Genomic DNA, 57,671 nt, shown 5'->3' with positions numbered 1-57,671 from the left:
TTCTCACGTGCTGTTAGTTCCTCATACAAGGCAATTTCTTGCGGTACAACCCCTAGTACTTTTCGTAAAGAAGTTGGATTTTTTAAAATGCTTTTATGCTGTAATAAGACATCACCAGCTGTTGGTTGAATCAAAGTCGACATCATCGCAATTGTCGTTGATTTTCCAGCGCCATTCGGTCCAAGAAGTCCTACAATTTCGCCTGACTCAATGTATAGGCTCACGTCATCCACAGCGTTTACTTTTTTAAATGTTTTTGTTAGATTAACTACTTCAATCATTCAACGGCCCCCTTTCTCTAAAGAATAGCAGTTGCATATTGAGTAGACGACTAGCTTCCGTCATAAAAGGCAGTGACTGAAGTCATTTTTTATACCGGGCGAATAAGGTTTGCCAAATGAAATGCATTATGAATGCTTATATCATGCTTTATACAATTCCATTCCGTACAGCATAGATCGCTAACTGGGTCCGATCTCGTAGTGCAAGTTTCTGTAAAATATGTGTAAGATGATTTTTCACTGTACCAACCGATAAAAATAACGAATCCGCAATTTCTTTATTCGTTTTACCCTCCCCAATTAATTGAATAATCGTTAATTCACGCTCTGTTAGCGTAGAAAGCTGTGGTGTTGAGACTTTTGCAGTCGTTTGTTGCAACAACTTAGGCATTAGCTTGGCGGCAACATCTTCTTGAATAACCATGCCCCCATCTAATACACTATGAATGCTCGCTATTAGCTTTGCTGGTTCGGACGACTTGACTAGAAAGCCGCTTGCACCATCTTTTAATGTTTGGAAGGCATACTCTTCATCATCAAATGTTGTCAAAATCAGTATTTTTACATGTGGAAAATGACTGCGTATATGCTTTGTCGCCTCTATTCCACTCATCTCTGGCATGCGTATATCCATTAACACAAGATCGACATATACTTTCTCAAGTAATACTAAAGCCTCCCGCCCATTGCTTGCTTCTGCCGTAATTTGCAATGTCTCATCTTGCTCAATCATCATTTTTAGACCATTTCGTACAATAGTTTGATCTTCCACTAGTAAAATTCGTTTTTTCATTCAAACTCTCCCCTTCATCGGAAAAGATCCATCAACTATAAATTGTTGCTCCGTTTTATGTATGCGTAACTCTCCGCCAATTTCCTGTATTCGTTCAGTCATATTTTTTAGCCCAAAACCATGAACAAGCGGTGTCTGTTTCATTGATTTGTTTTTAACTTGAAAGCTAATATGTTGTAATGAATCTTTCCCTAAAATGATGTCGACTTCCTTTGAATCACTATATTTCATCGCATTTGTTAAACATTCTTGTAAAACGCGATAAAGCACTATGCTTTGCTTATTGGAAATGGGTAATGACAGTACTCCCTTTTCAATAGTAAAACGAATATGTAAACGACTTTCCATCTCTAGCCTGCGAATTAAGTGTAGCACCGATGTAATGCCATATGCCTCGCTCGATTTTAATTGCCGAACCGCATACCTTGTTTCGTTTAAACTTTTACGCGCTAATTGCTTAATATCATCTAACGCGTCATGCCCATACTGAATAGATATCATCTCTGCTTGCATGAGTAATGCAGCTAAATTATGTCCTACCGAATCGTGTATATCACGTGCAATTTTTGTGCGCTCTTCTGCTCGTACAAGCTGATCTTGCTCAACGGATAGACGTTTTAATGCACGATATTGCCCTAATAATTCTTGATACAAAATACTTTTTTCACTGTATGCTTGAATGTAATGACGCATCCCCAATGAACATAGAGAAAGAGCAATCAGCATTAGCATCCCGTATAATGGCAGCCACCGTAACAGGACAAATATCATACCGATTACAGTCAAGATTCCTATAAGAAAATAATAAAACTTTGCCTGTAGTAGAAAAGCGCCCTCTATTATAAAGAAAGCCAAAATCGGCAATGCATACATTATATTAAGTGAAACAAATACACTACAAAATAATATAAGAACAATCGTTATGTAACTTATAACTCGCAACTTTTTCAAGAGAGGTGTGATGAAATATAAAGTTAAAATAACCGTACAGATGAAAAAAGCGTCTGTTAATGATGCATCCGTGTAATAAGTGTGAACTAGGAAAATCGTCATTAATAGCAATATACAACTATTGCGAAAGAGAAAATAGTTCATAGATTGACTCCATCCTCTTCTATTATTTTCAACTTATTATACATCTTTTCAATTCCTTAAAATGTATTCACTTACAAATATCAATAAAAAAAACACTAGACATTACCATAAATATGTCTAGCGTTTTTGGACATCCGTTCTCTTGTTCTCCAGCCTTACAGTTAAATCATTAAAGTCTTCGATTACATCTTCCATGGATAATTTTTTAACTAATGCAATCCCCTTTTGAATAGATTTAGATGCTTCTTCAAGTTTATTTGCTTTGATTTGGGCATCTGCAAGGCAATACCAATAAAACCAGGCATCCATTTTTGAAATTTTTTCTTTATAAAACATTTCGATGATCGGATAGTAATTTGAATATAATTCTTCGTTATAGACCAACTTTTCACCATTCCATTTTAGTACATCCACTAAATAGCTATCACCAATATACATTTGCCAAACTGCTAGACCAACTTTTTGTACACCATTTACAAAGTCCATTTTATGATAAGGAACTTCAGCAATCTTTTCGAATGAGTTATTGATCCATTGGAACACTTCTAGATTGCTTCCCATCGCCGCTCCAATTGTCACACCAAATAAATATTCTTTTGTGCCATCACCAGTAATATCTACCAAACCAGAAAAATCCAAATCGACACCTTGCGTTTTAGTTTCCCAAATCTTTCGCCAATCTGTATTGTGTTTTTTTAGCACTATTGATCCAAACTGAGAAGGGTAATCCTTTGCTTTAATTTTATAAGTGAATATTATTTCTTTCTGTCCATCGTGGTCAAAGTCATAAAATTGAATTGGCCGTGTGGAGCAAGGATTTTTAGGGCTTATAAGCGACGCATTCGATGGCATAAATCTACTTACAATTTTCTTTAAGTCTTCTTCCTGGTTCTCCTTAGCGTGAACAAATATTGGGCTAAAGCAAACTGCAAAAAGTAGCCATAATGTAAATAGCACCATTTTCTTCATCAAAATGTCCCCCTTTTACAGCCAAATATAACATATAGTATTGACGTAATTAGAAAAGAAATTCTTCAAAAACTTGTAAGATGACGAAGTACAATCAATTGCGTTAAAATATTTTCTAAAGACGATTGATATATGCGTATCTGTCTTTGAGGGTTCTCTATCCATCAGATTTACGATTCTATCCATCATTTTGATCGTTCTATCCATCACTTTGACGATCCTATCCGTCACTTTGATCGTTCTATCCGTCACTATTAACATCATGGTATAAAAAAGGAGACATAAATGGACTTATTTATCGCAAGTAATCGCCAATTACCTATCCGTTATTACGATAATGAAGCGATTTGGATTCGTCGCGGTTGTTTAAGTTTACATCAATTAACGCTGCCCTTTTTTGTAGAAGTAGAAATAAAAGACCCACGTCATTTATTGAAAATTACAGAATATGTTCAAGAAGTCCAAAAACAATATAGCTATACAGAAATTCAAATTATTATTAAGGACAAAAATATTTTTCTGCACTTACAAAAGAGCCTCCCCCACTCTAATGCCAAACATATTCTCACTATTGAGCAACTAATTCACCACCCGTGAAAAAAGGTAGCATTGCACTAATGCTACCTTGCTATTTATTATAAAGCTGTAACAGGAAGTTCGATGATAAACTGCAACATACCATCCGTATACTTCGCGCCAATTTTGCCCCCATGTAGTTCTACAATGCTTTTAGCAATAGCAAGTCCAAGCCCCGAACCTTCCGCTACACTTGTTCTAGATTGATCTTTTTTATAAAATCGCTCAAATAAGCTCGTTAGCTCTTCGGATGTAAATTCATCACTTTCATTAGCGACACAGATTTGAACATTACTTTCTTTTCTTTCAAGAGAAACAAAAATCTCGCCATTACCTGTACTATATTTAATGGCATTCATTAATAAATTATCAAAGACCCTGACAATTTTTTCAGAATCTACTGTCGCAAAGATCCGCTCCTCTGAGAAATTTTTAATAAATGTACGATGGTTTTCCTCCGCTTGCGGAATCAACTCCTCAATTAACTGATCGAGAAGCTCATTCATACATATATCTTGTTGCCCAAGGACAATGTTCTCATTCGTTAGCTTCGTATATTCAAATAAATCTTCAATCAGGTTCTTTAACTGTTCGGATTTTGAGAAAGCAATCTTTACATACTCATCATATTGCTCCTTCGTGTCGTACTTTTCATCTCTTAACAATCTTAAATAACCCATAATCGAAGTAAGTGGTGTTCGTAGGTCATGCGAGACATTAGTAATCAATTCATTTTTTTGTTTTTCAATCCTTCGTTCCATCTCTATATTCGTCATAATTGCTTCGGCCATATGATTTACATTGTCTGTTAATACAGCAATCTCATCTTGCCCTTTTTTCTTAATGCGATAGGCTAAATTTCCTTTAGCGATTTCCATAACCCCCTCCGCCAACAACTCAATTTGATTCATTTTTCGTTTCGTTATGTATAAGAATGAAAATGTAAAAACTACAATTGCACTAAATAATGGGATAAGGCCCTCATTCGAACTTGCGATAACCATCCCTTCAGGAATACCGCTGACAAACAAATATAAGTTTTTATCTTCTATAGTTAAAGGATAAAATGCAATGAATTCTTGCCTCAATTGCTCGATTGCTGGTACCTCATAATTATTGAGTGGATGGTTAATCGCAAAGTCCATTACATTCCGAATCTTATAATGCAAATTGATTTGTTTCTCTTCCACTTGCTTTGTTTTGTATAAAACATTTCCGTTCTCATCGGTAACGATTACTTTTAATGCACTTTGTTCCATTTCAAATTTATGATTTTCTGATTCAATCATTTGCTGTAATGCTGCTAAACTATTTTCATTGCTGGCTAGATCTGCGGCACGCTGCGCTTGATCATTTATTTCCTGCATCCCTTGACTATAATCAATCTTAACTGCCGGGTTGATATTCAAAGCAAACGAAAGTGCGGCTTTTGCTCCAAGTAAACCTAAAAATGCACAAAGAATAAAAGTCGTCAATAATTGAATTCTAATGCTTCGCCGAACTTTTGTTATAGCAGTTACAATGAACATTTTTAGTTTGTTTAATAAGAAAAGTATTAGCTTAATGATCTTTCTCAATTTTATAACCTACTCCCCATACTGTTTTAATATATTGAGGATTTCTTGGTGTTGTCTCAATTCTTTCTCGAATCTTCCGTATATGTACCATTACCGTATTTTCAGACTGTATAGCCTCTTCCTTCCAAACCTTTTCATAAATTTGCTCAGCGCTCATGACTATGCCTTGATTTCTTGCAAGTAACTCAAGAATTGAAAACTCCCTTGGCGTAAGCTTTACCTTTTCATTGTTGACGATTACTTCATGTGTGTCGGTACTGATTCGCATATCACCAATTTCTATCTCATTTTCGTTCATCCTATCTAGTCGATTCATTTTGATATATCTACGAAGCTGAGATTTTATGCGCGCAATTAGCTCTAAAGGGTTAAAGGGTTTTGTTACATAATCATCTGCCCCTAATGACAATCCAACGATTTTATCCATATCCTGAGACTTTGCTGACAGCATAATAATTGGCATCTCGGCTATTTCCCTTACCTTCATACACATTTCGATGCCATCCACTTTTGGCATCATAATATCTAGGACAATTAAATGTACTTGATGCTTCTTTAAAAGACTTAAGCCTTCCTCTCCATCACTTGCTTCTAGAACATCATAGCCCTCATTTTTTAAATAAATTGCAATAAGATTTCTAATCTCTTTTTCATCATCAACTATAAGTATTGTTTCTTGAGTCATCTAATCCCACCAATTTCAAAATATAGTAAACTATCAGGTTGTATATTAATCAGACCTAGTACCATAACGTGCGGTTGATTTCCGTACCGACTGGGCGCTTTGTAGCTGTCGCTTTGCTTTCGCTACAGAGAACATTTGCCGCTGACGCTTCGCTTTCGCGCAGAGCAGAGCTTCCTGAGGGCGTCCGATGAGCCGCTTTTGTTGTTGCTGTCGCTACGCTTTCGCACAGAAAACATCCGCTGCGCTGCAGGGTCTCGGGCCAACACGATGTTGGTCACAAAGGCGTTATCACAGGATGTGATGCTTTTAGCCTTCGTTCCTCTATCGCTGATCCCCGAGGAGTCGCCCAGTCGGAACGAAAATCAACTATTTACATAGTAGAAGTTTTAACAAAAGCATCCACAACTTTTGGTGATGAACCTAATTTTAACTATTTTTTTATTTTTCGTATATAAAAATAATAAAAACGCCTTACAATGCCGTCTTTAATTTTCGTCTATAAAAATAATAAAAACACCCTATAATACCGACAAAAGCGCCAAAATATATACCGTATTTTGTTGCTAGTATGGAAATGTTTTCAATGTGTTTTCCAAAGAACAAACCAAGTGTAAAGTATATTAATGTCCAAACAAAGCCTGCTGAATAGTAATACAAAGCGTATTTTTTAAACGACATGTTGTTCATACCTACTAAGTATGGAAGTATATGTCTCACAATTGGTATGAAATAGCTTATAACTAAAGCGAAATGACCATATCTATCTATTAGTTCTTTTGACTTTAATAAATACTTAGCCTTGTTCTTTTTCACCAATTTATCAAGTATTTTATGGCCAAACACTTTACCAAGGATAAATCCTAAGGAAAGTCCTGAAACTGCACCAAGATAAGTTATTACAAAAGCTTTTAACACACTCATTTTTTCTAACGAAGACATAAAGCCACCACTCATCACGATCATCTCATCTGGGAGTGGCATACCCACGATTCCTAGCCATAAGCTGAAAAATAAAGCAAAATAACCATATTGCTCGATATACGATAAAAGATCCTGTAGCCCCATTAACTAGCCCTCACATTTCCAAGTTTGCAGCTTAGCACATAGGCAGGCGGCAAATTAATCCATACTTTTTCATGTGAAATATCCTCAAAATATTTTTGGATAAAGGATTTCCTAACAAGTGAATATTGGAATGTAATAAATTTACCGTCCTTTAAACAATCTTTTACATTCCGTAAAATACGTGCGGAAATGGCAGGATTCAAAGATGTAAAAGGTAATCCAGATACAACATAGTCAATTTTTTCGATATTTAATGCAGACATATACATGCATAAATCCTCAGCCGATCCATGGATAACGATTACACTTGGCTCAAGTTCAAATTGTTTACGTAGCTTTTCACAAAAAATTTCATTATTCTCAATAAGAATTAACTTTGTTGACGGCTCTTTTCTTTTCATTATTTCTTTCGTAAATGAACCTGTACCCGGACCTAGTTCAACAATACATTGGGCATTTTTAAAACAAATTGTTTCGACCATTTTTCTGGCTAGTTTTTTTGAACTAGGTGAAATCGCACCTATAGTTTTTGGATGTTTTATAAATTCAGTAAGGAACGTTATTAATTGCATAATTTTTCTCCCCGATCATGAGTAATTATTAGATACTTTTACTATAAAAGGTATTTCTTAAAGAATTGCGAGGAGATTTCTTAAATTTTTCTTAAGAGTTCACATTATTTACCTTTATTTATAATGGGCTAACTATGATTAAGTCTATGTTTTCATGTTCTTTATGTAGGGCGTAATTTAAGGTAAATTTTATTTATTAGTATTTCATCGTATTCTCATGTGAGGTACGAGTTGGGTACGGGGCTCTGGGTTATTCAGCTTCTATATTTGTTACCTGGGCCAACCAAGCTATTTCAACTTTACTTGCTCCTGCTTTGGCTGCATCCATTCCAGTAAACGTTCCTGTTTTAGCACGCCATCTAGCTCCATCCGGCTCAATATATGCAACCCAACAAAAGCGATGCTTTAATACTTCTAAAACATTTTTAGCCAGCTTGTCTTGTAGCATAAGTGCCTGTTAAAACGATATATTTATTATTATCTGTGGAAGACTTCTCTTACTGTGTATTACCACTTGCTGCCTATATCATTGTCTTTGACGTTAATCCCTAAGGAGTCGCCTAGTCTGCAATCCAAATAGGAGGGGTACAAATTGGAGTACACGTTAAATGAGTACCCTTCTACCCTATTACTTCAACATTTCCCCCACTTTATACGACTTAAATTTCCCTTAAGAGTCAGAAAAGGTTTTCAGGTCATTGGTTCTAATGATTATTTCCTACACAAAATAGTCATACAATTGCTTCCAGTAGAATAGAAACCTATATAGAGTTATTCGGAAAAATATAGTGGGGTGTAAAAGGATGCTTAAACTAAATGATGCAAAAGAAACGGTACTCGGAATTGTGCAGCATGACCCATTGTTTGTCGAAATACAAAATACGCCTTTAGAAGAAATACTTTATAATGACGACTATTTAGCGCATATTGAAGAATCAAATCATTATTCCATTGCAGAAGTCGCAGGTTGGTTTGAAATTACGGATGCGATGCTTCGCTATTACATTAAACCATTTGAACAGTATATTTTTGATAATGCTTCGAATAGCACAAACACCAATATTCGGTTGAATCTTCCTGCCATCTTAAGACTTCGTATGATTTTACTGTTAAAAGATGAACACCGCGTCAGAGGCTTAAAACTTTTACTAGGGATTGATGACAACGGTCAACTCTTCAAACATCAAATAACTGCGACAACTATGGGCACTGATGATTTAGCGAATAAAGTTGATATTCTTGGAAATGTTCTGCAACAAATGATACAAACAGGACTTTTCAATATTACTCCAAACGAAGAACATGGATCCTTACAAGTAACGATCAATCAAGACTTTCTCGCTCAAAACATTCAATTAGTATCCTCGGAAACGGAGCTTCAAGTAGAAGAGATTCAAAAAGAAACAGTTGAACTTAAACAAAAAAATGAAAATCTACAAAAACAAATTTCGGAACTGCAAGAGCGTAGCGTAAAGGATATTGTTCAAAAAATTCGTGAACGTCATATCGAAAATGGAATTGTGTCGACATTACGGACAGAAGCATTACAGCAATTTGCGATGGAAAATAAGGCAGGCTTTTTCAGAAAAACTTTTCGTTCCTCTCAAATTGAGATGGAAAAGGAGCAATTTGTGTTGAATTATATTTCGAAGCACTTAGAAGAACGTTTAGAAGTAGCACTGAATGATTATTATGGAGAATAAATGTCTTCAAATTGATATTACATGTAAAATTGACATCTCTATGCAGAGAACATGAAGGAGTCTTTTTAAAGAAGCCATTCATGTTCTTTTTTCAATATAAAAAACAGTCCAAGAGGTGAATTGTATGGCAATGATCGAGGTCAATAATTTAACTAAAAAGTTTGGGAGTTTTTACAGTGTACAGAATGTGGAATTACAAATCGAAAAAGGTAAAGTGTTCGGATTTTCAGGACCAAATGGGGCATGTATATATAGATAAATTTTCCGTTGATATGATAAAATGGAACAAAAAGGGTTCATCACCAAAAGTTGAGGATGACTTTTGTTAAAACATCTACTATGTAAATAGTTGATTGGAGTGAAGACTGGGCGACTCCTCGGAGTTGACCACCAAAGCTATATAACTGTTCTAAGGAATATCTAGTCTAATGGAGTAAAATTACCATAGTCTTTATTTCCACTCATTTGATAACGAAATGATTCAAAATGTTCTAATAGTAATAGGTTTATAGAAATATAATTAATAAAAACCGATGAAATTCAACTAAATATAAAATCTCATCGGTTTTTAAATTTGAAATACTCACTTATTTCCCCCATATATTATTCTTGTACTTCTAAAGTGAATCTTGGAGCAGATTCTATCAAATACTCTATGTGGCTACTGCCAATATATTTTTCAAAAGGGTTGCTAACGCTATAACTTATAATTTCATATAACCCTGGTTTCTCAGGTGCAGTAAAGTTCAACTTTCCGATTACAGTACCTTTTTCAGGTACTTCTAATATTAAATAAGGGCTATCATTTATTGGAACATGATTAAAGCCTAATGTAGCTAACAATAGAACCTTGCTTCTCTTTTTACTAGGAGAAGATACGTTGTACATTAAACTAAAACTTTCGTTCGGCTTAACTTTAATAGAAGCAGGAGTTAAAGGCATAATTCCTGTATCCATGATACTATAATCATAATCTTGATTTAATGTATAACTATAGTGCAATTCACTTGTCGCATCCGATTGCACAAAATTGGTTTTATTGATAAAATCATCATTATCTAAATCAAAAATAATATCTTGAATGATTGTTGCTCCATACCAATCTATGCTCTTGTTAAAATTTTTTGCGTGTAGTTCAGGAGCAATGGAAAATGTTATCATTAATTTATGAGCGCCAGATTTTTCTAAATCAGATGTTAAATATAAAGGTAATTCAATTTCATATTTATCATCCAAAGAAAAAGTGTAATTTTTTTCATAAGAACCATCTTTAGTTACTTTAAAACTTATTGGTTGATAGTCATAATAGATATTCATAATAAAATTTCTATTTTTCCCATTATTATTAAACATAATTGTAATTGGGTTCAATAAATCAGAAATATACAATGTATTATTTGCTTTATAACTATCATTATCTGTCCCATTGTAGCTATTTTCATTAAAGACATCTATCCCTATGCTACTCTCGAAATTTTCGTATTTTGTATTATCCCACTTATGAATTTGTGGAGTTGGGCTACTACATCCTACAATAAAAAAAGCGGCGAAAAGTAAAAGATTGATTAATTTTTTCATTTAACATCCCTTTACTATAAATAATGATGAGATTAGAACATAATTATATTTGTCCCAATTTCACAAAAGAAGTTTATATCCTATTAGAGAAATTACAGTTCAGTTTTTGACAATGTAGCTGTTTGTGTTCCAGAGCTTGAAGTATCTCGAATTTCGCCATACGCAGTCCAAGTAACTGCATTCTTTGTAGAACGGCTGAACAATTTTTTCGTTGTTGTAGATGAATCATTATACGCATGATTTGTTTCAGGAGGAATACTACCATTTGCATCTGTTCCAGAGATTTTAGCGTATAGATAGTATGCAGTGCCAGCATATGTTGACATAGTTGAATACGCATAGTCCTTACCATTCCAAGTTATAGTTACTTCCCCCCATGAAGCATAAGTGCTAGGTTGGTCACTGTTTATAGATGACATTGCAGACAACGATTTTTCATCAGGTGTAGTTGAAGTAGCTGCATTTGCAGTAACATTTCCCATTAAACTTAATGTTAGTGCTGAAACAATAGCCAGTGTTTGAATTGATTTTGCTTTCCAATTAATACGTTTAAACACAATATCATACTCCTTCGATTGGTTAATTTTTTTGTGTTTAAAAGCCAGTAGATACAGACATTGATTTTTCACCTTCAACAACTTTGGGTACTTCATTTAATGCTTTGCTTTCTGGAATTGGGTCCCCCTTGAGCGTAGAGGGTGCAGAAATGGACTGTTCACCATCAACTGGTTCATGTACAATTTTAGAAACCGAATTAATTTCAGTTTTATTTATCGTAGCATGTACAGTAAATGAAACCATCATCGCTATCGCCAATGTTAATATAGTGGTAATAAAGAAAAGACTAAACCTTTTTTTCTCATTTGCCATAATTAAATCTAACCTCCTCTCTAATTGTTTTACATTACTGTTGTTACTAAATGCGGCATAGACATTACTTTTTTTATCAGCAACGCTCCATAGAACCTTTAACAGTAATCTTCCATATCGCCTCCTTTCATCGTTATTCATTGATTTAGTAACACTTTCATCGCAAGAAAGCTCACAAAAGCGGTCAATGTCATTCCTAAAATAATAAACTAATGGATTAAACCAGTGAATTGCATTAATAAAAAGTATAAGATATTTTAACCATGTATCATGACGTTTCCAATGACACAATTCATGATAAAAAATATACTGCAATTCTTCTGTTGTAAATTCTATATTTGGTAAAATAATTTTGGGTTTGAATATCCCATATAAAAAAGGTGTAGATGTGTATGGAGATACATACAACGAAATTTTGGTTGTTATTTGCATCTCTTTTTTACATCTTTCTAATACTTTCATGGTATCCAAATCTTTTTCCAAATTACATATATGTGAAATATATGTATTAAATTTAATATTTTGAACGAAGAAGAAAGTAATAAATATAAAGGTTCCCAATAAAAAAAGATATGGTAAAAAGCTAAAATAAACTATGATAAATTGCTTTACTTCATACAATAGCCTTACTAGATTTAATGTATCAAACAAAGTATGAGATGGTATAAAAGGCAATTCAGACGTATTTTCCTGATTAAATTTATATGAAAATACCAACCCCAATTTATGATAGGGAATAAATAAAAATGAATAAATAAAAATACTTGTATAATAGTGCCATCTAGCACTAAATAATGTAAAAGCCTTTGCATTTAGCAACTTGAAAATTAAGAAAAATATCCCTGTAACGAATGACATGATAAATAGTTGTTGATATAAATTCACAAGTAAATGGCTCATCATCTATTCCTCCAAACGTTTCATAAGATGCTCAATTTCCTCTCTTGTTAAATCACCGTTGTCACATAAAGTTGAAACAAACCCTAAAATCGAACCTTTGTGAACTTCATTAATAAATTGTTTGGTTTCAAAATCTAAATACTCTTTTGCTGTGAAACATGCTTCATAGTGATGAGCTTTGCCAACACGAGTTGCGGTAAGAAAGCCCTTTTTAATTAAACGAGAAAGAAAAGTAATAGTTGTATTATGCTTCCAATTTTTAGCCTCCGAAATAGACTCCATTATTTCTCTCGTTGTTACTGAACTATTCTTTTCCCAAATAAAATCCATAATTTTTTTTTCCATTGTAGATAATCTTTGAAAAGATATTTCCATGTTGAACACTCCTTTAATATGTCTACAACACGTCTACATTTAAAGTCTACATGATGTAGACTTTAAATGTCAATATTATGTTGTTAAAAATTGTTTATTAATATAGAGAAAAAACTATTAATGGATAACGATAAGATTGGTTTTACTCCTCACTACCATTAATTCCTATGTTTATAATAGCATCAATTTCACTAAATATGTTCAAGCCGTATCGGAAAAGACAAGCAACAAATTTACTATAAATTCAAAGCTTTCATTGCCAATAAATACTTGAAAAGTCTTTTATATTGAACTTTTTTCGATTTCTTTCGCCACTGTAATTTCGGTAGTTCAACTAAGAAAAGAACGTCTCAGATTCTGCCTAACACGTCCTTTTCTTAGTTTCATACTACATGGCAAGAGCCATCAAAATTTTTTGTCAACAGGCTATCGCAACAAAAATTTTTGGGTTATTGTTTCACAATTTCTTGCCATGTAGTAGATACCGAATTTCTGTGGTCTACCAAGAAATCGGAAAGAATTCAGCCTTCCAACTTCGAGATTGTGGCTTCAAGCAATGTAGGAAAAGAAAATGACCAAAGAAAAAACATTTCAGCCTATCTATGAAATTATTCGATTAAGGGCACGTAAGTTGTCAAAGAAATACCTTGCTGAACAGTTGAACCATTACAAAGTGAGAAGTCCAGAAGATTTTGCGAGTACTGCAATCAAATTTATTGGTGATGAAGATAGAGAAATATTTTTAGTTGTTTGTTTATCCACCCAACACGAGCTATTATCTTTACATCGTTGTCATATCGGTACACTTGATATGAACCTTACATCGCCAAGTGAAGTCTTTAAAACGGCGATTATGCAAAATGCAGCATCTATCATCGTAGCACATAACCATCGGATTATGATTATGTTAGACTTCAAATACACGCCATGTTATTATGGTAACACCTAATAAAGTTAGGTGTTACCTAAAAATGTGAGGTGTCGTATGGAACGCTTTAAGTTAATCGATAATACTGTAGAATCAAATAATCCTTTTTTAGATAAAGAAAAATTACATATATATCAAGCAAAAATTTTGGGGGAATGGGAAAGGCAACAACGGGTAAAAGGTTTTACAGTTCAAACTGTTGCATTAAATTTAAGAAATATTAATGAGTTCTTATCTTTATCAAATAAATTCTGTTGGGAAATTACTTCTGATGATGTAGAAAATTTTTATCTATCATTAGTAGGTAAAGGGCTAGCACATAGTACTAGGAGAAAGTATCAATCTAATATTTCTACATTCTATAGTTTTTTAAGGAACAGAAAGGCTCTAGAATTTTTTAATGTTTTAGGGGTTATAGTTCCGGAAGTTTTAGATGATTTTAATAAATTTTATCATCGTAAAGATGATAATGACATTAGAGTCGTACCACCTAAAAAGGTAATTGTAGATGCATTTTTTGATGGAATGAAAGGTGAAATGAAGAAAGGAAGAAAATATTTTACTGTGGCAAGAGACTATGTTTTTTTTAAAGTTTTAATGCTATCAGGATTAAGAATATTTGAATTGACTAAAGTTGATATAAATGATTTGAGATTTGATTTGGGTGAAAAGGGAAAGATTCATGTTAGATTTGGAAAAGGGAGTAGAGGGACAGGCTACAAACCACGATGGGTGCCTATGTTAAATGATGTAGATATATTATTGAAATGGTACTTAGATGAAATACTTCCTAGTTTTCAAAAAGAAAATGTAGACAAAACGGCTGCGTTTCTATCTGAAAGTGGACATAGGGTTTCTCGTGATACAATGAGGGCAAATTTAAACAGAAGACAAAAAAATATAGGAATTCCTGATGAAGAATTATTCTCTGCACATCAACTAAGACATGCATTTGCTACCTATCAATCGGAATTAGGAGTAGATTTATTAACCATGAGCAAATTATTAGGACATGCCAATGTTTCTACAACTGCTGGTTATTTAGAACCTAGTAGTACACATATAGAAAAACGTATAAAAGTTAGTCAACAAAATTGGCGAAAACAATTGAATGATTGGGAAGAAGGTGAATAAACTTGGCTTTTGAGTGGAGATTACGAAAGGTAATGGCTGAAAATGATATATGGTCAGGAGCAGAACTCGCTAGAAGAATGGAAGAAATAACAGGGTACAAACTTTCTGCCCCTTCAATAGCAGCATTAATTAATGAACCTCCAAAACAAGTAAAGATGGTAACGCTTGATGCATTGTGTTCAGCGCTTAATTGCAAGCCTAATGATTTATTAGCACATAAACCTACCGTTATCGTAACTATAGAAACAAATAATGAAAAAGAACTTCAAACTAAAAAGGTTTCAAATGGATTTGAGCGTCAATTACCCCCGATTTAAAGGAGAAAAAAATGTATATAAGTTGCCCTATATGTGGTCATAAGGTGTCTGAGAAGACTGTAAAAGTAACAGGTGCATGTAATGAGTGTGATAGTAAACGAAGATTAAACAAGTATTTAACAGATTCTTCTTATAGAATCTCAAAAGCAAAAAGTGAATTTAAAGCCAGTCTATTAATCGATTTTATATTATTTATAAAAAATAGTTCATGGAAATATGGCCAACTAAATCGAATGGCAATTGACTTTTTAAAAGTTCTACAAGGGTATGAAGGAAAGCATCCTATTATAGAATCCGATATAGTAAATGATTATTTTGCAAAAAGTTCAATCAAGTCGCCTACAATTATTTATACAATAAAAGTGTTTTTATATTCGAAAAACTTAAAGTTTTTGATGAAATATCAAACAAAAGTTCATTTTACCCAGAGGACATTCGATCTGAAAGAAGGCTGAATAAAAATGTTTTAAAGTATTTTTATTCCGATAATAATTGTCATGATTGTGGCGCAAATTTAACAGAAAAATCTCAACATAATTACTGTTATGATTGTATAGCGTACAGAAGTATTTATATTAGGTCGCAGTTTGATTATTTAAGGAATACATTTAAAAATGAATCAATAAAAGGTTTATATTTTAATTTTGTCCATTACATGTTTAGTTTAAATAGAAAAATACAAACATATTCAGATATTTTAAGTGATTCGGAAAAATTCTTCATATTCTTACAAGATTATATACCGGATGGATTACAGATGTACCCTTTTACAGTTAGAGAATACGAACAAACACAAAAATATAAATTGATTCATGGAAACAAATATTTTAATATACTTCTTTCACAAGAATGGTTGTCTGATTTTGAAAAAGAATTTTCATCTAAGGATAGTTACAAGGACATTTTTTTGTTTTATTTGGAAAGTCTAGGATTATTAAAACAAAGACCTGTAGATGAAAAGGTAAAGATTTTACAGAAAGTGAATTTGTTTGAAAGTTCATTTCAACAATCTATATTAAAACTAATTGTATTTGAGTCTCAAAAAATAGAGAATTTAAAACAAAAAAATGCATCTCAAAAAAAGAGTTGGACAACAGTAAATAAATATATTGATGAAATAAAAGCTTTTTATTATTGGATAAAAAAAGATACTACTATTTCAAGTTGGTCAGAAGTCACAGAAGATATGGTTAATAAATATCTTTTAGGTATGAAGTTTACGAATGGTCAAATTAAAAAAAGAACATTATTTAATTTTTTTACCTTTTTGAAAAAACATGGATTTGTTTTTGTCGTTCCTATTGAACAATTTGTAGCAAGAGATAGTATGATTGAAGTTACACCATTGTCTTTAAATCAACATAAAACTATTTTTAAAGCGATTGAGAACGGAAATGAAAATTTAGTTGTTGAGAGATTTTTATGCTCGCTAGTGTATTTTCATGGGCTTACAAGTAGTCAAATAAAATCATTAGAGTTAGAGAATATTAATCTGGTAGAAAAAAATATTCACGTAAATGGAAGGCCACCGGCTTATTTAAGTGATTCGGATTTAATTTTATTAAAAGAAGTACTAGTTAGACGTGAAAAATTGCTAAATAGAAAAAAGTCTAGTAGGCTATTTCCGGCATTTAAATCAATAAAGGATATTTCAATTTCTAATTTATCAATTAGTGACATAGTTAAAAAAGTAACTGGATACACACCGAGAAGGCTGCGTATTGCAGCATTTCAATATTGTTCAGCTAAATTTGGAGCACAGTATTTACAAGAGTGCTTCGGATTATCTTTAACTCAAAGTGCTAGATATGCACGAATAGGTGAAGAATTATTAGAATTACAAGTTCTAGATGATTTATAATAGCCGATTACAAATGAACAATGTTATAACAACTCTTATTACAAACAAAGAACCCGATATTAAAAAACAAATCACGAAATTAATTACATCTCTTGCAAATTTTATGATAATTTAATAATAAGCAGTGGTTAGAAGCAGTAAATCAAGAAGTTCTGATATTAATAATTATTTTAGTAAATATTTAAAATTATGATGAATTATTCTGTTTGTATAGGGGTTCAATGTCGATAGTAAACTGTTACATCTAAATCAAATCAGATAAAGGAATATATAATTTTATCAAGTTCCTAAATGTATAAGTAATTGGAATAAAAATCTAATATTTTATAGGAGAGAAAAAAATGAATTCACAAATCATCGAAGCTATAAAACGTGATCAATTAGTCTTTTTTATTGGATCAGGTTTTTCTTTACCATTGGAGTATCCAGATTGGAATGGATTAGTTGAAAATATGTTAGAAATTCTTTCAAAAGATTATCAACAACTTTTACCATTGAGAGACATAATTAAAGCCGAGGTCCCGTTAATGTCTACGATTGACCTTTTAGATTATTTAGTAAACTACAAAGATAGAGTATACAAAATTATGGATCATGAGTTTGCTGCAATTGAAGATAAAGTAAAACAGAATCCTCATTTATTAAAAAAGCATGAAATGATTGGTAAAATAACTTCCAAAATAATTACTACAAACTATGACAAATCTTTAGAACAGGCTAATCCAGAGTTTAAAAAAATTACATATTTAAATCAATTTAATATAGCCAATTTACATAATGTGAATGAGTATATATTTAAAATCCATGGATGTATAGAGGATGCTGCACGATGTGTTTTATATAAAGAAGATTACGAAAAATTATATTCAGACGAATCCGAATTCAAAGGAGCTATTGAAGAACTAAGAAAAATCATTGGAGATAAAACGATAATTTTCCTGGGATTCAGTCTTTCCGATCCATATGTTAAATATCAATTTGATTACATAAATACCATTTATAGACAACTAAAAGGTAAACACTTTCTTATTTCAACTGAAAATAAAAGTGAGATAGAAGGGGTAGAAACATTAAAAATTGATGATTGGGACAAGGGATTAGATTCTTTACTGGAAGAGTTATATAGAATCAAAAAAGAAACAGTTCAAAATGAAATTGTACTTTCACCAAAGCCGAGTGATGAAATTACTAAAATTAATACTATTAATATTGCTATTTTGATTGCTAATCCTATTAATGAGAGATTGGATTTCTCGATAAATAAAATTATAAAGCCTTTTAATAATTGGGATGTGAAAATAGACTATTTCAATTTAAATGTGAAAAATCTAAACAAATTAGAAGGATATCAATATATATTTTTATTTGCTAGTGCAATCAGAAATAATGTGATTATTGAAGATGAATATTTAATGGCTCATCGTATAACATTAGAAAAACTGCAAAATGAAATATTAGATGATACTGTCAAATGTACATTTATTTTTACGTATAAAAAACATAATTTTGATACCACTAATATTTACTTACCTATCATAATTAATCAATTTGAAAACCAATATGATAGTTTTATTTTTAAAACTTTAAAGAAAGGTATGCTTCATAATGAAAATAATAATTTAGAAACTCAAATTATTAACGATTCACAAATTGTGATAGAGAAATTAGTCAAGGGTATTCATAAAGTAAATTATATAAAAACACCTTTACCTTCAGAAATTGATTCTAAACAATTGATTAACTTTGTAGGAAGACTAAATGATTTAGAAAATATTATCAGAAAAATTCTAGATATTGATGGGAAGATATTAAATATAAAGGGATCAGGTGGAGTTGGTAAAACCACAATTATTAAAAAAGTATTAATTGAAATAGCACAAAGGGGATTATATACCGATGGTATTCATTTTGTTGACTGTCAACCAATAAAGGATTACGAATCCTTTAAATTTAAAATTAGTCAATGTTATAAATTAGACAATACTCTTGATTTAAAAGAGCATATGCTTCAAAACAATGTAGGTAATGACAAACTAATTATTATAGATAATTTTGAATCTCTATTGGATTTGGACGACTCACAAGAAATTATTCAATTAGTTTCTTTTTTATGTGATTACGCAAACGTGGTTTGTACGTCTAGAGAGTGGTTGAATTTTGAATTTGAAGAGAAGTATGAACTTAGGCAGCTAACAACAGATGAATGTGTTGAATTATTCCAAAAATATTATTCCTATAGAATTAATGAAGAAGAAATGAAAATTTTGAGAAATGATATAATAGAAAACTTACTAAATAATAATCCATTGGCAATTAAAATTGTAACGTCCATTATTCCTAAATTAAAAAGTATGAGTGCAATAAAAAAGGATCTAGAAGAGGATTTTTTTAATGCAACCAAATTAGGATATGATGATATTTTTAGTAGCTCAGAAGATTTAAATATAGAAAAATCAAAATCACTATTTCAATCGATAAATTATTCATATTGCAAACTTTTATCTAAAGAAAAACTTGTATTTGAATTAATCTCTTTGTTTCCAAATGGAATACATATGGACAATTTTTTAAATGTATTCAAAAATAGTAAAAATGGAATGACTGGAAAAGAGTTGAAATCACTTGAAGATAAATCATTAATTCAGATTTCTAATACTCGTATAAGCTTACAGTCTATTATAGGTAGGTTTGCTTCACATAAATTTAGTGAGAGAGGTTATGAAGAAAAGAAACACTACTATGACAAGGCCATTGATTATAATATTTTTACAATGAGTATTATTATGAGTGATAGTTTAAGGAATAAAGATACTATAGAACTTTATGAAAATAATATAGAAAATTATCGCCATAGTTTAGAATATTTAGATCAAGTAAATTCTTATAGTAAATTAGAATTATTAAGATATTTATGGAACGTTGCTAGCTTCTCAAGTAATATAAGTAAAAGTGAGAAATTTATTAAAGATATAAAAAGATTAAAAGATTTATTCAAGGAAATTGAGGATGTTGATAAAGCACTAGATATCTTTATATGCAGTTTGAAATATATTGCAGGCGATTTTGAAGGAAGTCTCTCGAATATGAAAAAAATGATTACTCTCGAAGAAGCTATTGAAATGGCTGGAACAGATGATCTGGTGGAAAATATAATTTGTAATTCTGCTATAAGTGTTTATAGATATGGTAATGAGTGGGAGTTGATTAATTATTGTAAGATAAATAAAGGGCTTATGCGATATGAATTACATAGTATGTTATTTAATATTGGGGCTTATAGAATTTTAGAGGAGAACTTACTGCATCGTGAAGGTGAATCCTTCTTTGAATTTGAAATTTTAAATAATCTAGGTAAACTAGATATTAATGTTATCGATAAATGTCTTTCAGAACAAATTCATAATAATGAACATCTTGAGATAATGCAAATAAATTACATTAAGGCAAAAATGGGGATAATTAGTAGGGAAGAAGTTAAAAAACTTGTTGTAGTTAACCCTTACTCACTGGGCATTAAAAATCTTATGTTTGCTTTCTTAGAAACAGATTTGGATAAAACAATAGAATATTATGAAAGAGCTATAGTGTACTTAAAACATATTAAATATTATTATGTCGAAGCAATGTATTATTACACAAAACATTTAAAGGAAAACGGTTTGGAGGAATATAACAATTTAAGGATAAAAGGTAGAAATACTGCGGAAAAGTACCATTATAGTTTTTTAATTTATAAATTTGATTGTCTTCTTAATGACTTGGATATACCCTATAATGAGGATGAATATAGTATAAACATTGATTTCGATTGGACAGAATACTCAAGTACTCCAAGTTTAAAGAACAATCGTAGAATCATGTCAACTGTATAAGTTTTAGCATATTATAGAATATAATTGCATATACTTCTTCCAATTGTTCTTTGAGAATTGTGAAATAATAAAGTATTTAACTTACTATGTATGGATTAAAAAGCAATATTAATTATATTTTAAAAAACCGCCTTAGTTTTGACTAAAAGGCGGTTATTTATTTCTTAATACTATTATTGTTTATTAGAACTACATTGGATTGAGACGCTACCAGACAGGGGGAATTACCATATGCATAAAATTATATGTTTATCTTGCATTAGTTTTATTTAATTCATATTTTCCTATCGGTTTTCCATAAATGGATATAAATTAAATGGCTTTATTATCTAAATACACTTAGAGATTTTTTAATTCTTATTAACTATAAATGCAACACCAATATGTACATTTTTGCTCGTTTAAAGATGTACAAAATCACTCGTTTTCCGCGGATAAATGATGCTTTAATCTGTATGAATCACCCACGATTGTGACAACGCTTGCGTGATGTAAAATACGATCTAAAATCGCATTCGCTAATTTCGGTTCAGGAAAAATTTCATCCCATGATTTGAAGTTCACATTCGTTGTGAAAATCGTGCTACGTTTTTCATAACGTGCATCAATGAGCTGGAAAAACAGTTTCGCATCCTCTGGATCAATTGGTAAATAACCAATTTCATCAATGATTAATAATTTATATTTCGTATAATGTTTTAAACGGCTCTCTAAGCGGTTTTCTAAACGGGCTTTCTTTAGATTCTGAATTAAATCATGACACTTAATAAAATAAGTACTTGTTCGCTTTTTAGCTGCCGTAATGCCGATTGCTGTGGCCAGGTGGGTCTTACCGACACCACTTGGACCAAGGAATACAATATTCTCATTTTCTTCGATGAAACGAAGGCTTTGAAAATCGAGTATTTGTTGTTGGCTAATGCTTGGCTGAAAATCAAAGTTAAAGTCCTTTATCTCCTTTAAATGTGGAAACGCAGCGACTTTCACCATCGCATGAATCATATTATGCTCACGTACATCGATTTCATAGTTTGTCAATTTTATAAGTGTATCGATAAAAGAAAGTTCATTTTTAATACTAAAGTCGATGACTTCATTCAAATGGATGCCCATTTGCTTTAATTTTAAATACGCTAAGTTTTGCTGTAGTTGCTGATAATTTGTACTCATTAATGAATTCATTTATACATTTCTCCAATCGCTGCTAAATTCCGTTTCGCTAAATCGTTAATATCAGGGTATTCAGGCATTGCCTTTGTCATCAATTCACGATAATGCGCCTCTTGATAATTTAGTTTTGCTTCACTTATTTTGTGTTGCGCGATTAATTCCATGTTATAATAAATCCATAATTGATCATCATACACTTGTAGTCCTGCTTTTTTTCCTTGATACCCCGGTGGTACGGAGTATTGATTGGACTTGTAGGAAATCATGCTCGATGCATTGACTTTTACCAGTGTATAATCAATCTTGTAGGAATCTCTTACTCGTTCAGTTGGTAGCTGGAGTAATTGATTCTTTTCTTTTTGCCATTCTAAAATCGGGATTTTATTGGTCCCTTGATGAACTTCATGGTTAATACGATTACATAGTTTTTCAATATAGGCTTGTAATTCAACTATAGTAAACTTCCCTTGATAGGCATGGATTTCATCCAATAACTTCATCGTTGTCTCAACTTTTCCTTTTGTTCGTGGACGACCTGCTACACAAGGCTTCACCTTAAATCCGAAATCTCTCGCAAATTGCGTAAACTTCGTATTCACTTTTCCCGCAAAATGTTCTGTTCGTGCTTCATCCATCACGGTTTTCATATTGTCAGTAATGAGTTCTTCTGGTACACCACCCATTTTTTCAAACGTATCAGTTAAGAAAGAAAATAAAACTGCCTGCGATTTGGAAATACTCATGTAGAAGAACCGCATACGAGAATAGCTCAGCACTAACACGGCTACATTAATCTCCACCTGTTCACCATCACTTGTTTCATAAACAATACTTTCTTTCCAATCCAACTGTGCTTGTTTGCCCATACGTGTTTCATAACGAATACCGCTATGCAAAGAAGATAAGCGTTCATCTTTCTCAAAGTAAGCCTTAAATTCTGGTGTATTGGCAATATAGGTACGGAATGTAGATTGTCCACACTCTAAACCATGGTTGTCTTTTAAATACTGCCAAAGATTGCGTCGATAATAAAATACCTGCTTAGAATCTTCTGATAAGAGGCTGGCAATAATCGGATAAAACTCATCAATTTTAGATGGCTTATTCCGCTTTGTTTTTGGTATAAAGCCATTTAGATATTTATCGATTGTTCGTCGATCTACTCCCATATCCCTTGCTAATTTACTTTTATTAATCTTCATGTTTAAACGCTCCATTACTTGTTTAAAATTTGCTAAATCTGAAAGACTATTAATTTTAAATTCTGTCTCAATCTCAAATTGAATATGCATACTAACACCTCGGTATTAGTATGAAATGAAAGAGCATTTTTGTACATAGTTATTCAAGCAGGAATGTACATATTTAAATTAGCATTTATATTAACTTTACTCTTGAATAATTTTTTCTACTTCTTTAATAAATTCATGTGGAGCTACACCAAGTTGATCACATAATGCAAAAATTGTGGATATAGTCGGCTGTCTCTGGTATCTTTCAAGAAGTCCAATATAGGTTCTATCTAAATTACAATTTAGTGCTAATTTTTCTTGAGAAAGATTTTTTTCAGTCCGATATTTTTTTAGTGTAATTCCAAATGCTTCAACTACGTTCATAATCTCACCTCTTAGTTAATTAACTAAGATTTGGACCTGTCTAATCGACTGACTATAGTCATCTAAATTGGAATTTGATAAAATAAGATTTCAGAATAACTATTGAAAGAGTTGAGAATTGTGATAAAAAATAAAATTTCATATAATAAAGAATTCAAAAAAAATATTATTAAATTGCATTTAAATGGTCTTAGCGTTTCTGAACTAAGCTTGAAATATGGAGTATCAAAGACTAGCATTTATAGTTGGGTTAACGAAGGAACAGATATTTCATATGAACAAGAGTTAAAAATATTAAAAAAACAAATTAAAGAACTATTGGAGGAAAATTCAGTATTAAAAAAAGCTTTGACAATTTTATCGAAATAAATAAATGTTCGTAGATGCGTTTTGAAATTTAAGTGTAGATTTGAAATAAAGTCGTACCTTTTATAAAAAAGATGTACCTTTTTAAATAAAGTTATACCATTTTCCCCCTTTAGATTATGGTTATCTAGAGGGGTGTTTTTATGTCTAAAAGAGCAAGTACATCTATGAATCCACAGCAAAGCCTTCTTGAAGAAATCTTTTGCAGCCTGTTTATCTCTTGTTTTATTTAGATGAAATTCAATTGTGCCCCTTCAGAATCGACTGCACGATAAAGATACATCCATTGCCCCTTTACTTTGATGTATTTTTCATCGACTCTCCAGGGATTATTTGTTAGTGTCAGATGTGGTCGTATTCTTGTATCTAGTTCAGGTCCATATTGATGAACCCAACGCATAATTGTTGTATGAGCCATCAACAAGCCCCGTTCTTCCATCATTTCCACCAAGTTACGAAAACTAAGGTTGTACTGTAGGTACCATCTCACTGTTAACAAAATAATCTCCGGTTGAAAATGTTTCCACTTGAATATCTGTTCCTTTTCCATACTGATTACGCCCCTTTTTAGAATAATAGTGTTAGTATTACCATGCTTTAGAGGTAGATTGCAGTTGTTTAGATATTTTAGCACTAGAACCTATAAACGTATGCAACAAGAAAAAGTGAATCTTTCTAGGAGAAAACAGGAATTAAATAACCAAGAAACTGAAGTGTTTAGCTTAATGAAGAAGATAACATGTCAATTGGAAATTATAAATGACTATGTTTGACGACCTAAAAAGTATTGACCGGTTGAAAGATTATCAGATACCTTTCGCACAAGGGAATTTTGAGAGACTCAAGAAATTATCCGCTTTAATATCTATGGAAGATAAATGATGGGAACTTTGCTGAGGCAAACTTAAGCATTTCCATGTGAGTGCTAATTGTACGCCGAGTCCAGAAGATATAACTGTGATAAAACGCTTGCAACAAGCAGGTGAAATACTGGGTGTGGAAATTAATCGACCATTTAATTGTGATATGTAATCAATTTACCTCAGTAAGAGAAAAGGGCTATTTCTAATATGCAAAGAAGCAATCTTTTAACTTTAATGAAAACACCTAACAAATGCGATAATGGCGCTTGTTAGGTGTTTTCAATGTAGTTCACAATCATTCAATTAACATCTTTTTCTAAGGTTAATTCATACTGCGACAGTTGTGTGGCTTTTGTGATTTCATCTAAATATTTGACTGTCACCCATACACCCCTTGTTGTTCAGACTTTTGCATAATGGGATTGATAAGCGTTGAAAAGATATACCTTTTTTCAATGGCAGGAAGGGCATTGTTTTTTTTCACATAGTAAGCGAGTTCTCGTTCCGTTGCCGTTGGATAAAAAGCAAAGAACGTTTTAAAAATTCCATGACTTCTTGCGCGTATAGGCATCCACTGTTCCGTTGCTTTCAGGCTGTTTTGGTGCATAGTCTGATTTTTTCGGTAAGCTCCATAGCGTAGGATTTTTTGTTAGGACGACATTGCCATCTATATCTTGATAAAAGCTTACCGAAACAATGCCTGAATTGATGTCAGCATTTGGTATGAGTAACAAAGGTAATACGTTAATTGAATTTCTATCAACCTACTTGTATGGATTTTTATTGCTCATGCTGCCATTAGTTTTCATTATTATGTCGGCAAATAAATTGATTATGGGCTATATCGATAACGGTTCCACGGCATACCTAATTGCGACACCGAATTGCTAGCATCTTTACACTGCTCTGTAGTAACAACTTTGGTAGCAGTCATATTTTCAGAGATTCTTTTTTCCAAATGAATTGGATATAAGTGCTTTTCTAACATTAAATATCGGTCTTTTTTTCTTACACTTTGCCATTAGTGGCTACTGCTTTTTTGTATCCTGTAGCAGCAAGGATTTATTTTTAATTGGGATGCTATGCTATATGCTGGCGATTCGTGTTTTTGTTAAACGTGATTTATATTTATAATGCAAACATCTGCTTGCTTTCTTGGAGCAAGCAGATTCTTGTAAACTCATTGCTACAAAGATGCCAAATCACCAAGGAATCGCAATAAGCGAAAATGAATCATTGCTAACTCCTCCACGTTTAAATCATCTCCATTATCTAACCACTCTTGGATAACACCTAAAATCGCGGATGTTAAAAAGGCTTCAAAATATGGTTGAAATTCTGGATCAAGTCCTTCTTCTCGAATAACAGAGATTCTGTCCAAAATATGATTACTAAAAACTTTCTTCATCCTCTTACTAAAAGCTGGGCTCCCCTGCTCCCCCAAAATAACTCGAAAGGCTTTAGCATGCTCTTTAATATATTTAAACACTGCTATAAATGGTTGATAAAGTTGACCTATTTTTATCGTGTGAAAGGCATCTAATGGTTGAACGTTTTTTACATAGCTTTCTAGTTCATTTAATAATTCCTGCTGCAAATCCTCCATCACTTCATATTTATCCTTATAGTGTAAATAAAAAGTTCCTCGATTAATGTTAGCAGTAATAGCAAGGTTTTTTACTGTTATTCGTTCAAAACCTACTTCTTCTATTTGTATAAGTAATGCATTTTTTATAGCTCGTTTGGTTTCAAAATTCATAATATTGTGAATAGACATTTAGTCCCCCCATTGTATTATCACTTTATTCTGATTAGTATTTGTCGCTACGCTTTCGGTCCAAAAGATATTTAATTACTGGTTACCTCAATGATCACAACAAGGTCAAATAGGATTTAATTACAGTATTACCTTATATATCGGCATTCCTTATTATTTATTTCCATCAATCTAATTTAGTAAAATGGTTATTTATGAATGGCTTACTATTTCCAACGAATGCTGGGGGTTTAGTAAGTCTTTTTGATTTCATCTAGCTTAAAAATGTTAATCTCCATCCAAAATCACTTAACACTTTTTAGTTATCTGTTTATTGTAATTCCTAATACATTGCCTTAAAATTTCAAGTATCAACACTGTGTTCAGTAAAGGAGAGATGGATATATGGGAAACAATGCAATTTCATTAAACTCCATTGAAAAAAAGTTTCATCAAAAACAAGTAATTGCCCCGCTTTCCTTAGAAATTCCAAAGGGAGAGCTAATTGGCTTACTTGGTCCTTCAGGCTGTGGGAAAACGACGTTAATTAAAATGATTATGGGAATGATTAAACCCGATAATGGCAGTATTCAAGTATTAAATTATACTGTCCCTCATAAACAATTACTGACGGATATCGGCTATATGGCACAATCTGATGCGCTATATTTGGATTTAACCGGTGAAGAGAACCTTCATTTCTTTGCTAAGCTTTATCGATTATCAAAAAAAGAGCGTGAGGAGCGTGTCAATTATGCTGCAAACCTTGTTCATTTAACGGATGATTTAAATAGTAAGGTATTGAATTATTCTGGTGGAATGAAACGGAGATTATCCCTTGCAATTGCCCTTATCCAAAACCCGAAGTTGTTGATTTTAGATGAGCCAACGGTTGGTATTGATCCCGTATTGAAAAAGGAAATTTGGCAGGAGTTAATTCGTTTAAAAAACGATGAGCATAAAACAATTTTAGTAACGACACATGCCATGGATGAAGCTGAGCGCTGTGATCAATTGGCAATGCTGCGCAATGGTCATATCATTGCGCATGGAACACCACATGATCTGAAAGCTCATTATCAGGCAAAAGACTTTGATGAAGTGTTTTTAAAGGCTGGAGGTGAAGCACTGTGAGAATCGGCGCAATTGTTACAAGAATTATGCAGCAAATGATCCGAGATAAACGTACACTCGCCTTATTATTTTTTGCACCTCTTCTTGTGCTTTCGTTAATGTATTTTGTTTTTAATAGTAACGAATCTGAAATGACAGTAGTCGTATCAAATGGTCCTGCATCAATCATTGAAAAACTTGAAGCAGCGGATTTTCATGTTATCGAAAAAAATGATTTTTCTATTGCCGATTTAAAAGAAGAAAAATATGATGGCTGGTTAGCTTTTCATCAAACGCAATTGAAGCTCACATTATTAAATGATGATCCGTCTACAGCCAAGGCTTTAAAAATGAAACTCTCTCAAGTTTTGCAGCCAGAACAATCTGCAATGATGAAGTTGAAGACAGAGTATGTATTTGGCGATGAAAATACCGCTATTTTTGATATTTTTAGCCCGATGTTGACAGGCTTCTTTGTGTTCTTTTTCGTCTTTTTAATTACAGGTATAGCGTTGTTAAAAGAACGAACTTCAGGGACATTGGAACGCTTACTGGCGACACCGATTAAACGTTCTGAAATTGTTGCTGGTTATATGCTTGGTTATGGATTGTTTGCATTTATTCAAACGACTATTATTGTTCTATTCGGGGTTTATGTCCTTGATATCGTACACGTTGGCTCCATCTGGCTTGTGCTACTAATCAATATTATCGTTGCACTTGTATCATTATCATTAGGAGCTCTGTTATCAAGTTTTGCTGCATCAGAGTTTCAAATGATGCAATTTATTCCGCTAGTCATTGTACCGCAAATTTTCTTTTCAGGTATTTTCCCACTTGATAATATGGTGGAGTGGCTGCAAAATATTGGGCGTATTATGCCACTTTACTATGCCGCTGACGCTTTGAACGGGGTTATGTATAAAGGTTATTCCTTTAGTGAAATTTTAGTGGATTTAGTGATTCTTGCTTGCTTTGCTCTTGTATTTATTACATTAAATATTATTAGTTTAAAAAAATATCGATCCTTATAATCAAAGGGTATAGAAGTAGCGGAATTAACGTTTAAATCGTTTTCTATAACGACGTTTTGGCCTATTTATTTTGAACTAAATTAATTCGGATGTATGACATTTTATTAATTCATACTTAACCCCTAGATTTTTTTCTAGGGGTTATTTAATTTTAAAAAGAAGCTCCAGTTATAAATTTTAAAACAAAAGTAACAGCATACAAGAAAGCTCCTACTGAAAATACACCCAGAAAATAATAACCAATAAGTTTTAAATTATCTTTTATTGCTCCTAACAAATCATTTAGAAATCGTTGCATAGATCTCACTCCGTTCAATATTAAGAATAAAATAATTTCAATCAATTAGCCTTATTCATCTAATCTGGTATTTACGCTCTTAATTGTAACACAGTAAAATATCATTTATTAAAAATAAACAAGTAATAAATATTATCCCTTTATTGGTATTTCCACATAATTACTTCCTTTATTTTAGTATCGAGTTAAATTTTAATTAACTATTGTTTAAACATAGGGTTCTGCTCAAAAATGGGTAGAGTCTTTTACATAGCCATAATATAAGTTGTTGCAGTGGAGGCTAGGCGGCTACTTGGGGATTAGCGTCACAGATAAGACCATGCAGCACAGCGGATGTTTACTGTGCGAAAGCGAAGCGTCAGCAACAAAGCGCAGTCGGAACGGAAATCAACGCCACGTTATGTTGATAGGTCACAAACTGCCCAAAAATAGAAAATTACACCAACTTTCTATTAGCAAAAGAACTACTATTCATCTATACTAAATTTACAGTTAATGGCTAAATATTTTGCATCGTAGGTTATAGAAACGAATTACTTACAATAAAGCCTAAAAATAAAGGTGTGTAAAGATGAATACGATTATGGAAATACAGAACATCTCTAAACAGTATAAAGGTAAGAAAATCTTAGAGAGCGCTACATTTTCTATTTGTGCCAACCAAATTATAGCTCTAGTAGGAAAGAATGGGTCAGGTAAGAGTACCCTTCTAAAAATTATTGCGGAATTAGTCGATGCTGATAGCGGTTCTATCGTGAAACATCGACAATCTTTAAAAATTGGCTATGTGCCTGAAGTGACCCCTTCACATATTTTGTTTACGCCAGAAGAATATCTTTATCATATGGGCCGTATTCGAGGCATGGCAAAAAAACAACTAAAGTTAAAAATAAACGATTTACTCGAATTATTTCAATTACAGGAAGCTCGGAACATTCGGATTGTTAACTTTTCTAAAGGTATGAAGCAAAAGGTTATGATTATGCAGGCAATGCTTGAAGACACAGATCTCTTAATCTTAGATGAACCATTATCAGGACTCGATCCTAAAGCCCAAAGTGATTTAGAAGAAACACTTTCAATTTTAAAGGCCAAAGGGTTAAGTATCGTTTTAACATGTCACGAAACAAAATTACTTCAACATCTTGTTGATACAGTTTTTGTTATTCAAAATAATAAAGTCATTCAAGCTGATTCATTAAATAAAAACGTTATACCGAAAAATAATTTAATTTTTGAAATTTCAAGCGAGAAATTATTGTATAACCTATTCCCTTTTCTTAAAATACAACAACAACGTCTTTTAAATAATGGTTGTCATGAAGTAATTGCCGTTATTAAAACAGAAGATACAGATCAAGTATTATTGAATCTACTACAGAAAAAAGCATCTATTAAACAATTAATTCCTATCAATCAGAAGGAGGAACAATTTTATACTCATTTTTAAGGAGGAATAGACGCTGGCATGACAAGTTTATTACGCTATCAATTTATCAATTATTTAAGAACCTATCAATATGTTCCGCCTTTTTCAATTTTCATTTTATGCCTTGTTGTTAATTATACCTTTGTACCAAATCCAATATTAGATAGCTATTCGTTTACAGCTATCATTCTCTTTTTTCTAATGGGATGGTTTACAATTACACTATTTCACGCAGAAGATGAAGGGCAAAAAGTAATTACAACACTCCATGCAAAAGGTCGAACACAATATAATTTAGGAATTTTTATGATTTGTATACTGATTGGATTATTCTTAAGCTGTGTATCAGTCATCTACCCTACTCTAATTGGCGCCTTTGGAGAAAAACCAAGATTTATACATCAAATACTAGGATTTCTCTCTCATTTTAGTTTATCTGTACTAGCTATTGCACTTTCAGCTATTTTTACTAGAGAGCTCGTAAAAAACAAACAAAATACATGGTGGGGTGTACTTGGAATTTTAATTGTTTCTGTCGTTATCACAACTTTAAAAGAGACAATTCTTCAGATCAAGGGACTCATTTGGCTGCTTCCCCCTGTTCGTCTTTCATTGGAAATGATGGGTTCGGAAGATTCAATAACGTCAATACCGAACATTTTTTATTGGCAATTTGCTTGGATTTTCATCTATTCGGCCATCGTTATCATGTTGTTCTTCCTCCTTTCGAATCGAAAAAGGAAGTAAATTTCTAAAGAAGGAGAGTTCTTATGGTTAAAAAAGCCAAGGTGCTAATTATAGAAGATGAAGGTGATATTGCAAATATCATTAAGGACTACTTAAGTGTCAACCATTTTGATCCCCATATCGCTAGAACTGGTCATGAGGCAATCCATTATATGAAAGAAATCTCTCCTGACTTTATCATTCTTGACCTTTCTCTCCCTGATTGCGATGGAATCGAATTATGTCGTCAAATTCGTGAAAATAATAATGTTTCTATACTAATTTTAAGTGCACGCAACAGTGACACAGATAAGGTTCTTGGATTAGGATTCGGTGCAGATGATTATATGACAAAGCCCTTTTCTTTAAGTGAGCTTGTGGCAAGAATAAATGCCCATTTACGAAAACAGGATAGATGGCAGCAGAACAATGCGAGCCAGATGGATATTATTCGAATCGATCATATGGAAATCAATAAAGGTGAGTATACTTTTTCCTGTAATAAAAAGCATATTCCCCTTTCAGCAAAAGAATTTGATTTGTTATTTTTTCTAATGAAACATCGTAATAAGGTTTTCTCCAAAAATCAGTTACTCGATGCTGTTTGGGGCTATGACACATATGGTGATGAAAATACGATAACCGTTTACATTAGACGTCTACGTGAAAAAGTTGAAAACGATCCATCTTGTCCAGTTTATATTCAAACTGTTTGGGGCGTTGGCTATAAATTTACTACTCAAAACCATTCGTAGGAGAACACAATGTACTTAAAAAATTGGATAAAGAGATGGTTATGGGCGATATTAATTTGTGTTTTACTGTTGTTTATTTGTTTCCTAACACTATTTTTTACAAATTCAAATCGCAATGAGCAACCACAAAATGAATACGTTATCAATCAAATTCGTTTAGAAGTAAATGAACTATTATTGTACATAGAAGACCATTATACAAATCTTGAACAGAATTCAAATATACGCAGTTTCCTCCAAGAAATGAGTAATAGTGAAGGAATAGATATTACAGTTGTTCAATTAGATGGGAAAGTTATTTTTAATTCAATCGAAGGAGACTCTTCACAGTTTATCAACTTAGAAGAGGGTTTACATTATGATTTATTTACGTCTCAACAACAACCGGGGATCATTAAAATTGCCTTTCCTATTATTAGTGAGACGAATGTACAACTAGGTCGAAGGCAAGCAGCATCATTTGATTGTTACTGGTATTTATCAATCGATAGCAAATATGTCTAATTCAGCGAAAATTACCGCTGATGTTATTAAAGTTTATAATGCTACCTATTCTGCTTCAGAACATAGTATGATCAATTTGGTCGATGAGACATTATCAGCTCAAATCGTTGATGATTTAAACAATAAATTTAAAAGCTCTATCTCAGCTGTCACCCAACAAACATTATTAGATGCTGTCTTTAAAGAAGTGATCGCTGTTTTAATAATCCCATTATCTGTTATCGAAATTTTATTTATCGCTGTAACATTCATCATTATTTTTAGTGTTTCTAGAATAAACGTAAGAAAAGAATGCGGAACTTACGGAATTTTCAAATCTATTGGTATGACCTCAAATACTATTAGATGGTCGATTTCATCAGGAATCCTGTTTCTTTCAGCACTAGGGACTATATTCGGGATTTTTATCGGTGTAAAAGTAATACCAGTAGCTTTACAAAGTATTATTGTAGAATATGGCATACTGGAGTTACCCCTTGTGATAAATTGGCCAATAACCATCGGATTATCTCTCTTAAGTGTTGTGGCAGCCTGTCTTGGATGTTGGATATCAACGAAAATCATCTCCAAAACCTCTCCGCGAATTTTTTTGATAAATGGATTGTCATTAATCAAGCTGTTCCTTTAATTTATTTATTTCAGTTAATGTTAATTCTGTAAATTCAGCAATTGTTTCTAAATCAATGCCTTTCTGTAACATTGTCAAAGCTATTTCTTGCTGCTTCTTTTTCTCCCCTTGTTCAATACCTTGTTCAATACCTTGTTCAATACCTTGTTTTATTCCCTTAGCTAATCCTTCTTTTTCCGCCAAATATTTTGCATCCTCTAACTTCGCTCCCTCGTCTAATATATATTTTAAACGGGATTCATAGGCAAAGATTTCTTCTGGAGATTGACTTAATTCTTGCCAAATAGTTAAAGCATTTTCTATTTTTTTATCGTCCATAGCAAGTTCCTCCAACTCCAAATAGATTTCTTTATAGACTCTTTCCTTTCTTGCATCAACCATCCCTAGTAACAATAGCCATCTCGCAAGTACATTATCTAATGGGTTCAATTTATTATCAAACCAATGCTTAATAAATTTATTCATTTCTATAAAGTGAATTTCAAGAACATCATCAATTCTAAATTTTTCATTATCTTCATACAGATGAAATGTAGTATGATAAGCATCAGTTTGCTCAAACAAACTAAAATTACAAATATTAATGGTAATTGTTGGTCGTAATTTGTGATAAGCTGTACCCTTTCTAAGCTGTGAAGTATATATTCTTGACCAGTAAAAAAGGGTTCGCTTAATCATATCGTACTGATTGCTTAATTGAATTTCTACATTAATCATCAGATTTTCTTGGGTTCTCACGAGAATATCTAGCCGAGATTGCTTATCATCCCCATGCTCACCACTAAATTCTTGACTCAAAAAAGAGACTTCCTTAATAGCATCGCGACCTGTACGATTTAAAATTGCGTTAAGAAAGACAACCGTTATATCTTTATTATTATCATTACCAAATAATTGCTTAAAGGCGTAATCAACTTTGAGATCTACAAATTTTTCAAGTGGAATTCTACGTAAAGCCTTTTCACTCATACCCATCACTCCAAATGATTTACCTTAATTATAGCATTTTGGAGCTAAAGAAGATAATTAGCTATATTTTGTTACATAACTATTATTTTTGTAGATTTATTACTATCGGTGCAAGCGTTGTTTCTTTATAATCCGCTACTTCTGTTGTCCCATTGCTAACAACTGATTCACCGAATGCATTCTTTTCTTCGGTTTGTTCACCATCATTTCCGATGATTTGGTGAGGCGAACATGTGGCACAATTGTCAAAGTCTTTGCCCTTTCATCTATTTTCTCAAGCGTCTTACCCGTGCTTATATCGTTTGGAAAGCCACGACCTCCAAAATTTGTGCCATCATATACATTTCCGATATCATCCTTTATCGTAAAATCCAAATCAATACTATCCAAATAATCTAATACTTGCTGGTCCAATTGTTGCCTCGCGTAAACAATTGCCGACATCATCACAATGTGGATAGCTTACTTAATTTCAAATAAATTAACAAAGGGGCTTATCCACGGCTCTGCTATCGCAATAGTGCTTGGTTTAATTTTGGCTTATATTGGTGGGGTTACAACTGGTGGAGCGAAAGGTCTTTCAGATGTTAGTTTCCTTGCGGGTATTGGCTTCTTAGGTGGTAGTATGCTTCGTGATTTCGCCATTGTTTCTACTTCTTTTGGGGCCAATTTCGATGAAATAAAAAAATCAGGACTTCGTGGCATCCTCTCTTTGTTCATCGGAGTAGTCTTATCTTTTATAATCGGTGTTATTTTTGCTACTAGTTTTGGCTACAATGATGCGGTTAGTATTGCAACAATTGGGGCTGGCACAGTTACGTATATCGTTGGCCCCGTTACAGAGCAGCTTTAGGTGCAAGCTCTGAAGTAATTGCCATTAGTATTGCTGCTGGTTTGGTAAAATCAGTACTTGTGATGGTGGGCACACCTTTTGTTGCAAAGTATATCGGCTTGAATAACCCTGTTACTGCTATGGTTTATGGTGGGTAAATGGGAACTACCTCAGGTGTAACAGGAGGATTAGCAGCTACAGATCCTAAACTAGTACCTTATGGAGCAGTTACTGCAACTTTTTATACAGGCTTAGGTGCTTACTAGCACCTACCGTACTCTATTTATTAACAGATATGATTTTTTAGCAATAACAATAATGCAAAAATAATTTTTTTAGTAGCGCAAACGTTATCTAGTTTGTGCTACTATTTTTTCATCTACAGTTTTTTTGATAAGAGCAATGGCATATACGGCTTGAATTTTTTTGCTTTAACAAACAAAAAGGAGGGACAAGACTTGGTTGAATTTACAATTTGCTTTCTTAAGAAGGGTGATCAAATATTATTGCTAAATAGAGACTTTCCAGAATGGATGGGAGCTTGGAACGGTGTAGGTGGAAAGATTGAGAAAAATGAAACGCCACTAGCTGGTGCCTTACGAGAAATTAAGGAAGAAACGGGCATCTTACTGAACGATATTACATTCAAAGGAAAAATAACCTGGACTGATGGAATGACCGACTACGGCTGTATGTATGCTTTTATTGCTGAATTACCAGAATCCTATCATTATGTGACACCGATTAAAGTTGCAGAAGGCATTTTAGATTGGAAAGATCTATCATGGATTTTCCATCCTAAAAATGTAGGAATAGCAGATTTAAAATATTACTTACCGAAAATGTTGGATGAAACAACCAACTATGAATATATATTTACATATAAAGATAATAAATTGATCAACGTTACTTCTACCCCATTTGCACAAACATTTACTGTCTAGATGACACAAAAACTCGTAAACACAACAGAGGCGTTTACGAGGATTAATTATTTTCTTTGCTGTGCAAATCTCATTTTGCACAGCGACACTTGCATACTATCCACAGAACAACAGAAATCGCTTTGGCTAGCATCTATCATTTTTGAACTATAGTAAAAAACGTACAGGTTCCTCTAAATAGTCTGCCACACTACGCATAAATGCATTTACTGGCTCGCCATCAATAACACGATGATCAAATGTGCAAGACAGTGTCATTGTATGGCCAATTTGTATTGTATCTTCTACTACGATTGGCTCTTTCACAATTTTATGAGTGCCCAGGATTGCTACTTCAGGATAGTTCGTAATCGGCGTCGCAAATGTTGCCCCGTCCTTTCCTGTACTAGAAATCGTAAAAGTACTACCTGTTAAATCTTCTACCGTTGCTTTTTTAGAAAGAGCCTTTGCCAATAAGCTTTCTAGCTCCTCTGCAATTTCAAAAATACTTTTTTTATTTGCATGCTTTATCACTGGCACAAGTAGACCATCTGAAGTAGCAACTGCAACACCAATATGAATATAAGGGAAAATCACAAGTGCTTTTTGATCTTCATCTACCTTGGCATTAAACTGCTCATGTTCCTGTAAAGCTGTCGCTACTGCCTTGATAAAAAAAGGTAAGTAAGTTATTTTTTTGTCCTTCATTTCCGGCAGTTGTTGAATACTTTTCCTAAAAGCCACTAATTTCGTTACATTAATTTTTTCCATTCCGGTGCATAATACTGCTTTAGAAACAGCTTTTTGCATATTTTCAAAGATTGCTTTGCGCAAGCCACGAATAGGGATGATTTTATTTTCATTCACTTCATCTTCAATACGTTTTGACTTATTTTGCACTAGTGCTATCGCAGACGATGATTGTTTAGCATGTCTATCTAAATCACCTCGCAACACCCGTCCGTTTGGTCCACTGCCCTGTATTTCTTCAATATTAATGTCCATAGTCCGTGCTGCTTTTCTAACTGAAGGGGCTGCCTTCACCCTATTGGATATTGAAAATTCAGTCACCTTTTTCGGCATATTCTCCTCTATTTTCTCTTCAAGTGGCTGAGTTCGCTGGGGTGGTGACGAATCTGAGGTTTTACTAAATTGACAAAGCAGACTACCTACCGTAATGGTATTCCCCTCCTCGCCTCCAAGCTTCTCAATCACCCCTGTAATTGGCGCTGTAATCTCTACAACGGCTTTATCGGTTTGAACCTCTACTAACGGCTCATTAATCGCTACTTTTTGCCCTTGTTTTACAAACCAGCCAACAATTTCTGCTTCATGTAAACCTTCCCCTATATCAGGGAGTAAAAAATCATACATTACTATCCCTCCCTATTCTTTCATGACATTTTGTACTGCACTTACAATGCGCGCTACGGTTGGCATCCATTCTGCCTCAATGCTCGATACTGGGAACGGTGTATCATAACCTGTGACACGTAAAATAGGTGCATGCATAGCATACATACAGTTTTCGGCAATAACTGCTGCGATTTCCGCCCCTACACCGCCTGTTTTTGCCGCTTCATGAACAACGACTAGTCTGCCAGTTTTATCTACCGACTGAATGATAGTCTCATAGTCAATAGGTGCGATTGTGCGTAAATCAATGATTTCCACAGACACACCCTGCTCTTGTAATTGCGCTACTGCCTGTTTTACCGTTACGACACTCGGACCATATGTAACGATGGTCACATGCTCCCCTTCTTGAACAATCGCCGCCTTACCAATAGGCACTTCATAGTATTCTTCTTGTACTTCCTCTTTTATCGTTCGGTATAGCTTCAATGGCTCTAAGAACAATACTGGGTCTGGATCTTTAATCGCCGCTGCGAGTAACCCTTTAGCATCGGAAGGTGTACTTGGCATAACTACCTTTAAACCTGGTGAGTGTAAAAACAATGCTTCTAAACTATCTGAATGTAATTCAGGTGCATGAATCCCTCCTCCGTACGGTGCTCTAACAACCAGTGGCACGGTAACTGTACCTTCCGTTCGAGAACGAAGGCGTGCAGCTTGTCCTACCATTTGATCCATCGCCTCATAAATAAACCCTAAAAACTGTATTTCTGCTATTGGTTTAAGTCCTCTAGTGGCTAAACCTACTGCAGCTCCGATAATTGCAGACTCAGCAATCGGTGTATCAACTACACGCCTTTCTCCAAAACGTTCTATGAGCCCGTCCGTCACACGGAAAACCCCACCATTCTTTCCGATATCCTCACCGAGACAGAGGATTGTTTCATCATTTTCCATTGCTTGGCTTAAACATGTATTGATTGCCTGTACTATTGTCATCTCCATCATTACACCCCTCCTCTTTGTTGCATTTGTCTTACTAAGTTTTGAGGCATTGTTTCATACGTTGCTCTTAGTACTTTTGGAATCGTTGTCTTTTCAATTGTAAGTGCCTTTTCATAGGCTTTTAAAACGATTTCTTCACAGTCATTTAACAGCTCCTCCTCTTGCCTCTCATCCCATAGTCCAGTAGAAACAATAAATTTTTTCATTCTTTCTATAGGGTCATTTGTCAGCCATTGCTCAACTTCAGCTTGGTCTCTATATTTCGTCGGATCGTCTGCAGTTGTATGAGGTCCTTGGCGAAATGTAACAGCTTCAATCAGCACAGGCTCTCCATTTTTAGCTTTTTCTATAGCAAGCTTCGTTGCCTCATAAACTGCTAATACGTCATTGCCGTCTACTCTAATTCCTGTAATCCCATAAGCCAAAGCCTTTTGTGCGATTGTTTGGCTAGCGGTTTGTTTATGAATTGGATTACTAATTGCCCATTGATTGTTTTGAATAAAGAAAACCACTGGTAATTTATATACACCTGCAAAATTTAATGCTTCATGGAAATCGCCCTCAGAGGTACCTCCATCACCCATATAAGCAACCGAAACACTTTCTTCCCCTTTATATTTACTAGCCCATGCCCCACCTACCGCATGTAAAAATTGCGCTCCAATAACGATTTGAATAGGAAAAATAGATAAATCAGTTAAATGCTGCCCAGCCATTTTACCCATTGTGTAACAAAAGAACTTATCGATAGGCATCCCGTGAACAAATGAAGCCGCAATATCTCGGTAACTAGGATAAATCCAATCATTCGAAGTCAATGCGTAAGCGCTTCCAACCTGTGCTGCTTCTTGCCCTCTAATTGGTGGATATGTTTTTATTTTACCTTGGCGCTGAAATTTCAATGCAATGCCATCAAAGATTCTTCCTTGTACCATATGTTTATACATTGCGATGCATTGCTCATCTGTGGCCGTTCTTTTAAAGAAAGTTTCCGAAAGCGAACAATCTTCCTCCAAAACTGACGCGGTGTCAATTTTTAAACATGACTGATTTAACCACATTTCAATTTCTCCCTCTAAACATGACTGATTTAACCACATTTCAATTCCTCCCTTTATAACGTTATTTCTATTATAAATAAGAAACCGAAGCCACGTCATTAGCTAATTTTGTTTTTATTTAGCTTTTTTTCACTTTAAGCAGAATTATTTAAACAAACCGTATATATACATGGTTGTCATATCACGTGCAATTTCTTCAATTGGAATGTCTGTTTTGTCCAAAATAATTTTCCATAAATACCGCTCTCCAATGTAATACAATGAACCCGCAATAACCTCTGCATGATAATTTTCATTGCGAATCAGCCCCAGCTGTCGAACAATTTCTACGTTGGCAGACACCCTTTTAATAAATTGATCCGTGATTGATTCCCATTTCTCCTCAATTAACGGGGACACCCCCTTTGCTTCATGAATCAATCTAAATATTTCCTTGTTTTCAACTGCCAAGGATAAGTAATTATATGTATTTTTAAACGTAAATTTAAAAGCCTCTTGCTTATTTTTAGGCGTATAATTTAGTTCTACAATTTTATAGAATGGGCCCATGACATCCTCAACTAAAGTTGCCAAAATTTCCTCTTTCCCTAAGTTAAAATGAGAATAAATCGTCCCGTAACCTAGTCCTGCTTCCTTGGCAATTAACTTGATCGTCGTTTCCTTATATCCAATTGCTAAAAAAACATTTTTTGCCGCTACTAATATTTGTGCTCTTGTTCGCTCTCGCTTATCCACCTATATCACCCTCCCAAATTTTCGTTTTACTAAACATAATAAATAATTCCTTTTAAAGTCAACTTTTAGCTAGCGTTCAATCCAAAGCCATCTATTTTACTATCCTTTCAACATAAAAAACCGGTAAAAAAATCCAGAAATTCCCAATAGGATTTCTGGCTTTTCTAGTTTAAGGACTAGATTGAGTTTTGATAGGCAATACATTGTCTACAGTGGATTGTCGTTTAACAGTGATCCACCTTCCACATAACATAACAATCAATGCAAAAAATACAATGACTCCTGCAAAGACAAGTGCTGCCTTATAGCTACTATAAACTGCTACAAGCTGACCCGCGATGATCGGTCCGATAATTTGTCCAAAGGCATAAAATGTTGTTAATAATGATACGACTGGACCGCTTTGCGTCGGGAATAGCTGACGTGCATAAGAGGTCGTTAACGTCACAATGCCTACAAATGTTAAGCCGAATAAAAATGACGATAATAATACACTCCATACTGTTTGTGAAAATACTGGTAACAATATACCTAATACTTGCAATACATAGGCGACTACTAAAATTTTGATGGCAGAGAATTTTTCTAATAAAACAGTCCAAACAGGTGCTGATGGAATAGCCGCTACCCCAACAATGACCCAGCTATACGAAGAGTATGCTTGTAGTGAAGGAATATTGTGAATGATATCCACTAAAAATGTACCCGTGATAATATAGCCTAATCCTTCAAAGCCATAGGCGACAATCAACCATGGCATAAAGCCCTTTGTCATTTTTGCATCCGAGGATTTTACGGTTTTCACACTATCTTGTACATGCAAATCTCTCCAAAGTATAAATGTTGTCACTAAAAAAACTGCAGATAAAACCCCTAAACCGATCCATGTACCTTGCCAAGCAAAACGTGCTTCAATAGCAGGGACTAATAAACCTGAAATAGCAATTCCTAATCCGATACCACCAAATAAATAACCTGACCATCGTGTAAGTGAATGCTTTGCTAAATAATCCATAACAATACTACATGTTAATACAAAAATAAGTCCCCCTGTAATGCCCGCAATCAGACGAAGTACAAGCCAAATACTATATATTTCAATGATTCCCATAAGAACAACAGAAAGGACATTCAAGACAACACTTAACAATAAAAAGTTCTTCTTTTGGCGATTGATAAACCCTGCCCACAAAGCGCCAATGAAATAGCCAATATAATTACTCGATGCTAAAAACCCTGCAACTTCAAACGAAAACCCGACATCCTGACGCATAAATGGCAAAATTGGTGTGAATGCAAACCGGCTAATCCCCATAGCCACTACAAGTAATAGCACCCCACCAAATAAAATTCCGATGTGCTGTCGATTCATCATGTCTCCCACCCCCTAAAAACTTTTTGTAATTAAAAGGATACAGAGTGAAAATTAATAAATCTAATATATAATTTATATAAAAGGATAAAAAATTTTTATAAGAGGTGGGATACATAATGAATTTACATGCTCTTAGATTATTCACAAAAGTAGCTGAGCTCAAAAGTGTTTCTAAGGCAGCGCAAGCTCTAATGATTAGTCAACCTGCCGTTACCATTCAAATTAGAAATTTGGAAAAAGAACTAGGCTTAACGCTGTTAGAACCAAAAGGTCGAGGAATTACCTTAACACAAAATGGGGAATTTTTATTTAAACAGGCTCAGCGACTATTTGATTTAGAATTGGATATTGAAAACAAACTAGAGCAATTAAAAAACACAGGTAATGAAGAATTACAAATTGCTTCTACCCATGTCCCATCCCATTTTTTACTACCAAAATGGCTCGCAAAGTATAAACAAGCCTATCCGACAACTAATATCCACATAAAAACGGCTAACTCCCAGCAGGTTATTGAAGAATTGCTTCACTATAAGGTTGATATGGCTTTTATCGTAAAAGAAGATGGGCATCATCCAGATATTAATTATCAATTTCTCATGAATCTTGATTATTGGTTTATCGTCCCATTTGGTCATCCGCTGGCAGAACAGAAAGTGACATTAGCGGAATTAATGCAGCAGCCATTTGTTTCACGTGAAGATGGTAGCTCTACGAAAGAATATTTGAATGCTTTATGTAAAGTTCATAAAATTCCACCACCAAGAGTAGGGCTTCAATTGGACGGGATCAATGAATCCATTTACGCCATTGCAGCTGGGTATGGTACGATGCTAGCTCCATCCATAGCGGCTTCTAGCTTCATTCAACGACAGCAAGTAGCGCGAGTTTTAATAAAAGACATCGATATTCAGCGTCCTATTTATCTTTGCACAAGGAAAAATGAACAAAATACCTCTTCGACCTTTAATACTTTTAGTAACATCATTAATGATTCAATTTCATAACAATTACTTTTCAAAAGTTCGAACTACACAAAATTTGTGCAATAACGAATTGATGTGTAGTTTTTTATATCTAAAATTTGTAATCTACTATATCTCATCACCAAAACACGGGAGGTAGATTTACGTTCCATTCGGGCTACTTGAGGGCGTCCTGCCTCCACTCCAATCAACTGATGACATCCCACCTCAACTTTCAGCAACAATTAATCCCAATGCCTGTAAAATCTATAAAAAAATAGTGACATTCATTCAAGAAGCCTAAAAGAGAAATCATTATTATTCGTTTTTATATAGACTAAACAGTTTTAATGACCTATAATAATCCATGAATTCATCAATACACGAACATTAAGGTGGTTTTCATGACTAAATATACGTTAATTTTTAAAGGGACAGCTTTTTCAAGTAAGTCTCCTACTGAAATACAAATTTTAAAGAATTATTTATTCTTCATTAATGCTAACGGGATGATTGAGAAAACAGTAGCTCCTGAGCATCCAGATTATCAAAATCTGCTAACTTCATATCAGCATCAAGAAAATTTTCATCAATTAACTGAAGGACAATATTTCCTACCAGGCTTTGTCGATTTGCATGTTCATGCACCGCAATGGGCACAAGCTGGAACTGCATTAGATATTCCACTTTATGACTGGCTGAACACATACACCTTCCCGATCGAATCCAAATTCTCCGATTTAGAGTTCGCACAAGAGGTCTATGAAGATTTAGTAAGTAATCTTCTTGCAAATGGAACAACTACATCGCTCTATTTTGCAACCGTCCATAAAGAAGCAAGCCTGCTATTAGCGAAAATTTGTGCTAAAAAAGGGCAACGAGGTCTAGTTGGGAAAGTTGTGATGGATGATCCTAAACAAAATCCAGACTATTATCGAGATGCAAATACTCAAACTGCACTAAAAGATACAGAAGAATTTATTTTAGCTGTGAAGGAATTAGCCAAATCAACTAAACAAGGTGTTTATCCAGTTGTAACACCACGATTTATTCCAAGTTGTACAGACGATGCTTTAAAAGGTTTAGGAGAATTAGCTGCTAAATACAATACACATATCCAGTCACATTGTAGTGAAAGCGATTGGGAGCATGGCTATGTAAAGGAACGATTTAAGAAAAATGATGCCTTTGCCTTACATGATTTTGGTCTATTAGGCGATAAATCTGTAATGGCACATTGTAATTTCTTAAATGAGGATGATGCACAGTTATTTGCTGAAACAGGCACAGCGATTGGTCATTGTCCAATTTCTAATGCTTATTTTGCAAATAGCGTCATTCCAATTGCCCGCTTCCATGCAAAAGGCGTTGATATCGGATTAGGCTCAGATATTTCTGGCGGTTTCTCACCTAGTCTATTCGATAATGCTAGACAAGCAGTCATGTCATCTAGAATGTTAGAAGACGGTGTTGATACATCTCTTTCTACTGAAAAACGTGGTGTCCCAAATTCACGTATTACGATTAATGAAGCATTTTATTTAGCAACAGCAGGTGGCGGGGAAAGCTTAAGCCTACCCATTGGTCGATTACAAGAAAACTACACGTGGGATGTACAAATCATCGATACTAACATACCTTCAGCAAAACTTCCTATTTTTGATAACAAGGAAGATTTACAGGATATCTTCCAAAAAATTATGTATCTTGTGCGCCCTGAAAATATCCGTGAAGTTTGGGTGCAAGGAAATAAGGTTCACGCTAGAGCATAAATAAAAAAATTCCAAATTTACAATTTTGAGGTGTACATCTTAGTGGAAACGCAATATAACAAAATAGCTAACGATAAAATGAAAACTCAGCAGTTAACAGTTTTACCAGACGAGAAGGTGTCATTCGGCCAATCTACCCTACTTGGTTTACAGCACGTTATGGCAATGGATGTCTACGTAGTACCTTTCTTAATTGCGATGTTAATCGGTTTACAATCAGGTCAATCAAGTGCATTGATTCAATCGACTTTCATTGCGGCCGGAATTGCAACGATTATTCAAACTCACTTTTGCATGAAGTTACCGATAGCGCAAGGTCCTTCATATGTTCCAATCGGTGCCATTGTAGGTATATATGCAGCAAGTGGTAGTGGAGATCTTGGTTGGAGTACTGTGCTAGGAGCAAGTTTAGTCGGCGCCATTTTAGTTATTATTTTAGGTTTTACAGGTATTTTCAATAAAATCGTGAAAACGTTCATTCCGCCAATTGTCGGAGGAACAATTATCTTTGTGGTCGGTCTTTCATTAATGCCTGTAGGTTTAAGTAATAATATTTTTAATGCGGCAGGTGCATCTATTAACCAAAACATCTATTTAGCTTTAACTTCAGCTAGCGTTCTAATCCTTTGCGTTATGCTAGGTTTTGTCTTTAATAAAAAAGGCCGTGTATTTCGGATCACTTCAGTAATTATCGCTTTAATCGCAGGTTGTATTGCAGCAAATATTATGGGCGTTTTAGATTTATCAGCAGTGTCACAAGCAAAATGGTTTAGTATGCCTCGAATTCCATTTGCAGATTTCAGCTTCACGTTTAACTTTTCTGCCATCATTACAATGGTGATTATTTATATCGTCTTAATGGCAGAAACAACAGGTACATGGTTTGCAGTGAGTAATGTCATCGATAAACCATTAACGGATAAACAAATTAATCGCGGTGTGATCGGTGAAGGAATTGGTTGTTTCATTGCATCATTACTAGGCTCAACTCCCGTCACTGGCTACTCAACAAATGCAGGTGTGATATCGATTACAGGTATTGCAAGTCGTCGTGTTTTTATTGCTGCAGGTTTTTGGTTTATTTTATTCGGCTTCTCTGGTAAACTAGCTGCTCTTATTTCTGCCATTCCTTCAGCAGTTATCGGTGGTGTATTCGTTATCGTTTGTGGCATTATTGCGATTAGTGGTTTACAAGTAATGAAAAATGAAAACATTGGTGAAAAGGAAATGTATGTTATCGCAGTGCCAGTGATTTTAACATTAGCTCTAACGTTACTTCCTAAAGATTTCTTATACTCATTACCAACAACAGTTCAATACTTATTCGGCTCTCCAATAGCAACAGCAGCTATAGTAGCCATCGTATTAAATAAAATATTACCTAGTGTGAAATAGCTTTTAAACTAAAATGCACAATACTCCTACTCTTTTAGGAGATTGTGCATTTTCTTATATCAATTATGCCTCGGCATAATGGCGTCCGGAATCGGCTTAAATTTCTGAATTTTTTGTCCCACCTTCTCTTTTTTTTGTTATACTATAGTAAAAAAGTAGGGATTAAAATGATATACGACGTGATTGTAATTGGTGCAGGATCGATGGGGATGGCTGCTGGCTATAATTTAGCGAAAGCAGGCAAAAATGTCTTGATGCTTGATGCCTTTAATCCTCCCCACGAAGAAGGTAGTCACCATGGGGAGACAAGAATTATTCGCTTTGCGTACGGAGAAGGAGCTAGCTATGTACCTTTTGTCAAAAGAGCGGGTGAATTATGGAAAGAGCTTGCAATGTTAACGGATGAAGCTTTATTTTTACAAACAGGTGTAATGAATGTCGGTGAAGAGGCCCATCCTTTTATTCAAAATGTGAAAACTAGTGCTAAGCTCTACGATTTATCATTAGAACAGTATTCAGCATCTGAGGCAATGGAAAAATGGCCTGGATTATCCTTACCCGAAGACTTCGTTGTTTGTTTTGAGCCTACTGCTGGAGTCCTTCGTGTAGAAGATTGCATTAGCGCTTATAAAAAATTAGCCATTGAAGCAGGAGCAACCTTACATACAAATGAAAAAGTGCAGAACATCAAAGCTGGAGAAATTGTCCGTGTACAAACAGCAAATAATATATACGAGGCCAAACATTTAATTGTGACAGCTGGTGCTTGGGCAACTGAGTTACTACAAACAATGGACATCGCCATTCCTGTAACACCGACGCGAAAAACATTTGCATGGTTTGAGGCGGATGAGCAGCTTTATCATGAAGAAATTTTCCCGGCCTATTGTTTTGAATTTGCTGATTCTATGTACTATGGTTTTCCCAGTATTGATGGAGCAGGCCTAAAGCTTGGCAGACATGATGGCGGTGAGGCTATCAATCCAAACGATCCGCTACGGCCATTCGACGAACAGGATTTAATAGATTTACAAAACTTTATTAATCGTTTTATGCCTAAACATGGTGCGTTAAAATTCGGAAAAACATGTAAATATTCGATGACACCAGATGAAGATTTCATTATTGATTTTTTACCAGAGTATCGAAATATTGTCATTGCAGCGGGCTTCTCAGGACATGGTTTTAAATTTAGTAGCGCTGTTGGTGAAGTATTAGCTGATTTAACGCTTAACGGAAAAAGTAAGCAGGATTTATCACTCTTTAAGCTTAGTAGATTTAATACAAACTGATGCACTTACTACTGTGTCGGATTACTGCGAGAAGACTTCCTAATAGTTAAATATATATAACAACAAGTAAACATTGAAATTAAAAGCCTGTATCTTTAATTACCAAGTAATTGTAGATACAGGCCCTTTTGTAAAACGATCATAAAGTTGTTTAATTTTTATGCCTTTAAAGGCATAAGGCTGTCTTCTGTTTAAGTAAACTTATCGTTTCATTATCTTTTTTACGAAATAGACGAAGACATCCAACAAAATACCGTATAATAACCCAAGCCCAATGCGCACGATATAGCGAAAGAACGTAAAATCATTAGCAACCATATACTCTCGTACTGGGTCGTGATAGAGCAGCCACATATATACAAAATCAACCGTGAAAAGCGACATTAAAAGTCCCTTATCATCTTGACCTATCCAATGTAAAATGCAAATACCAATCATAATGATAACAGTCCACGTAGTGAAATTATTAAATGGCGCTGGGGCAAAGCGTCTTCCAGCTAAAATCACTGTAATTGGAAATACAATAATAGCGAGTATACCAAGTATCCCCAGTTGATAGAGATCAAATAGATTGATACCAATTACTGCCACTAAAAACGCAACAATACACATCATCATAATTTTAACATGCAAAGAACGTAAAAATGCCATTTCATTCCCTCCCGATTAGCATAACTTTTACTTTTTTATCGATGTCCTTCAAAATTTACTCACACAACTAAAATAACACCGTTAGTGTAATTTTACACTAATGGTGTTATTATTCAACACTTTATTCGTTATCCATGCCGATTAGTTTTGATATATGATATGTTTGCTAAGCATATTTCGTTGGGCATTAGCCATCATCCAACTTAACTTTAGATTTTTTAAGTTATGTAGTGAGATTTTTCATAACGCTTCCTTGATATTAAAAATTCGTATACCCTTATTTCACAGAGAGAGTAGTGTAAACTACTCTCTTATTTATTTTACTCAAGCAATTTGCGCTAGAACGTTTTGATGATCACCAATATGCTAAAGAACGTTTTTTCATTGCTTCTCGGTATTGCTCTGTGGAAATTGGCAATGCTGTATTTGTTTGATAATCCATAATGACACCATATTTACGAACAACATCCATTTGATTAATTTCACCTTTGTTATACATCTGCTCAACTTCTATTGGATCTGTTTCCAGCCAACTATGACGATTTTTTCGAATATAATCGCGTTCTTTTAATGTTGCAGTCATATCAATTTCGAAGGCATCTATATCACGGTCAATTTCATGGATGACTACGCCATAATCAAGTTTTGCGCGCTCAAGCGAAACATATTCATCTATCACGTCCTCTAAAACAGCGTTTACATCTCGTGTTAATGGGTCACCTAAACCACCGCCTCCTGCTGAGGGACGTGTAAAGGACTCTCCATTCTTCAACTCGACATTGGAGAAAATCGTGCCTAAAAATTCTTCATCCTCTTTGTTTGGATTTAAAATGGCCCCCTGCGCGATAGAAGGTAGGCCGCCCATAATCCCCCATGTAATGGAGCGAGAGCGATCACAGCAATAGGACATCACTGTTTGGTTTACATCCGTTAAAATGCCTCCCTTTTCCACACCACAGCCACCACGGTATTTACCTGGACCAGCTGAATCTATCATTATTTCATGCTTCGTTGTAACAACCGGAGACAAACGCTCTTGACCCTCGCATGGTTGAACACTCAAACCTACCCCAAAAACCGGCGAGGTAGTATTTGCACCATCACGGTCAATACGTCCACCATGGCCACCAGCCATCCAGTCATACCACATAAAATATTCACTACTATCTCTCCGCTGATCATACCCACCTATTAATAAATACTCTAAATTAAATGAACATGCGATAGCGCGTTCAGGCATAATATTCGACCATAATTCGAAGCAGGCATTCATAATTTTTTCAAAAGCGCCTGAACAATAGCCAGAAACAGCTACTGGGCTAGGTGCGTTAACGACTGAGTTTTCGGGTAGGAATATTTTCACAACACGATAAAATCCTGAATTCAGAGGAATCTCTGGGAAAAATGTTTTGGTTCCTGCATAAATACCAGAGAGTGCTGAACCAAAGCCTGCATTTAAAAAACAGCTAATATAAGGATGTGAATCGCTTAAATCATAAGCTATTTCATTCTCCGTAATGGTCATGTTCACACGAATTGGAATGAGGCCATCTCCTAATTGCGGATCCATATCAATATAGTCCACCGTTTCCCATTGTCCTTTTGGTAAAGCTTTAATTTTCGCTCGCATTAATCGCTCTACATAATTTTGAACTTCTTCAAAGGCTACTAGCACCGTGTGAATGCCATACTTTTCAATCATTTCTTGGAGCTGCTTCTCTCCAACCTTTGCCGCTTCCACTTGAGACCTTAAATCTCCTATACGTTCTTCCGGAATGCGCATATTCATGACAATAATCTTCACAACATCTGTTAAATATTGACCTTTACTATAAATACGAACAGGTGGGATACGTAGCCCTTCCCCGTAATGTTCCTTTGCTGTAATATCAAAGGAACCTGGGTTAGAACCACCAACATCTGCCCAATGTCCATTTGTTTGCATAAGTGCAATCAGTTTATCATCATGGAACACTGGTGAAATTACACGCACATCACTGAAATGTGTTCCACCACGATAAGGATCATTTACTAAAAATACATCACCTGGATGAATATCATCAGCGAAATCCTCTAAAACAGCTTTTGCAGTTAAATGTAATGTCCCTACATGTACGGAAATATCTTGCGTTCCCTGCATAACGGTATTCCCCTGTGCATCGCATAATGCACAACTAAAATCTCGATTATAAATGACAAACGAGTAACATGTACGTAACATTTGTTCAGCCATTTGATCGACTAAATTCACAAAGCCGTTTTTTAACACTTCAAATGTTACTGGGTCTAGATTTTGGACCTTATGATGTGTCACCAATTTCGTTGTACTCATAGCCAATTCCTCCTTATCGCGTATTAGTTCACCGTAATAATAATATTTTTATAGGCATCTACTTCCGCAGTAAACCCTGGTGGAATTACAGTCGTCGTATCTAGCTGATCGATAATGGCTGGACCAGCAAATTGTGTATAAACAGGTATTTTGTCGCGATTATATACGTTTGTTTCAATATATTTACCCTCAAAATAAACAGGACGTGTTTCTTTAAAAGCAGCTTCCAATGAGCCTTCAGGAACATATTGAGGAAAATTAGGTTTTGGTACTGTTCCTATAGCCGTTACACGTAAGCCAAATATTTCTACAGCTTGATCCTTATCAGAAAATGCAAATTCTCGTTCATGTTCTTGATGGAACGCTTCCAAAATAGCATCTAGGGAAGTGATTTGATCGGATACGAGAACAGCTAGAGATCTCCATTGTCCTTTATAACGAAGATCTATATAATTCGTTAATGACGTTGTGTTTTCTGCTATTCCTTCCTCTTCTAATAATTCTCTTGCTTCTTCTCGCAATGCATTAAATTGATTTGTCAGTTCCTCTACACTTACTTCATCTAGTTTTTTGACATATGTTTTAGAAATATCATGGCGTACATCTACAAGTAGGCACCCCATTGCCGCTGCTACACCTGGATGCGTAGGAATAATGACTTTTGGAATGTTTAAATCTTTTGCCAAATAGGCACCGTGTAATGGACCTGCACCACCAAAAGCTACAAGCGCGAAATCACGGGGATCATAGCCTCTCCGTACTGATATTAATCGAACTGCATCACTCATATTGGCATTTGCAACTTCTATAATGGCACTTGCCGCTTCTTCAACCGTTCGATCGAATGAATTTGCAATCTTTTCCACAGCTTCTCTAGCTGCCTCTTTATTTAACTGCATCGTTCCATCTAACAAATCCACACCAAGACGTCCTAACACTAAATTTGCATCTGAGTTAGTAGGCTCAATGCCTCCTCGGCCATAGCAAGCTGGACCTGGTACTGCCCCTGCACTTTGTGGTCCATTTCGTAAAGAACCGCCTTCATCTTTCCAGGCGAGGCTCCCCCCACCAGCTCCTATTGTTAATATTTCAATGCTCGGGAAACCAATTGGATAGCCATATTCAATCGACCAATCCTTTGTAATTCGTATATCTCCCTTATGCATCAGTGAAATATCGGTACTTGTACCACCCATATCTAAGCCGATTGCATTGTCAAATCCGCATAACTTCGCGATATGCTTACTGGCAATTGCCCCAGCAGCTATCCCAGAACTTGCTAATCTAGCAGCATAGCGGGGCACTGTACTTGAAGTCATAACACCACCACCAGAATGTAAAACTAATATTTCATCGTCATAGCCCTTTTTCTGCATTTCAGTGCTTAACTTACTAATGTAATTACTCATAATAGGTCCAAGAACGGCATTGATAATCGTTGTACTCATACGCTCATGCTCAAAAATTTCCGGAAGCACCTCGCTGGAAATACAAACATAGACATCCGGTAATTCCTCTTTTAAAATTCCTTTGACTTTCGCCTCATTTTCCCCGTTCACATAGGCATTGATGAAACAGACAGCAATGGATTCTGTTCCTCTGCGTTGTAATTTTTTTGCTAATAAACGAACTTCCTCTTCATCAATGGCTTGAAGAATATTTCCTTCATAATCTACTCGCTCTGTCACTTCAAATCGATCACGCCGTTGAATATAAGGCTTCGCAGTATCTTTGTACGTATCCCAAATATCTTCTTTCGTCCCTCTGCGGATTTCGATGACATCTCTAAAGCCCATTGTCGTAATAAGTGCTGTTTTTGGTAGCTTGCGTTCAATTAATGCATTCGTTCCAACTGTTGTACCATGAGAAAAAATTTTAATATCCTTCCCATTTAGTTCCGCTTTTGCTACTCCATTAAGAATTCCTTGTTCCGGGTTTGAAGGTGTTGACGACGTTTTTGTGACAAATACTTCTCCCGTCTCTTCATTAAAAACAAATACATCCGTAAACGTTCCACCGACATCAATTGCTAAACGACTTTGTGCCATTGCTCTACCTTCTTTCATTTATAAATTTTAAAAAGGCTAACACGCATTTTGCGGTTGTTCACATCGTGTTACTTTGCTTTCACTAAAACATATTTTTGAGGATAAAGTTAATGCCTCAAGAATATGCCCCAGATTTTTTTAATGATATCGCGTTCAATTCAAGAAAAATCTGGGCCATTACACCGAGGCATATGTGACATATATTTTTTTGTTTGCTATCCTAAAATTTTTTTCAACATAAACCTTTTACTCACTTTTTGTGCCAATCGTAATTGTTTTATACGTTGTAAAGAACTCTTTGGCTGCCTGCCCTTGCTCACGGGCACCGGTACTTGAGTTTTTCATTCCTCCAAACGGCGCTTGTGGCTCAGCTCCACCCGTTTCATCGTTAACCTGTACAAGTCCAACCTCACTACGGTTAATAAAATCAAATGCTTTCGGAATGTTATTTGTATAAATAGAAGCACTCAATCCAAAATTAGAATCATTCGATAATCGAATCGCTTCTTCATAATCTTTTACTTTGATAACGGCTAAAACTGGTCCGAAAATCTCTTCATGGGCAATCGACATTTCATGTGATACATTCGTAAAAATTGTTGGGTCAATATAGTATCCTTCTAATATACTTTTTGTAGGACCCCCGCCAAATACTAGCTCTGCTCCCTCAGCTTTTGCTTTCTCGATGGCGGATAATATAGAATCATATTGTCCTTTAGATGACACAGGCCCCATCGTGACACCAACTTCTATTTTTTTAGCTTCTTCAATTAACTGCTCTACTACCTTTTCATAAACCGCTTCCTCGATGTAAACTCGACTAGTTGCTGTACAACGCTGTCCAGTCTGTTTCATCGCACCTTCAATCGTTAATTTTGCAGCTTGCTTGATATTGGCATCAGCTAAAATAATCGCTGCATTTTTCCCTCCAAGTTCAAGCTGAATTTTTTTATTAGTCGATCCAGCAGTATCTAAAATACTTTGCCCCACACTATTTGAACCTGTAAATGTAATCGCTTTTACTTCAGGTGCATCCAATAATACCTGCCCAACCTTTGAACCACGGCCTTGCACGACATTTAACACGTTTTTTGGCAAACCTGCTTGTTGAAATAATTCTCCTATTAATTCACCAGTTAAAGCGCTTTCAATAGAAGGCTTCCAAACAACCGTATTGCCGTACACTAATGCTGGTGCAATTTTCCATAGAGGAATAGCGACAGGGAAATTCCAAGGAGTTATGGCAGCAACGACACCAAGTGGTACTCGCATTGTGTACAATAATTTCGCTTCATTGGCAGAAGGTAACACTTCCCCTGTTGCCCGCATCCCTTCTTGTGCAAAATAACGTAAAATGGAAGCGCCACGTTTAACTTCACCAAGCATTTCATGTTTCGTTTTACCCATTTCACTCGAAGCTATTTCAGCTACTCTATCAATATTTTTCTCAAGTAAGTCTGCTGTCACGCGTAAAATTTCTCCACGCGCAACAGAAGACGTATTTTTCCACCCTTCAAATGCTTCCTGAGCTGCAATGATAACGTCTTTCGTCTCATCTATTGTCAAAAGCTCAACTTGGCCTATACATTGAGATGGTTTCGCCGGATTAAACTGTTTTCGTATTTCTCTAACGATAGTTGTCATAAAACTCCTCCTTAAAATAATGATCGCTTCGTTGACATTAATCTTTTTCAACAATTGTTTTACGTATATGCTCAAATGTCTCGTCTAAAATACGTAACATTTCATCTAGCTCTACTTTTGATAGAATGAGAGGTGGAGAAAAGACAACTGTATCTTGCTCATACGTAACTGTTCGTAGAATCAATCCTCGTTTCATCGTTTCTTGTACAAAAATGGGACTAAGAGGAGACTCAAACAATTCACCCGTCTCACGGCTCTTCACTAATTCAATGGCTCCAAGTAATCCAAGCGTTCGCACGCGTCCGATAAAGCTATATTTTTCTTGCAGTGCTCGGAATCCTTCTAACATGGCATCGCCCATCTTTGCAGCATTTTCAACGAGATTTTCGCGCTCAAGAATCTCTATATTTTTCAACCCAACTTGACAAGCGAGTGCATGGCCGCTGTAAGTGTATCCGTGCATTAATGTCCCTTTAGAAAGTTCGCAAAGATCTTGATGCAGCTTTTCGGATATCGCCACACCACCAAGCTGAACATAACCACTCGATACTCCTTTAGCGAATGACATCATATCTGGCACTACCCCGTAATGTTCCATACCGAAAAATTTCCCTGTACGACCAAACCCGGTAATGACTTCATCTGCAATGAATAAAATACCGTACTCATCACAAATTTTTCGCACTTCTTTAAAGTAATCTTTTTGTGGAATATTAACCCCACCTGCACCTTGTACAGGTTCAGAAATAAACGCCGCCACAGTCTCAGGGCCTAACGCTTCAATCGTTTCACGTAAATTACGTACGGATTCGCTATATACATAATGGAAATCAGGTGCGTGCGAATTCGTAAAGTCACGAAATGCCTGTAAGCCTGTCGCATTTGTAGCACCCATTGCGACACCATGGTATGAATGGGTACGTGAAATAATTTTTTGGCGCTCTGGCTGTCCTTTTAGTAACCAGTAATGACGTGCTAACTTAATCGCTGTATCGTTCGACTCTGAGCCCCCAGAAGTGAAAAATACAGTATTTAAGTCTCCAGGAGTTAAAGAAGCAATTTTCGTCGCTAAACGAATAGCCGGTTCATTGCTAAAAGAAGCGAAGCAGGAACTAAATGCTAATGTAGATATTTGCTCCTTCGCCACTTCGGCAATTTCTTTACGACCATGCCCAATATTTACATTCCATAAAGAAGACATCCCATCAATGAAGACATTTCCTTCTATATCTTTTAAATAAATGCCATTGCCCTCTGTAAAAATGGCTGCTGGCCCTTGTGTTTGTTGTTGCTCAATCGACGTTGTTGGGTGTAGAAAATGTTTTTGATCTAACTTTTTTAACTCTTCTTTTAGTTGAATTGTCATAAATGCCAACCTCTTTTCGTTTTAAATTTCATACACAATTTTAATAGCAATTCTCATGCCAACTGATGAAACAATTCCTTAAGGCGTTGTAATTTTTTTGACTCATTTCAAAAGAAAAGGAATTGATTTTTATATAAGTTGATTGGGGTGGAGATTGGGTGACTCCTTGGGGATCAGCAATAGAGGAACGCGAGTGAAGCGGCTCATCGGACGCCCCAGGAAAGCGCCCAATCGGAACGGAAATCAACCCCACGTTATGAGAAAGCAGCGTTTTTTTCTATTAGTTACTTCACAACAACTGCAACAAAATGAAAAAGGAACACTTTCATTTTTCGAAAATGTCCCTCAATCTATTAACATAATGATGCATTACATCATTTTCCTTGTATGAATTAGTAAGCATTGCAATATTACTAGCTACTGTGCATAGATGAAGTTTTGATGCAAAAATACATCGTTAATCCTCATATGAAATTTGTTTCGTTAATTGGAACTTTTGTATTTTACGTACTAATGTTGACTGATCACATCCAAGTGATTTAGCAGCTTGCCTAATACTTGGATATTTAGATAGAGCTTCTTTAATAATCTGCTTTTCAAACGCAGCTACTTGCTCCTTTAAAGCACCACTAAACTTCGGAGTTACAACCTGTTCCTGAATGCTTTGTATTTCTACTGGGTTTTCTAGAACACGTGTAATAGTTGGGTTACTATCTAGTTCTTGTTGCACAATAAATGCTGTTATTTCTGGCTGCGTTGCTAGTAAGCAAATACGCTCCACCATGTTTTTAAGTTGACGTACATTGCCTGGCCAATCATAAGATTCTAATATTTTCATTGCCGATGACTCAATTGTCCGATGGATCCCATATTTTTCTTCAATAATTGCCAAAAAATGGTTGACTAATGGGATGATATCTTGACGACGTTGTCTTAAAGGAGGAATTTCAATAGGTATAATATTTAAACGATAATATAAATCCTCACGAAAATTACCTTGCCTCACCATCTCCGCTAGATTTCGATTTGTCGCAGCGATAATACGTACATCAATAGGAATAGGCTTTCCGCTACCTAGACGCTGTACCTCTGATTCTTGGAGCACACGTAATAATTTCGCCTGTAGTAGCAAGGGCATCTCTCCAATCTCATCTAAAAACACTGTGCCACCTGACGCAATCTCAAATAACCCTGCCTTACCACCTCTTGACGCTCCCGTAAAGGCTCCAGCTTCATAGCCGAAAAGTTCAGATTCTAATAAATTCTCTGGGATTGCACTACAGTTAATCGTTAAAATTTGCTTATCATGACGGCGGCTATTTGCGTGAATAAGCTTTGTTATCTCTTCTTTGCCTACGCCCGATTCACCACCAATTAATACAGTAGAATCTACCTCTGCAACTCTCATAACACGCTCTACAACCTGCATCATTGCTGAAGATACAGCGATTAAACTACTTTTTGTGTTTTCTTTATTATGTAAGGCATGTAGTTTATTTTTAAAATTCTCGTTTTGAACTTCTAATTTTTTTACTTCTTTCTCTAACAGCTTTAATTGTGTCATATCACGAGTAATAGCAACTACATATTGTAATTCGCCGTATTCATCAAATATCGGTTTTCCAGAAACTAAAAAGCATTTGCCATTAATGAACGTCTGCAAAATAGTTACTTTTTCTTTTGATTCAATTACTTTCATCGAAATGGAATCACTCATTATTCCTTCAGCGATGACGTCTTTTGCATATCTCCCCATTAAATCAATGCCCACAATTTCAATATCTATATCATTTTGAAATATAATTTTGCCATCGCTATCACAGACTGTAACGCCATCGGATATGGAGTTTAATACTTTAATTGACAATGGGTTCATAAAGTCTATATAGCTATACTGCATGAATGGTTTGACATGGAATAAGCTACCTTGCGAAGTCTCAATTACATGAATAAAATAGCCTTCTACATCAAAGGTTTCTATTCCTTTACTATATTTTTTTATTATTTTTTCAAGAAGCTCTATTTGGATATCACTTTTAATCATTACCTCATCATTTTTTACAATAAAAAAATGCTCCTCTTTATGTAGTTGAGTTATCGACATCTAGATCACTCCCTCTGAACTTTAAAGGCTTTTTCATACAAAAAATTCGCTCTTTCTACGGGGCATCTGGAAGCCTAAAAGGTATTAAAGTTTCCTTTGGCTTGATATCTTGCAGAAATATTGCGAATTTTTTGTATTTTTATAGTATTCTACTCTGATGCTAGCTTTTCCTCTATTTGCTCTGCTGGCCTTGTCGACAGCTTTCGCATAATCACGAACAACACAACTGAGCCAATTAATACAAATGTACTCAAATAGAATTGTGAACGTAAAGTTTCGATGAGCGCTTGGCATAAATAGACGACTGTTAAAATACCAATTGTCACATACGATAAATATGGAAATAACCACATTCTAATCGATAATGGCTCATCTGAAACTTTATCGTAATAACGTCGGAAACGAATTTGTGAAATAGCAATAAAAATATAAACTGC

At 34.7% G+C, this 57,671-nt stretch carries 55 protein-coding genes and 2 pseudogenes (2 of these 57 only partly in view); 24 read left to right on the top strand and 33 right to left on the bottom strand.

Annotated features, from left to right (window positions below; translation table 11 throughout):
- From ACIQZA_RS02930 to ACIQZA_RS02915, 4 genes are all read right to left on the bottom strand, one after another.
- Positions 1-281: the start of an ABC transporter ATP-binding protein gene (locus ACIQZA_RS02930; RefSeq protein ID WP_402879832.1), read on the bottom strand. Its footprint begins 652 nt before the window's first position; only the first 281 of its 933 coding nucleotides appear in the window; its start codon is at positions 279-281; its stop codon lies beyond the left edge, outside the window.
- A 148-nt stretch (positions 282-429) separates the two neighbouring features.
- Positions 430-1,074 (bottom strand): response regulator, encoded by a 645-nt coding sequence (locus ACIQZA_RS02925; RefSeq protein WP_402879834.1) that lies wholly within the window; start codon positions 1,072-1,074, stop codon positions 430-432.
- On the bottom strand, positions 1,075-2,169 hold the full coding sequence (locus tag ACIQZA_RS02920) for a sensor histidine kinase (RefSeq protein WP_402879836.1): 1,095 nt from the start codon (positions 2,167-2,169) through the stop codon (positions 1,075-1,077).
- Between the two features lie 117 nt (positions 2,170-2,286).
- Positions 2,287-3,138 (bottom strand): hypothetical protein, encoded by an 852-nt coding sequence (locus tag ACIQZA_RS02915; protein ID WP_402879838.1) that lies wholly within the window; start codon positions 3,136-3,138, stop codon positions 2,287-2,289.
- Between the two features lie 285 nt (positions 3,139-3,423).
- Between ACIQZA_RS02915 and ACIQZA_RS02910 the strand changes: the two genes are divergently transcribed.
- Positions 3,424-3,735, top strand: a complete 312-nt coding sequence (locus ACIQZA_RS02910) for a hypothetical protein (protein WP_402879839.1) — start codon at positions 3,424-3,426, stop codon at positions 3,733-3,735.
- A gap of 38 nt (positions 3,736-3,773) precedes the next feature.
- Here ACIQZA_RS02910 and ACIQZA_RS02905 read toward each other — a convergent pair whose 3' ends face one another.
- The 5 genes from ACIQZA_RS02905 to ACIQZA_RS02885 all read right to left on the bottom strand — a co-directional run bounded on the left by ACIQZA_RS02905 (position 3,774) and on the right by ACIQZA_RS02885 (position 8,061).
- Entirely contained in the window at positions 3,774-5,243 is a 1,470-nt protein-coding gene (locus ACIQZA_RS02905) for a sensor histidine kinase (RefSeq protein ID WP_400935530.1), read from the bottom strand.
- A gap of 31 nt (positions 5,244-5,274) precedes the next feature.
- Entirely contained in the window at positions 5,275-5,976 is a 702-nt protein-coding gene (locus tag ACIQZA_RS02900; RefSeq protein ID WP_400935314.1) for a response regulator transcription factor, read from the bottom strand.
- A gap of 471 nt (positions 5,977-6,447) precedes the next feature.
- Positions 6,448-7,041: a DedA family protein gene (locus ACIQZA_RS02895; RefSeq protein WP_142508459.1), complete on the bottom strand. Its 594-nt coding sequence runs from the start codon at positions 7,039-7,041 to the stop codon at positions 6,448-6,450.
- Positions 7,041-7,613, bottom strand: a complete 573-nt coding sequence (locus ACIQZA_RS02890; RefSeq protein ID WP_402879841.1) for a class I SAM-dependent methyltransferase — start codon at positions 7,611-7,613, stop codon at positions 7,041-7,043. Before ACIQZA_RS02890 ends, ACIQZA_RS02895 begins: the two co-directional genes overlap by 1 nt.
- A 250-nt stretch (positions 7,614-7,863) precedes the next feature.
- On the bottom strand, positions 7,864-8,061 hold the full coding sequence (locus ACIQZA_RS02885; protein WP_402879843.1) for a hypothetical protein: 198 nt from the start codon (positions 8,059-8,061) through the stop codon (positions 7,864-7,866).
- Positions 8,062-8,416: 355 nt separating this feature from the next.
- Here ACIQZA_RS02885 and ACIQZA_RS02880 point away from each other — a divergent pair, with 355 nt between their 5' ends.
- Positions 8,417-9,316 (top strand): coiled-coil domain-containing protein, encoded by a 900-nt coding sequence (locus tag ACIQZA_RS02880; RefSeq protein WP_402879845.1) that lies wholly within the window; start codon positions 8,417-8,419, stop codon positions 9,314-9,316.
- A 124-nt stretch (positions 9,317-9,440) separates the two neighbouring features.
- The gene (locus tag ACIQZA_RS02875) at positions 9,441-9,575 is read left to right on the top strand and encodes a hypothetical protein (RefSeq protein ID WP_400935325.1); all 135 of its coding nucleotides are present in this window, start codon (positions 9,441-9,443) and stop codon (positions 9,573-9,575) included.
- Between the two features lie 344 nt (positions 9,576-9,919).
- Here the strand turns inward: ACIQZA_RS02875 and ACIQZA_RS02870 are convergent, their stop codons facing one another.
- From ACIQZA_RS02870 to ACIQZA_RS02855, 4 genes are all read right to left on the bottom strand, one after another.
- The gene (locus tag ACIQZA_RS02870) at positions 9,920-10,894 is read right to left on the bottom strand and encodes a hypothetical protein (protein WP_402879847.1); all 975 of its coding nucleotides are present in this window, start codon (positions 10,892-10,894) and stop codon (positions 9,920-9,922) included.
- A 92-nt stretch (positions 10,895-10,986) separates the two neighbouring features.
- The gene (locus ACIQZA_RS02865) at positions 10,987-11,451 is read right to left on the bottom strand and encodes a hypothetical protein (RefSeq protein WP_402879849.1); all 465 of its coding nucleotides are present in this window, start codon (positions 11,449-11,451) and stop codon (positions 10,987-10,989) included.
- A 37-nt stretch (positions 11,452-11,488) separates the two neighbouring features.
- Positions 11,489-12,667 (bottom strand): M56 family metallopeptidase, encoded by a 1,179-nt coding sequence (locus ACIQZA_RS02860; RefSeq protein ID WP_402879851.1) that lies wholly within the window; start codon positions 12,665-12,667, stop codon positions 11,489-11,491.
- A complete protein-coding gene (locus ACIQZA_RS02855) occupies positions 12,668-13,039 on the bottom strand; it encodes a BlaI/MecI/CopY family transcriptional regulator (protein WP_400935332.1) in 372 nt (123 codons plus the stop codon).
- A 571-nt stretch (positions 13,040-13,610) separates the two neighbouring features.
- On the opposite strand from ACIQZA_RS02855, the gene ACIQZA_RS02850 reads away from it, so the two are divergent.
- The 6 genes from ACIQZA_RS02850 to ACIQZA_RS02825 all read left to right on the top strand — a co-directional run bounded on the left by ACIQZA_RS02850 (position 13,611) and on the right by ACIQZA_RS02825 (position 21,151).
- Positions 13,611-13,988, top strand: a complete 378-nt coding sequence (locus ACIQZA_RS02850) for a JAB domain-containing protein (protein WP_402879853.1) — start codon at positions 13,611-13,613, stop codon at positions 13,986-13,988.
- A gap of 36 nt (positions 13,989-14,024) precedes the next feature.
- On the top strand, positions 14,025-15,101 hold the full coding sequence (locus ACIQZA_RS02845; RefSeq protein WP_402879855.1) for a tyrosine-type recombinase/integrase: 1,077 nt from the start codon (positions 14,025-14,027) through the stop codon (positions 15,099-15,101).
- Between the two features lie 2 nt (positions 15,102-15,103).
- A complete protein-coding gene (locus ACIQZA_RS02840; protein WP_402879857.1) occupies positions 15,104-15,418 on the top strand; it encodes a helix-turn-helix domain-containing protein in 315 nt (104 codons plus the stop codon).
- A gap of 44 nt (positions 15,419-15,462) precedes the next feature.
- Positions 15,463-15,873 (top strand): hypothetical protein, encoded by a 411-nt coding sequence (locus ACIQZA_RS02835; RefSeq protein WP_402879859.1) that lies wholly within the window; start codon positions 15,463-15,465, stop codon positions 15,871-15,873.
- Between the two features lie 302 nt (positions 15,874-16,175).
- The gene (locus ACIQZA_RS02830) at positions 16,176-17,279 is read left to right on the top strand and encodes a hypothetical protein (protein WP_402879860.1); all 1,104 of its coding nucleotides are present in this window, start codon (positions 16,176-16,178) and stop codon (positions 17,277-17,279) included.
- A gap of 341 nt (positions 17,280-17,620) precedes the next feature.
- Complete coding sequence (locus ACIQZA_RS02825) at positions 17,621-21,151, top strand: SIR2 family protein (protein ID WP_402879862.1); 3,531 nt, start codon at positions 17,621-17,623, stop codon at positions 21,149-21,151.
- Positions 21,152-21,568: 417 nt separating this feature from the next.
- Here ACIQZA_RS02825 and istB read toward each other — a convergent pair whose 3' ends face one another.
- The 3 genes from istB to ACIQZA_RS02810 form a co-directional block, all read right to left on the bottom strand.
- The gene (gene istB / locus ACIQZA_RS02820; protein WP_400933163.1) at positions 21,569-22,321 is read right to left on the bottom strand and encodes an IS21-like element helper ATPase IstB; all 753 of its coding nucleotides are present in this window, start codon (positions 22,319-22,321) and stop codon (positions 21,569-21,571) included.
- Between the two features lie 8 nt (positions 22,322-22,329).
- Positions 22,330-23,613, bottom strand: coding sequence for an IS21 family transposase (gene istA, locus ACIQZA_RS02815; protein WP_142511124.1), 1,284 nt, complete (start codon positions 23,611-23,613; stop codon positions 22,330-22,332).
- A 96-nt stretch (positions 23,614-23,709) separates the two neighbouring features.
- Positions 23,710-23,937 carry a helix-turn-helix domain-containing protein gene (locus ACIQZA_RS02810; RefSeq protein WP_402879864.1) on the bottom strand — a complete coding sequence of 76 codons (228 nt, stop codon included), beginning with the start codon at positions 23,935-23,937 and terminating at the stop codon, positions 23,710-23,712.
- 120 nt (positions 23,938-24,057) lie between these two features.
- Between ACIQZA_RS02810 and ACIQZA_RS02805 the strand changes: the two genes are divergently transcribed.
- A complete protein-coding gene (locus ACIQZA_RS02805) occupies positions 24,058-24,306 on the top strand; it encodes a transposase (RefSeq protein WP_402879866.1) in 249 nt (82 codons plus the stop codon).
- 169 nt (positions 24,307-24,475) lie between these two features.
- Here the strand turns inward: ACIQZA_RS02805 and ACIQZA_RS02800 are convergent.
- A pseudogene (locus ACIQZA_RS02800) lies at positions 24,476-24,853 on the bottom strand (IS6 family transposase); the annotation flags it as partial.
- Between the two features lie 368 nt (positions 24,854-25,221).
- On the opposite strand from ACIQZA_RS02800, the gene ACIQZA_RS02795 reads away from it, so the two are divergent.
- The gene (locus tag ACIQZA_RS02795) at positions 25,222-25,335 is read left to right on the top strand and encodes a JAB domain-containing protein (protein WP_402879867.1); all 114 of its coding nucleotides are present in this window, start codon (positions 25,222-25,224) and stop codon (positions 25,333-25,335) included.
- Positions 25,336-26,352: 1,017 nt separating this feature from the next.
- On the opposite strand, the gene ACIQZA_RS02790 is transcribed toward ACIQZA_RS02795, so the two are convergent.
- Positions 26,353-26,943, bottom strand: coding sequence for a TetR/AcrR family transcriptional regulator (locus ACIQZA_RS02790; protein ID WP_402879869.1), 591 nt, complete (start codon positions 26,941-26,943; stop codon positions 26,353-26,355).
- Between the two features lie 384 nt (positions 26,944-27,327).
- Between ACIQZA_RS02790 and ACIQZA_RS02785 the strand changes: the two genes are divergently transcribed.
- Entirely contained in the window at positions 27,328-28,056 is a 729-nt protein-coding gene (locus ACIQZA_RS02785) for an ABC transporter ATP-binding protein (RefSeq protein WP_400935340.1), read from the top strand.
- Positions 28,053-29,069: an ABC transporter permease gene (locus ACIQZA_RS02780; protein WP_400935342.1), complete on the top strand. Its 1,017-nt coding sequence runs from the start codon at positions 28,053-28,055 to the stop codon at positions 29,067-29,069. Before ACIQZA_RS02785 ends, ACIQZA_RS02780 begins: the two co-directional genes overlap by 4 nt.
- Positions 29,070-29,220: 151 nt before the next feature.
- Here the strand turns inward: ACIQZA_RS02780 and ACIQZA_RS02775 are convergent, their stop codons facing one another.
- On the bottom strand, positions 29,221-29,367 hold the full coding sequence (locus ACIQZA_RS02775) for a hypothetical protein (RefSeq protein ID WP_400935344.1): 147 nt from the start codon (positions 29,365-29,367) through the stop codon (positions 29,221-29,223).
- A 571-nt stretch (positions 29,368-29,938) separates the two neighbouring features.
- Here ACIQZA_RS02775 and ACIQZA_RS02770 point away from each other — a divergent pair.
- Genes ACIQZA_RS02770 through ACIQZA_RS02750 form a run of 5 tightly spaced genes read left to right on the top strand, consistent with a single transcriptional unit; the run spans position 29,939 to position 33,409 of the window.
- Positions 29,939-30,817 (top strand): ABC transporter ATP-binding protein, encoded by an 879-nt coding sequence (locus ACIQZA_RS02770; RefSeq protein WP_402879871.1) that lies wholly within the window; start codon positions 29,939-29,941, stop codon positions 30,815-30,817.
- 18 nt (positions 30,818-30,835) lie between these two features.
- The gene (locus tag ACIQZA_RS02765; RefSeq protein ID WP_400935348.1) at positions 30,836-31,543 is read left to right on the top strand and encodes an ABC transporter permease; all 708 of its coding nucleotides are present in this window, start codon (positions 30,836-30,838) and stop codon (positions 31,541-31,543) included.
- 23 nt (positions 31,544-31,566) lie between these two features.
- Positions 31,567-32,277, top strand: a complete 711-nt coding sequence (locus ACIQZA_RS02760) for a response regulator transcription factor (RefSeq protein ID WP_402879874.1) — start codon at positions 31,567-31,569, stop codon at positions 32,275-32,277.
- A 9-nt stretch (positions 32,278-32,286) separates the two neighbouring features.
- On the top strand, positions 32,287-32,781 hold the full coding sequence (locus ACIQZA_RS02755; protein WP_402879876.1) for a hypothetical protein: 495 nt from the start codon (positions 32,287-32,289) through the stop codon (positions 32,779-32,781).
- A complete protein-coding gene (locus tag ACIQZA_RS02750; RefSeq protein WP_402879878.1) occupies positions 32,738-33,409 on the top strand; it encodes an FtsX-like permease family protein in 672 nt (223 codons plus the stop codon). Before ACIQZA_RS02755 ends, ACIQZA_RS02750 begins: the two co-directional genes overlap by 44 nt.
- On the opposite strand, the gene ACIQZA_RS02745 is transcribed toward ACIQZA_RS02750, so the two are convergent.
- Entirely contained in the window at positions 33,389-34,378 is a 990-nt protein-coding gene (locus ACIQZA_RS02745) for an Rpn family recombination-promoting nuclease/putative transposase (protein WP_402879879.1), read from the bottom strand. The genes ACIQZA_RS02750 and ACIQZA_RS02745 overlap by 21 nt on opposite strands.
- Before the next feature lie 135 nt (positions 34,379-34,513).
- On the bottom strand, positions 34,514-34,792 hold the full coding sequence (locus ACIQZA_RS02740) for a hypothetical protein (RefSeq protein WP_400935358.1): 279 nt from the start codon (positions 34,790-34,792) through the stop codon (positions 34,514-34,516).
- Positions 34,793-34,823: 31 nt separating this feature from the next.
- Here ACIQZA_RS02740 and madM point away from each other — a divergent pair.
- Positions 34,824-35,517 (top strand): annotated as a pseudogene (madM, locus tag ACIQZA_RS02735) (malonate transporter subunit MadM); the annotation flags it as partial.
- 151 nt (positions 35,518-35,668) lie between these two features.
- Positions 35,669-36,154 (top strand): NUDIX hydrolase, encoded by a 486-nt coding sequence (locus ACIQZA_RS02730; protein ID WP_400935360.1) that lies wholly within the window; start codon positions 35,669-35,671, stop codon positions 36,152-36,154.
- 147 nt (positions 36,155-36,301) lie between these two features.
- On the opposite strand, the gene ACIQZA_RS02725 is transcribed toward ACIQZA_RS02730, so the two are convergent.
- From ACIQZA_RS02725 to ACIQZA_RS02705, 5 genes are all read right to left on the bottom strand, one after another.
- Positions 36,302-37,507 (bottom strand): dihydrolipoamide acetyltransferase family protein, encoded by a 1,206-nt coding sequence (locus ACIQZA_RS02725; RefSeq protein WP_402879882.1) that lies wholly within the window; start codon positions 37,505-37,507, stop codon positions 36,302-36,304.
- Between the two features lie 12 nt (positions 37,508-37,519).
- Positions 37,520-38,497, bottom strand: a complete 978-nt coding sequence (locus ACIQZA_RS02720) for an alpha-ketoacid dehydrogenase subunit beta (RefSeq protein ID WP_402879884.1) — start codon at positions 38,495-38,497, stop codon at positions 37,520-37,522.
- Complete coding sequence (pdhA, locus tag ACIQZA_RS02715) at positions 38,497-39,594, bottom strand: pyruvate dehydrogenase (acetyl-transferring) E1 component subunit alpha (RefSeq protein ID WP_402879885.1); 1,098 nt, start codon at positions 39,592-39,594, stop codon at positions 38,497-38,499. The genes ACIQZA_RS02720 and pdhA overlap by 1 nt, the downstream gene beginning before the upstream one ends.
- 105 nt (positions 39,595-39,699) lie before the next feature.
- On the bottom strand, positions 39,700-40,290 hold the full coding sequence (locus tag ACIQZA_RS02710) for a TetR/AcrR family transcriptional regulator (RefSeq protein ID WP_400935368.1): 591 nt from the start codon (positions 40,288-40,290) through the stop codon (positions 39,700-39,702).
- A gap of 169 nt (positions 40,291-40,459) precedes the next feature.
- The gene (locus tag ACIQZA_RS02705) at positions 40,460-41,662 is read right to left on the bottom strand and encodes a YbfB/YjiJ family MFS transporter (protein ID WP_400935532.1); all 1,203 of its coding nucleotides are present in this window, start codon (positions 41,660-41,662) and stop codon (positions 40,460-40,462) included.
- A gap of 119 nt (positions 41,663-41,781) precedes the next feature.
- Between ACIQZA_RS02705 and ACIQZA_RS02700 the strand changes: the two genes are divergently transcribed.
- From ACIQZA_RS02700 to solA, 4 genes are all read left to right on the top strand, one after another.
- Complete coding sequence (locus ACIQZA_RS02700; RefSeq protein ID WP_400935370.1) at positions 41,782-42,672, top strand: LysR family transcriptional regulator; 891 nt, start codon at positions 41,782-41,784, stop codon at positions 42,670-42,672.
- Between the two features lie 362 nt (positions 42,673-43,034).
- The gene (gene guaD / locus ACIQZA_RS02695) at positions 43,035-44,402 is read left to right on the top strand and encodes a guanine deaminase (protein WP_402879887.1); all 1,368 of its coding nucleotides are present in this window, start codon (positions 43,035-43,037) and stop codon (positions 44,400-44,402) included.
- Positions 44,403-44,444: 42 nt separating this feature from the next.
- Positions 44,445-45,797 carry a uracil-xanthine permease family protein gene (locus ACIQZA_RS02690; RefSeq protein WP_400935374.1) on the top strand — a complete coding sequence of 451 codons (1,353 nt, stop codon included), beginning with the start codon at positions 44,445-44,447 and terminating at the stop codon, positions 45,795-45,797.
- A 167-nt stretch (positions 45,798-45,964) separates the two neighbouring features.
- Entirely contained in the window at positions 45,965-47,089 is a 1,125-nt protein-coding gene (solA, locus tag ACIQZA_RS02685; RefSeq protein WP_400935376.1) for an N-methyl-L-tryptophan oxidase, read from the top strand.
- Between the two features lie 201 nt (positions 47,090-47,290).
- On the opposite strand, the gene ACIQZA_RS02680 is transcribed toward solA, so the two are convergent.
- The 7 genes from ACIQZA_RS02680 to ACIQZA_RS02650 all read right to left on the bottom strand — a co-directional run.
- Positions 47,291-47,740 carry a hypothetical protein gene (locus ACIQZA_RS02680; RefSeq protein WP_400935378.1) on the bottom strand — a complete coding sequence of 150 codons (450 nt, stop codon included), beginning with the start codon at positions 47,738-47,740 and terminating at the stop codon, positions 47,291-47,293.
- 355 nt (positions 47,741-48,095) lie between these two features.
- On the bottom strand, positions 48,096-50,072 hold the full coding sequence (locus ACIQZA_RS02675; protein ID WP_402879889.1) for a hydantoinase B/oxoprolinase family protein: 1,977 nt from the start codon (positions 50,070-50,072) through the stop codon (positions 48,096-48,098).
- 23 nt (positions 50,073-50,095) lie between these two features.
- Complete coding sequence (locus tag ACIQZA_RS02670) at positions 50,096-52,120, bottom strand: hydantoinase/oxoprolinase family protein (protein ID WP_400935382.1); 2,025 nt, start codon at positions 52,118-52,120, stop codon at positions 50,096-50,098.
- A gap of 246 nt (positions 52,121-52,366) precedes the next feature.
- Entirely contained in the window at positions 52,367-53,764 is a 1,398-nt protein-coding gene (locus ACIQZA_RS02665; RefSeq protein WP_402879890.1) for an aldehyde dehydrogenase family protein, read from the bottom strand.
- 37 nt (positions 53,765-53,801) lie between these two features.
- The gene (locus ACIQZA_RS02660) at positions 53,802-55,130 is read right to left on the bottom strand and encodes an aminotransferase family protein (protein ID WP_402879891.1); all 1,329 of its coding nucleotides are present in this window, start codon (positions 55,128-55,130) and stop codon (positions 53,802-53,804) included.
- 457 nt (positions 55,131-55,587) lie between these two features.
- A complete protein-coding gene (locus ACIQZA_RS02655) occupies positions 55,588-57,234 on the bottom strand; it encodes a sigma-54 interaction domain-containing protein (RefSeq protein ID WP_402879893.1) in 1,647 nt (548 codons plus the stop codon).
- Positions 57,235-57,383: 149 nt separating this feature from the next.
- A protein-coding gene (locus ACIQZA_RS02650) for an amino acid permease (RefSeq protein ID WP_402879895.1) crosses the window boundary here: on the bottom strand, positions 57,384-57,671 show its final stretch. Its footprint extends 1,128 nt past the window's final position; only the last 288 of its 1,416 coding nucleotides appear in the window; its start codon lies beyond the right edge, outside the window — the gene reads right to left on this strand; its stop codon occupies positions 57,384-57,386.

The organism is Lysinibacillus sp. NPDC096382, assembly GCF_044762845.1.
Lineage (GTDB): Bacteria > Bacillota > Bacilli > Bacillales_A > Planococcaceae > Lysinibacillus.
The sequence above is the reverse complement of the archived record's forward strand: the minus strand, read 5'-3'. Positions and strand labels throughout refer to the sequence as shown.

Bases quoted from the DNA above. Each gene is read 5' to 3' on its own strand.
- ACIQZA_RS02925 (WP_402879834.1), bottom strand. From the start codon at position 1,074: ATGAAAAAACGAATTTTACTAGTGGAAGATCAAACTATTGTACGAAAT.
- ACIQZA_RS02920 (WP_402879836.1), bottom strand. From the start codon at position 2,169: ATGAACTATTTTCTCTTTCGCAATAGTTGTATATTGCTATTAATGACG.
- ACIQZA_RS02915 (WP_402879838.1), bottom strand. From the start codon at position 3,138: ATGAAGAAAATGGTGCTATTTACATTATGGCTACTTTTTGCAGTTTGC.
- ACIQZA_RS02910 (WP_402879839.1), top strand. From the start codon at position 3,424: ATGGACTTATTTATCGCAAGTAATCGCCAATTACCTATCCGTTATTAC.
- ACIQZA_RS02905 (WP_400935530.1), bottom strand. From the start codon at position 5,243: ATGTTCATTGTAACTGCTATAACAAAAGTTCGGCGAAGCATTAGAATT.
- ACIQZA_RS02900 (WP_400935314.1), bottom strand. From the start codon at position 5,976: ATGACTCAAGAAACAATACTTATAGTTGATGATGAAAAAGAGATTAGA.
- ACIQZA_RS02895 (WP_142508459.1), bottom strand. From the start codon at position 7,041: ATGGGGCTACAGGATCTTTTATCGTATATCGAGCAATATGGTTATTTT.
- ACIQZA_RS02890 (WP_402879841.1), bottom strand. From the start codon at position 7,613: ATGCAATTAATAACGTTCCTTACTGAATTTATAAAACATCCAAAAACT.
- ACIQZA_RS02885 (WP_402879843.1), bottom strand. From the start codon at position 8,061: ATGCTACAAGACAAGCTGGCTAAAAATGTTTTAGAAGTATTAAAGCAT.
- ACIQZA_RS02880 (WP_402879845.1), top strand. From the start codon at position 8,417: ATGCTTAAACTAAATGATGCAAAAGAAACGGTACTCGGAATTGTGCAG.
- ACIQZA_RS02875 (WP_400935325.1), top strand. From the start codon at position 9,441: ATGGCAATGATCGAGGTCAATAATTTAACTAAAAAGTTTGGGAGTTTT.
- ACIQZA_RS02870 (WP_402879847.1), bottom strand. From the start codon at position 10,894: ATGAAAAAATTAATCAATCTTTTACTTTTCGCCGCTTTTTTTATTGTA.
- ACIQZA_RS02860 (WP_402879851.1), bottom strand. From the start codon at position 12,667: ATGATGAGCCATTTACTTGTGAATTTATATCAACAACTATTTATCATG.
- ACIQZA_RS02855 (WP_400935332.1), bottom strand. From the start codon at position 13,039: ATGGAAATATCTTTTCAAAGATTATCTACAATGGAAAAAAAAATTATG.
- ACIQZA_RS02850 (WP_402879853.1), top strand. From the start codon at position 13,611: ATGACCAAAGAAAAAACATTTCAGCCTATCTATGAAATTATTCGATTA.
- ACIQZA_RS02845 (WP_402879855.1), top strand. From the start codon at position 14,025: ATGGAACGCTTTAAGTTAATCGATAATACTGTAGAATCAAATAATCCT.
- ACIQZA_RS02830 (WP_402879860.1), top strand. From the start codon at position 16,176: ATGTACCCTTTTACAGTTAGAGAATACGAACAAACACAAAAATATAAA.
- ACIQZA_RS02825 (WP_402879862.1), top strand. From the start codon at position 17,621: ATGAATTCACAAATCATCGAAGCTATAAAACGTGATCAATTAGTCTTT.
- istB (WP_400933163.1), bottom strand. From the start codon at position 22,321: ATGAGTACAAATTATCAGCAACTACAGCAAAACTTAGCGTATTTAAAA.
- istA (WP_142511124.1), bottom strand. From the start codon at position 23,613: ATGCATATTCAATTTGAGATTGAGACAGAATTTAAAATTAATAGTCTT.
- ACIQZA_RS02810 (WP_402879864.1), bottom strand. From the start codon at position 23,937: ATGAACGTAGTTGAAGCATTTGGAATTACACTAAAAAAATATCGGACT.
- ACIQZA_RS02790 (WP_402879869.1), bottom strand. From the start codon at position 26,943: ATGTCTATTCACAATATTATGAATTTTGAAACCAAACGAGCTATAAAA.
- ACIQZA_RS02785 (WP_400935340.1), top strand. From the start codon at position 27,328: ATGGGAAACAATGCAATTTCATTAAACTCCATTGAAAAAAAGTTTCAT.
- ACIQZA_RS02775 (WP_400935344.1), bottom strand. From the start codon at position 29,367: ATGCAACGATTTCTAAATGATTTGTTAGGAGCAATAAAAGATAATTTA.
- ACIQZA_RS02770 (WP_402879871.1), top strand. From the start codon at position 29,939: ATGAATACGATTATGGAAATACAGAACATCTCTAAACAGTATAAAGGT.
- ACIQZA_RS02765 (WP_400935348.1), top strand. From the start codon at position 30,836: ATGACAAGTTTATTACGCTATCAATTTATCAATTATTTAAGAACCTAT.
- ACIQZA_RS02760 (WP_402879874.1), top strand. From the start codon at position 31,567: ATGGTTAAAAAAGCCAAGGTGCTAATTATAGAAGATGAAGGTGATATT.
- ACIQZA_RS02755 (WP_402879876.1), top strand. From the start codon at position 32,287: ATGTACTTAAAAAATTGGATAAAGAGATGGTTATGGGCGATATTAATT.
- ACIQZA_RS02745 (WP_402879879.1), bottom strand. From the start codon at position 34,378: ATGAGTGAAAAGGCTTTACGTAGAATTCCACTTGAAAAATTTGTAGAT.
- ACIQZA_RS02725 (WP_402879882.1), bottom strand. From the start codon at position 37,507: ATGTATGATTTTTTACTCCCTGATATAGGGGAAGGTTTACATGAAGCA.
- ACIQZA_RS02720 (WP_402879884.1), bottom strand. From the start codon at position 38,497: ATGATGGAGATGACAATAGTACAGGCAATCAATACATGTTTAAGCCAA.
- pdhA (WP_402879885.1), bottom strand. From the start codon at position 39,594: ATGTGGTTAAATCAGTCATGTTTAGAGGGAGAAATTGAAATGTGGTTA.
- ACIQZA_RS02705 (WP_400935532.1), bottom strand. From the start codon at position 41,662: ATGAATCGACAGCACATCGGAATTTTATTTGGTGGGGTGCTATTACTT.
- ACIQZA_RS02700 (WP_400935370.1), top strand. From the start codon at position 41,782: ATGAATTTACATGCTCTTAGATTATTCACAAAAGTAGCTGAGCTCAAA.
- guaD (WP_402879887.1), top strand. From the start codon at position 43,035: ATGACTAAATATACGTTAATTTTTAAAGGGACAGCTTTTTCAAGTAAG.
- solA (WP_400935376.1), top strand. From the start codon at position 45,965: ATGATATACGACGTGATTGTAATTGGTGCAGGATCGATGGGGATGGCT.
- ACIQZA_RS02680 (WP_400935378.1), bottom strand. From the start codon at position 47,740: ATGGCATTTTTACGTTCTTTGCATGTTAAAATTATGATGATGTGTATT.
- ACIQZA_RS02675 (WP_402879889.1), bottom strand. From the start codon at position 50,072: ATGAGTACAACGAAATTGGTGACACATCATAAGGTCCAAAATCTAGAC.
- ACIQZA_RS02670 (WP_400935382.1), bottom strand. From the start codon at position 52,120: ATGGCACAAAGTCGTTTAGCAATTGATGTCGGTGGAACGTTTACGGAT.
- ACIQZA_RS02665 (WP_402879890.1), bottom strand. From the start codon at position 53,764: ATGACAACTATCGTTAGAGAAATACGAAAACAGTTTAATCCGGCGAAA.
- ACIQZA_RS02660 (WP_402879891.1), bottom strand. From the start codon at position 55,130: ATGACAATTCAACTAAAAGAAGAGTTAAAAAAGTTAGATCAAAAACAT.
- ACIQZA_RS02655 (WP_402879893.1), bottom strand. From the start codon at position 57,234: ATGTCGATAACTCAACTACATAAAGAGGAGCATTTTTTTATTGTAAAA.